General features: G+C 70.8%; 51 protein-coding genes and 5 pseudogenes (1 of these 56 running past the window's edge). 30 read left to right on the forward strand and 26 right to left on the reverse strand.

Going from position 1 to position 55307, the window contains the following annotated elements:
- Positions 1 to 104: 104 nt before the first annotated feature.
- The 3 genes and pseudogenes from ACL06G_RS18395 to ACL06G_RS18405 form a co-directional block, all read right to left on the reverse strand.
- Positions 105 to 677, reverse strand: a complete 573-nt coding sequence (locus ACL06G_RS18395) for a S1 RNA-binding domain-containing protein (protein WP_412836347.1) — start codon at positions 675 to 677, stop codon at positions 105 to 107.
- A 46-nt stretch (positions 678 to 723) separates the two neighbouring features.
- Positions 724 to 1845: an IS630 family transposase gene (locus ACL06G_RS18400; protein ID WP_412836348.1), complete on the reverse strand. Its 1122-nt coding sequence runs from the start codon at positions 1843 to 1845 to the stop codon at positions 724 to 726.
- A 264-nt stretch (positions 1846 to 2109) separates the two neighbouring features.
- Positions 2110 to 2593 (reverse strand): annotated as a pseudogene (locus ACL06G_RS18405) (IS701 family transposase); the annotation flags it as partial.
- 148 nt (positions 2594 to 2741) lie between these two features.
- On the opposite strand from ACL06G_RS18405, the gene ACL06G_RS18410 reads away from it, so the two are divergent.
- The gene (locus tag ACL06G_RS18410; RefSeq protein ID WP_412836349.1) at positions 2742 to 3290 is read left to right on the forward strand and encodes a hypothetical protein; all 549 of its coding nucleotides are present in this window, start codon (positions 2742 to 2744) and stop codon (positions 3288 to 3290) included.
- Between the two features lie 83 nt (positions 3291 to 3373).
- Positions 3374 to 4463, forward strand: a pseudogene (locus tag ACL06G_RS18415) (IS630 family transposase).
- Here the strand turns inward: ACL06G_RS18415 and ACL06G_RS18420 are convergent.
- Positions 4461 to 4631 (reverse strand): annotated as a pseudogene (locus tag ACL06G_RS18420) (RNA polymerase sigma factor); the annotation flags it as partial. The pseudogenes ACL06G_RS18415 and ACL06G_RS18420 overlap by 3 nt on opposite strands.
- Before the next feature lie 92 nt (positions 4632 to 4723).
- Positions 4724 to 5269, reverse strand: coding sequence for a hypothetical protein (locus tag ACL06G_RS18425; protein ID WP_412836350.1), 546 nt, complete (start codon positions 5267 to 5269; stop codon positions 4724 to 4726).
- A 348-nt stretch (positions 5270 to 5617) separates the two neighbouring features.
- Here ACL06G_RS18425 and ACL06G_RS18430 point away from each other — a divergent pair, with 348 nt between their 5' ends.
- From ACL06G_RS18430 to ACL06G_RS18440, 3 genes and pseudogenes are all read left to right on the forward strand, one after another.
- The gene (locus ACL06G_RS18430) at positions 5618 to 6091 is read left to right on the forward strand and encodes a hypothetical protein (RefSeq protein ID WP_412836351.1); all 474 of its coding nucleotides are present in this window, start codon (positions 5618 to 5620) and stop codon (positions 6089 to 6091) included.
- A complete protein-coding gene (locus ACL06G_RS18435) occupies positions 6088 to 7116 on the forward strand; it encodes a hypothetical protein (RefSeq protein WP_412836352.1) in 1029 nt (342 codons plus the stop codon). The genes ACL06G_RS18430 and ACL06G_RS18435 overlap by 4 nt, the downstream gene beginning before the upstream one ends.
- A 134-nt stretch (positions 7117 to 7250) precedes the next feature.
- Positions 7251 to 8437, forward strand: a pseudogene (locus ACL06G_RS18440) (IS3 family transposase).
- A gap of 36 nt (positions 8438 to 8473) precedes the next feature.
- Here the strand turns inward: ACL06G_RS18440 and ACL06G_RS18445 are convergent.
- The 4 genes and pseudogenes from ACL06G_RS18445 to ACL06G_RS18460 all read right to left on the reverse strand — a co-directional run.
- Positions 8474 to 8641: pseudogene (locus ACL06G_RS18445) on the reverse strand (aminoglycoside phosphotransferase); the annotation flags it as partial.
- A gap of 64 nt (positions 8642 to 8705) precedes the next feature.
- On the reverse strand, positions 8706 to 10259 hold the full coding sequence (locus ACL06G_RS18450) for a hypothetical protein (RefSeq protein ID WP_412836353.1): 1554 nt from the start codon (positions 10257 to 10259) through the stop codon (positions 8706 to 8708).
- A 172-nt stretch (positions 10260 to 10431) separates the two neighbouring features.
- Positions 10432 to 11514 (reverse strand): DMT family transporter, encoded by a 1083-nt coding sequence (locus ACL06G_RS18455; protein WP_412836354.1) that lies wholly within the window; start codon positions 11512 to 11514, stop codon positions 10432 to 10434.
- Positions 11511 to 12119: a TetR/AcrR family transcriptional regulator gene (locus ACL06G_RS18460; protein WP_412836355.1), complete on the reverse strand. Its 609-nt coding sequence runs from the start codon at positions 12117 to 12119 to the stop codon at positions 11511 to 11513. The genes ACL06G_RS18455 and ACL06G_RS18460 overlap by 4 nt, the downstream gene beginning before the upstream one ends.
- A 272-nt stretch (positions 12120 to 12391) precedes the next feature.
- Here ACL06G_RS18460 and ACL06G_RS18465 point away from each other — a divergent pair, with 272 nt between their 5' ends.
- The 4 genes from ACL06G_RS18465 to ACL06G_RS18480 all read left to right on the forward strand — a co-directional run bounded on the left by ACL06G_RS18465 (position 12392) and on the right by ACL06G_RS18480 (position 16979).
- The gene (locus ACL06G_RS18465; protein WP_412836356.1) at positions 12392 to 12979 is read left to right on the forward strand and encodes a hypothetical protein; all 588 of its coding nucleotides are present in this window, start codon (positions 12392 to 12394) and stop codon (positions 12977 to 12979) included.
- 145 nt (positions 12980 to 13124) lie between these two features.
- Entirely contained in the window at positions 13125 to 14210 is a 1086-nt protein-coding gene (locus ACL06G_RS18470) for an NAD-dependent epimerase/dehydratase family protein (protein ID WP_412836357.1), read from the forward strand.
- A gap of 5 nt (positions 14211 to 14215) precedes the next feature.
- Positions 14216 to 15199: an AraC family transcriptional regulator gene (locus tag ACL06G_RS18475; RefSeq protein ID WP_412836358.1), complete on the forward strand. Its 984-nt coding sequence runs from the start codon at positions 14216 to 14218 to the stop codon at positions 15197 to 15199.
- Positions 15200 to 15278: 79 nt separating this feature from the next.
- The gene (locus ACL06G_RS18480; RefSeq protein WP_412787514.1) at positions 15279 to 16979 is read left to right on the forward strand and encodes an acetolactate synthase large subunit; all 1701 of its coding nucleotides are present in this window, start codon (positions 15279 to 15281) and stop codon (positions 16977 to 16979) included.
- A gap of 127 nt (positions 16980 to 17106) precedes the next feature.
- Here ACL06G_RS18480 and ACL06G_RS18485 read toward each other — a convergent pair whose 3' ends face one another.
- The 5 genes from ACL06G_RS18485 to ACL06G_RS18505 form a co-directional block, all read right to left on the reverse strand.
- Positions 17107 to 18633, reverse strand: coding sequence for an AbgT family transporter (locus ACL06G_RS18485; protein WP_412787513.1), 1527 nt, complete (start codon positions 18631 to 18633; stop codon positions 17107 to 17109).
- An 84-nt stretch (positions 18634 to 18717) separates the two neighbouring features.
- A complete protein-coding gene (gene ertE / locus ACL06G_RS18490; RefSeq protein WP_412787512.1) occupies positions 18718 to 20013 on the reverse strand; it encodes an N-carbamyl-l-glutamate amidohydrolase ErtE in 1296 nt (431 codons plus the stop codon).
- 59 nt (positions 20014 to 20072) lie between these two features.
- Positions 20073 to 20822 (reverse strand): IclR family transcriptional regulator, encoded by a 750-nt coding sequence (locus tag ACL06G_RS18495; RefSeq protein WP_412787511.1) that lies wholly within the window; start codon positions 20820 to 20822, stop codon positions 20073 to 20075.
- Entirely contained in the window at positions 20822 to 22213 is a 1392-nt protein-coding gene (locus ACL06G_RS18500; RefSeq protein ID WP_412787510.1) for a dihydroorotase, read from the reverse strand. Before ACL06G_RS18500 ends, ACL06G_RS18495 begins: the two co-directional genes overlap by 1 nt.
- Positions 22214 to 22304: 91 nt before the next feature.
- Positions 22305 to 23528, reverse strand: coding sequence for an acyl-CoA dehydrogenase family protein (locus ACL06G_RS18505; protein WP_412787509.1), 1224 nt, complete (start codon positions 23526 to 23528; stop codon positions 22305 to 22307).
- Positions 23529 to 23675: 147 nt separating this feature from the next.
- Between ACL06G_RS18505 and ACL06G_RS18510 the strand changes: the two genes are divergently transcribed.
- The 7 genes from ACL06G_RS18510 to ACL06G_RS18540 all read left to right on the forward strand — a co-directional run bounded on the left by ACL06G_RS18510 (position 23676) and on the right by ACL06G_RS18540 (position 29060).
- Positions 23676 to 24320 (forward strand): TetR/AcrR family transcriptional regulator, encoded by a 645-nt coding sequence (locus tag ACL06G_RS18510; protein WP_412836359.1) that lies wholly within the window; start codon positions 23676 to 23678, stop codon positions 24318 to 24320.
- Between the two features lie 85 nt (positions 24321 to 24405).
- Positions 24406 to 25644, forward strand: coding sequence for a MurT ligase domain-containing protein (locus tag ACL06G_RS18515; protein WP_412787507.1), 1239 nt, complete (start codon positions 24406 to 24408; stop codon positions 25642 to 25644).
- Positions 25645 to 25661: 17 nt separating this feature from the next.
- Positions 25662 to 26390, forward strand: a complete 729-nt coding sequence (locus tag ACL06G_RS18520; protein ID WP_412787506.1) for a type 1 glutamine amidotransferase — start codon at positions 25662 to 25664, stop codon at positions 26388 to 26390.
- Between the two features lie 116 nt (positions 26391 to 26506).
- Entirely contained in the window at positions 26507 to 27457 is a 951-nt protein-coding gene (locus ACL06G_RS18525) for a cytochrome c oxidase assembly protein (RefSeq protein WP_412787505.1), read from the forward strand.
- Between the two features lie 93 nt (positions 27458 to 27550).
- Positions 27551 to 27709, forward strand: coding sequence for a hypothetical protein (locus ACL06G_RS18530; protein WP_412787533.1), 159 nt, complete (start codon positions 27551 to 27553; stop codon positions 27707 to 27709).
- 78 nt (positions 27710 to 27787) lie between these two features.
- Entirely contained in the window at positions 27788 to 28504 is a 717-nt protein-coding gene (locus ACL06G_RS18535) for a lysophospholipid acyltransferase family protein (protein ID WP_412787504.1), read from the forward strand.
- A gap of 49 nt (positions 28505 to 28553) precedes the next feature.
- Positions 28554 to 29060, forward strand: coding sequence for a DUF6328 family protein (locus ACL06G_RS18540; protein WP_412787503.1), 507 nt, complete (start codon positions 28554 to 28556; stop codon positions 29058 to 29060).
- Positions 29061 to 29084: 24 nt separating this feature from the next.
- Here the strand turns inward: ACL06G_RS18540 and ACL06G_RS18545 are convergent, their stop codons facing one another.
- Positions 29085 to 30254 carry an 8-amino-7-oxononanoate synthase gene (locus ACL06G_RS18545; protein WP_412787502.1) on the reverse strand — a complete coding sequence of 390 codons (1170 nt, stop codon included), beginning with the start codon at positions 30252 to 30254 and terminating at the stop codon, positions 29085 to 29087.
- Between the two features lie 171 nt (positions 30255 to 30425).
- Here ACL06G_RS18545 and bioB point away from each other — a divergent pair, with 171 nt between their 5' ends.
- From bioB to bioD, 3 genes are read left to right on the forward strand one after another with little or no spacing between them, the layout of a single operon-like run.
- Complete coding sequence (bioB, locus tag ACL06G_RS18550) at positions 30426 to 31493, forward strand: biotin synthase BioB (protein ID WP_412787501.1); 1068 nt, start codon at positions 30426 to 30428, stop codon at positions 31491 to 31493.
- The gene (locus tag ACL06G_RS18555; RefSeq protein ID WP_412787500.1) at positions 31486 to 32820 is read left to right on the forward strand and encodes an adenosylmethionine--8-amino-7-oxononanoate transaminase; all 1335 of its coding nucleotides are present in this window, start codon (positions 31486 to 31488) and stop codon (positions 32818 to 32820) included. The genes bioB and ACL06G_RS18555 overlap by 8 nt, the downstream gene beginning before the upstream one ends.
- On the forward strand, positions 32817 to 33521 hold the full coding sequence (bioD, locus tag ACL06G_RS18560) for a dethiobiotin synthase (protein WP_412836360.1): 705 nt from the start codon (positions 32817 to 32819) through the stop codon (positions 33519 to 33521). Before ACL06G_RS18555 ends, bioD begins: the two co-directional genes overlap by 4 nt.
- Positions 33522 to 33555: 34 nt before the next feature.
- On the opposite strand, the gene ACL06G_RS18565 is transcribed toward bioD, so the two are convergent.
- Together ACL06G_RS18565 and ACL06G_RS18570 are read right to left on the reverse strand one after the other, a co-directional pair.
- Positions 33556 to 33927 carry a fic family toxin-antitoxin system, toxin component gene (locus ACL06G_RS18565; RefSeq protein ID WP_412787498.1) on the reverse strand — a complete coding sequence of 124 codons (372 nt, stop codon included), beginning with the start codon at positions 33925 to 33927 and terminating at the stop codon, positions 33556 to 33558.
- A complete protein-coding gene (locus tag ACL06G_RS18570; protein WP_412787497.1) occupies positions 33924 to 34160 on the reverse strand; it encodes an antitoxin in 237 nt (78 codons plus the stop codon). The genes ACL06G_RS18565 and ACL06G_RS18570 overlap by 4 nt, the downstream gene beginning before the upstream one ends.
- A gap of 262 nt (positions 34161 to 34422) precedes the next feature.
- Here ACL06G_RS18570 and ACL06G_RS18575 point away from each other — a divergent pair, with 262 nt between their 5' ends.
- The 6 genes from ACL06G_RS18575 to ACL06G_RS18600 all read left to right on the forward strand — a co-directional run bounded on the left by ACL06G_RS18575 (position 34423) and on the right by ACL06G_RS18600 (position 40543).
- Positions 34423 to 35766 (forward strand): hemolysin family protein, encoded by a 1344-nt coding sequence (locus ACL06G_RS18575; protein ID WP_412787532.1) that lies wholly within the window; start codon positions 34423 to 34425, stop codon positions 35764 to 35766.
- Positions 35763 to 36782 (forward strand): hemolysin family protein, encoded by a 1020-nt coding sequence (locus ACL06G_RS18580; RefSeq protein WP_412787531.1) that lies wholly within the window; start codon positions 35763 to 35765, stop codon positions 36780 to 36782. Before ACL06G_RS18575 ends, ACL06G_RS18580 begins: the two co-directional genes overlap by 4 nt.
- 36 nt (positions 36783 to 36818) lie before the next feature.
- Positions 36819 to 37610 (forward strand): SGNH/GDSL hydrolase family protein, encoded by a 792-nt coding sequence (locus tag ACL06G_RS18585; protein ID WP_412787496.1) that lies wholly within the window; start codon positions 36819 to 36821, stop codon positions 37608 to 37610.
- 32 nt (positions 37611 to 37642) lie between these two features.
- Complete coding sequence (gene purB, locus ACL06G_RS18590; RefSeq protein WP_412787495.1) at positions 37643 to 39073, forward strand: adenylosuccinate lyase; 1431 nt, start codon at positions 37643 to 37645, stop codon at positions 39071 to 39073.
- Between the two features lie 62 nt (positions 39074 to 39135).
- Positions 39136 to 39651, forward strand: a complete 516-nt coding sequence (gene mug / locus ACL06G_RS18595; RefSeq protein ID WP_412787494.1) for a G/U mismatch-specific DNA glycosylase — start codon at positions 39136 to 39138, stop codon at positions 39649 to 39651.
- Positions 39652 to 39775: 124 nt separating this feature from the next.
- Entirely contained in the window at positions 39776 to 40543 is a 768-nt protein-coding gene (locus ACL06G_RS18600; RefSeq protein WP_412787493.1) for an SDR family NAD(P)-dependent oxidoreductase, read from the forward strand.
- A 42-nt stretch (positions 40544 to 40585) separates the two neighbouring features.
- Here ACL06G_RS18600 and ACL06G_RS18605 read toward each other — a convergent pair whose 3' ends face one another.
- Together ACL06G_RS18605 and ACL06G_RS18610 are read right to left on the reverse strand one after the other, a co-directional pair.
- Positions 40586 to 41221: a hypothetical protein gene (locus ACL06G_RS18605; RefSeq protein WP_412787492.1), complete on the reverse strand. Its 636-nt coding sequence runs from the start codon at positions 41219 to 41221 to the stop codon at positions 40586 to 40588.
- Positions 41222 to 41429: 208 nt separating this feature from the next.
- The gene (locus ACL06G_RS18610; protein WP_412836361.1) at positions 41430 to 42629 is read right to left on the reverse strand and encodes a trans-sulfuration enzyme family protein; all 1200 of its coding nucleotides are present in this window, start codon (positions 42627 to 42629) and stop codon (positions 41430 to 41432) included.
- A gap of 60 nt (positions 42630 to 42689) precedes the next feature.
- On the opposite strand from ACL06G_RS18610, the gene ACL06G_RS18615 reads away from it, so the two are divergent.
- Positions 42690 to 43163, forward strand: coding sequence for an Lrp/AsnC family transcriptional regulator (locus ACL06G_RS18615; protein WP_412787490.1), 474 nt, complete (start codon positions 42690 to 42692; stop codon positions 43161 to 43163).
- Between the two features lie 25 nt (positions 43164 to 43188).
- Here the strand turns inward: ACL06G_RS18615 and ACL06G_RS18620 are convergent, their stop codons facing one another.
- A complete protein-coding gene (locus tag ACL06G_RS18620; RefSeq protein ID WP_412787489.1) occupies positions 43189 to 43803 on the reverse strand; it encodes a TOPRIM nucleotidyl transferase/hydrolase domain-containing protein in 615 nt (204 codons plus the stop codon).
- 137 nt (positions 43804 to 43940) lie between these two features.
- Between ACL06G_RS18620 and ACL06G_RS18625 the strand changes: the two genes are divergently transcribed.
- Complete coding sequence (locus ACL06G_RS18625) at positions 43941 to 45665, forward strand: DUF885 domain-containing protein (RefSeq protein WP_412787488.1); 1725 nt, start codon at positions 43941 to 43943, stop codon at positions 45663 to 45665.
- Positions 45666 to 45707: 42 nt separating this feature from the next.
- Here ACL06G_RS18625 and ACL06G_RS18630 read toward each other — a convergent pair whose 3' ends face one another.
- The 3 genes from ACL06G_RS18630 to ACL06G_RS18640 are packed head-to-tail and all read right to left on the reverse strand — an operon-like array spanning position 45708 to position 50657.
- Entirely contained in the window at positions 45708 to 48806 is a 3099-nt protein-coding gene (locus ACL06G_RS18630; protein WP_412836362.1) for an AAA family ATPase, read from the reverse strand.
- Positions 48803 to 49969: an exonuclease SbcCD subunit D gene (locus tag ACL06G_RS18635; RefSeq protein WP_412787486.1), complete on the reverse strand. Its 1167-nt coding sequence runs from the start codon at positions 49967 to 49969 to the stop codon at positions 48803 to 48805. The genes ACL06G_RS18630 and ACL06G_RS18635 overlap by 4 nt, the downstream gene beginning before the upstream one ends.
- A 37-nt stretch (positions 49970 to 50006) precedes the next feature.
- Positions 50007 to 50657, reverse strand: a complete 651-nt coding sequence (locus ACL06G_RS18640) for a YigZ family protein (RefSeq protein WP_412787485.1) — start codon at positions 50655 to 50657, stop codon at positions 50007 to 50009.
- A 60-nt stretch (positions 50658 to 50717) separates the two neighbouring features.
- Between ACL06G_RS18640 and ACL06G_RS18645 the strand changes: the two genes are divergently transcribed.
- Positions 50718 to 51161: a CoA-binding protein gene (locus ACL06G_RS18645; protein WP_412836372.1), complete on the forward strand. Its 444-nt coding sequence runs from the start codon at positions 50718 to 50720 to the stop codon at positions 51159 to 51161.
- Between the two features lie 292 nt (positions 51162 to 51453).
- On the opposite strand, the gene ACL06G_RS18650 is transcribed toward ACL06G_RS18645, so the two are convergent.
- The gene (locus tag ACL06G_RS18650) at positions 51454 to 52026 is read right to left on the reverse strand and encodes a helix-turn-helix domain-containing protein (protein ID WP_412787484.1); all 573 of its coding nucleotides are present in this window, start codon (positions 52024 to 52026) and stop codon (positions 51454 to 51456) included.
- 125 nt (positions 52027 to 52151) lie between these two features.
- Here ACL06G_RS18650 and ACL06G_RS18655 point away from each other — a divergent pair, with 125 nt between their 5' ends.
- Positions 52152 to 53015 (forward strand): EamA family transporter, encoded by an 864-nt coding sequence (locus ACL06G_RS18655; protein ID WP_412787483.1) that lies wholly within the window; start codon positions 52152 to 52154, stop codon positions 53013 to 53015.
- A 59-nt stretch (positions 53016 to 53074) separates the two neighbouring features.
- Here the strand turns inward: ACL06G_RS18655 and ACL06G_RS18660 are convergent, their stop codons facing one another.
- Together ACL06G_RS18660 and ACL06G_RS18665 are read right to left on the reverse strand one after the other, a co-directional pair.
- Positions 53075 to 53809, reverse strand: coding sequence for an acyltransferase (locus tag ACL06G_RS18660; protein ID WP_412836363.1), 735 nt, complete (start codon positions 53807 to 53809; stop codon positions 53075 to 53077).
- A gap of 59 nt (positions 53810 to 53868) precedes the next feature.
- Positions 53869 to 54402: a gamma carbonic anhydrase family protein gene (locus tag ACL06G_RS18665; RefSeq protein WP_412836364.1), complete on the reverse strand. Its 534-nt coding sequence runs from the start codon at positions 54400 to 54402 to the stop codon at positions 53869 to 53871.
- A 212-nt stretch (positions 54403 to 54614) separates the two neighbouring features.
- On the opposite strand from ACL06G_RS18665, the gene ACL06G_RS18670 reads away from it, so the two are divergent.
- Positions 54615 to 55307, forward strand: partial view of a spermidine synthase gene (locus ACL06G_RS18670; protein ID WP_412787529.1) — the 5' portion only. It continues 99 nt past the right edge of the window; only the first 693 of its 792 coding nucleotides appear in the window; its start codon is at positions 54615 to 54617; the stop codon falls past the right edge of the window.

Below are 55307 nucleotides of genomic sequence, written 5' to 3' on the forward strand. Positions count from 1 at the left end.
TGCTCTGACCGCAAAGGTTCACCGGCCTGGCGAGGGTGCTTCCTGTGACTGAGCAGACGTTCAGGAACACTCGTGCAAGGGATCTGTCGCAGGAAGGCAGCGCATCACACGCCGGCGGATGAGGCTTGTCGTCGGGAGAGGGCTATCCTGCGTCGCTCTCGGTGGATATCGGTGACGACCACCGTGATCTTGTCGCCTACCTGGACGACATCTGATGGAGTCTCCACCGGTGTCCAGGCGAGCTCTCGCAGGTGCACCAGTCCCTCGATTCCGTCGGCGACCTGGACGAAGACGCCGAACGGGATCAGCTTGGTGACCTGGCCAGGGAGCTTCTGCCCCACCGCGATGGTGTCGGCGAATACCTCAAAGGGGTCCGGCTGTGTGGCTTTCAAGGACAGTCTGGCCTCCAGGTTCCACGTGTCGAACTGGAGGAACTCGCATGAGAGGCGCTGTCCGATCTGCACGACGTCGGAGGCTGCCTCGAAACGCCGCCAGGACAGTTCAGCGAAGGAGATGAATCCGACGCCGGGGAAGACCGGATGGTCGGGACCGTCGTCCAGCGCCACGAACACACCGAACCGTTCGATCGCCGTGACGGTGCCGGAAAGGAGTTCGCCGCGGTGCAGTGATTCCAGGAAGGCCCAGAGTTCTGGGTTCTCAGACGGTCCACCCAACATGCTCCCAGCCTTTCACGAGGAGCCGTGCACTGGGTTGAAAGTGCGCTCACGCTGCGGTCTTGAGGGGACGTCCACCCCAGCGGATGCCTTTCTCGCTGCGGATGCGGGCGCGTTCCTTGCGTTCGGCGGCCAGGACGTCACGGTGGCGGGCGTTGGCGTTGCGCCAGCGCAGGTACGCGTGCAGTGCCCGGGTCTGGACGGTGTGGTTGGGGTGGTGGGAGTTGGCGATGGTGAACTGCCGCAGCGGTCCGAAGTGGGCTTCGATCGGATTCGCCCAGGATGCATAGGTCGGGGTGAAGCACAGCTCGACCTTGTTCTTCCCCGCCCAGCGACGGATGTCGGCGCCTTTGTGGGCGGACAGGTTGTCCAGGATCACGTAGATCGGGGCGCCGTCTGGCCGGGCAGCGCGGATCGACTTCAGCGCGGCCAGCGTGTTGGCGGCACCCTTTCTGTGGCGGTTGACGCCCCACAGGGTGTCGTCGCCGACCGAGTAACAGCCGTGGAAGTACCGCACGCCGTGAGTGCGGTGGTAGGTGGCGGGCAGCCGGTCGGGACGATTCTGCTCGGCCCAGCCAGAGCCCGCGGTGGGACGGATCCCGAGCGGGCCGAACTCGTCGAAGGCGAAGACCCGGTCGGGGAAGCGGTCGAGGACCTCCTCGATCCGGTCCAGCTTCGCCTCGCGGTCGGGGTCCGGGGATTCCTTCCATGTCTTGGTGCGCTGGAAGGTGATGCCGCGGCGGGCGAGCAGGCAGCGTAACGCCTCGCGGCCGATCCGGATCACGCGGCCGTGGACTTTGCGCAGGTAGGCGACGAGCTTGCGCAGGGACCAGCGGGTGAAGGGCTGGCCGAGCTTGGCCGGGCGGGTGATGGCCGTCTGGATGACGAAGTCTTCGTCCTCAGGGCTGAGTTGGCGGGGACGGCCTCCCGCCCACCGAGGGTCCAGGCAGGCCAGGCCGATCTCGTTGAACCGGTGGATCACGTCCCGGACGGTGTCCTCGTCGGCCTGCACCAGCTGGGCGATCACGGGCACCCGGTTCCCGCCGGCCGAGGCCAGCAGCATCATCGCGCGCCGGTAGCGCACCGAGTTGGTGCTGCCCCGGCGCGCGATTTGCTGCAGCTTCTGCCCTTCCTGGTCGGTCAGTCTGCGCACCCGGACAGGCTCGGCCACCGCACCTCCAGCGGTCGGATCGGACGTCACGACCCATCCAACCGCCACGATCACCAAACCGGCCAACCTATGCGGTCAGAGCACTAGCCGCGCTCACCACGGAGGAGGTCCGTGCGGAGGTGGCCGGCGAGGTGCAGCGCTACGCCGCGGAGTTGCTGCAGCGGCGGGCGCGGCTGCGTTCCTACGACCTGGTGGAGTCCCTGGTGCAGGAAGGCCAGCGGGAGTCCACCGTGGTGGTGCTGCAGCGGACACCGGTGGTCGGCCGGGACGGGATCCGGCGGCACATCTGGCGGGGATGCCTGCTGCCCGGCAGCGCTCGGGGTCCTGGGTCCAGGAACGAGGGAGGTAGAGCTCGCGGTCGATCGCGGCGTGCCCTTGCTCGGTGGCGTAGGCGAGGTAGACGGCGACCTGGCTGTTCTCGATGCGTCCGGCGGTGCCGGTGTACTGACGCTGGACACCGACCGTTGCGGTGCCCTTCTTCACGTCGCCGGTCTCGTCGACCACCAGCACCGCATCCTCATCGCGCAGATGTTCCAGTACGTAAGCGCGCACATCGTCGCGCACACCGTCGGCGTCCCATTTGGCTCGCCCCAGCAGGTGCTGCATGCCGTCCGGAGTGGCCTCTCCGACCCACTCGACGATGCTCCAGCAAGTTCTTGCGCGGCAGGTCCGACAGCAGCCCCAGCACCAAGCTCCTCACCCGGCGCCGGGGTTCGACTCGCCCGAACCGGCCAGCTATTCGGCCCATCAGGACCTCGAACGCCTCCTGCCAGCGGGCGGGGTCTACCCTGTGACCCGCGGCCACCGCATGATCTTCTGTCTTCACACACCGATGATCAACGGTGGCCGCGCCCACTGGTACAGCAGAGGAAACGCCTACCGTTGAAGGAGCTGCCGTGCTGGGATTGCTGGGCTTCTACGACGAACTCGACAACCGCCCCGGTCGGCCGAACGGGCCCATCCGCGATGCCGTTCAGCCCGTCGGCGAGCCGGACGAGGCGGACCTGGTGGCCTACCTGGACGCCGGTCACGTCCTCATCGACGTCATGGAAGGGGGCCACGACGTCATCACCGGCAGCGCGCACCGCCACTCCCTGGGCTGCTCATCACTGGTCACCGACGGCGCCTGGCTATGGCGCCAGGACCTCCCGCACTACGTGGAGACGCACCACGTCCTGCTCCCCGAGGCATTCATCGAGCACGTGCGGGGCCTGGACTATCACATGCCGGCCCTCGTCACCGCGCAGTTCGCCCCTCACTACAACGAGACCATGCCCCTCGTCGGCTGGACCTCGACCGTCCCATGGCGATCAACCGTGGCCGTGCTCGAACCCGAGCCGCGAGTAGAGACAAGCAAGGCCGAGTTCGACGCGGCGATGCTGGCCCGAGCACGAAACCGGCCACACGGCAACTGGAGCAAGCCTCGCAAGCCGAGAAGAGCATGAGGCAACACCATCCCAGTCACGATCTACGGCTGGAGTACTAGTGTCTTGAGTCGGTAGTTGGTTGGCGGTTATAGGGTGGGGTGATGCCTGGTCCGAAGCCGTTGTCATTGGAGTTGTCCGAGCGCGAACGCCGCGTCTTGCGAGGCTGGTTGCGCAAGCGGAGCGCGGGGCAGGCCCTGGTGCTGCGCGCGAGGATCGTGCTGGCGTGCGCCGAGGGACGCCCGAACGCGCAGATCGCGCAGGAGCTCGGTATCTCGCGGGAGACGGTGCGCAAGTGGCGGTCCAGGTTCGCTTCCGCCCGTCTTGAGGGGCTGGCCGACGCTCCGCGTTCCGGTGCCCCGCGCAGGATCACGGACGAACAGGTCGAGTCCCTGGTCGCCCGGACCCTCGACCAGGTCCCCCCTTCGGGGGATTCGCACTGGTCGACGCGGTCGATGGCCCAGGCTGCGGGCATGTCGCAGTCGGCCGTCTCCCGGATCTGGCGAGCGTTCGGCCTCAAGCCGCACATCGTGCAGACATGGAAGCTGTCCACCGACCCGCAGTTCGTGACCAAGGTCCGTGACGTGGTGGGCATCTACCTCGCCCCGCCGGAGAACGCCCTGGTCCTGGCGGTGGACGAGAAGTCGCAGATCCAGGCTCTGGACCGCACCCAGCCCGTGCTGCCCATGTCGCCGACGACGCCGGCGCGGATGACGCACGACTACGTCCGCCACGGCACCACCAGCCTGTTCGCCGCCCTGGACATCGCCTCCGGCTCGGTCATGGCCCAGCACTACCGCCGCCACCGCCACCAGGAGTTCCTCCGCTTCCTGAAGACCATCGACGCCGCCGTACCCAAGCACCTGGACCTGCATCTGGTTCTGGACAACTACGCCACCCACAAAACCGAAGCGGTCAAGAAGTGGCTGCTGCGACACCCTCGCTTCCACCCTGCACTTCACCCCCACTTCCGCATCCTGGCTCAACCTCGTCGAGCGCTGGTTCGCCGAGCTGACCTGCCGCAAACTCCGCCGCTCGGCCCACCGCAGCGTCGTCGAGCTCGAACGGGACATCCGCGGCTGGATCAACGAGTGGAACAAGAACCCCAAACCGTTCGTGTGGACCAAGACCGCCGACGAGATCCTCGAAACCCTCGCCGCATACTGCACACGAACTAACGACTCAAGACACTAGGAAGGTCTCTTGAACGATGTCGTCGATCTGCGCAGAGTCCGCGCATCGGTAGCGAAGGCGCGTCGTCAGCCATGGGGCGTACTGGCGATACAGCGCCTCAAAACTCCGCCGGTCCCCCTCAGTCGTCTCGGCCAGGAGTTCCGACGTCGAGGGATCTCTGCCCAGCATCTCCGTCACACCTCTACGTCGTAGCAGACCCTCTCTACGGTTCTGTCCTTCTCCCGGGAACTCGCGGCGGCATGGTGGAGTGAGCTCGCTGCCTATGGATGTCCGCCAGCGTGGCCCAGCCCATGCAGCAGCAGGCGTCGGATCGCCTCCGCCCGGGAGTAGCCCCTGTCTGCCGCCCATTGGTCGACTAGGGGAAGCAGATTCCCCAAGCGCACCTGGACAGGCTGTCCGATCTCCGGGCGGCCAGGCCCGCGCTCGGGCTCTTCAGGGAAAAACCGGGCCACATCAGTCGCTCGCGCATGTGTGGACAGCCAGGCAAGAGCCTCGGCCTCGGTTACGTAGCGGTGCCGGCATGCGCGCGAGCCAAGCCGGGGATCGACGCGCGCAGCGTCCTCCACCCAATTGCCGTCCGGCCCGACGTGCGCACGCACACGATGAACCCAGCGCCCTTCCGGCGTTCGGTAGAGCGTTTCCTTCACCACCCGCCGAGCACGTCCCTTACGGGCTAGTTCGTCGAACCGTTCGGCTGTCATCGGATTCGCCTCCTCGACAACTTCTGCCTGCTCCGGCTCGAACCAGCCTGCTGTCTCGATCGGGTTGTTCTCCTCGTCGTAGCGGTACACCGCCTGTCGTGCCATGAAAACCACCATCCCGAATAAGCGATGTTGTCAATTCTGACAGTAGAACTCCTGCCATCTGAGGGCAAGACCTCCTGGTCGAAGTGGGGTGTCCGACAGCCACGGAGCCGTTACCTCGACGCATGAGGCTGCCGTGTGTGGCGATCGTTTCGGCGACGTTGAGGCGCGGTAAGGCCCGCCGGAGTGGGTGGGACCGGCCGGTTGGCAATGGGACGTGGCCCGGAACAGCTGCAGCAGGCTGTCCCGGCCTTCGTACCTGCGAGGGCCATGGCCCGATCAGCGTGTGCACAGGCACAGCACCAAGCTGAAGGCGGCTTGTCCGGGTTCAGGGCGGCAGGGTGCAATTGGGTGTACGTGACCAGCGGATACGGGGGTGGAGCGTTGTCGGGCAAGGGGTACCGGATCACCACGGCCAGGGACCGCGAGGGGACGACGGTGCGGCCGTACATGATCGATGACCGGCCGCGCCGGTTCGTCGAACCCCTCACCTGTGCTTTCTGCACGCAGCGGGTGCGGCCGGTCAGCTCCTACCCCAAGCACGGCAAGCTGGTCGGGCCGTACTTCCGGCTGTCCGCCGGCAGCGAGCACGATGCGGAGTGCGATCTGTACCCGACGCGGGTGCTGGAAGAGATCGCCCGCGGATCCTACGGGCTGGCGTCCGTGGCCGCCGACGGCACGCTCCGCCTGACCCTCCCCGACGAGGAGGTCCTGGTTCCCGCGCGGCCGGTCGACGATGCGGGCGGGACGGGGAGGCGGGGAAGACGGCGCTGCGGATCTCCACGACCAGGCCGTGGCTTCCCCCGGCGCTGGGCAGCGCGGTGAAGATCGCACGGTTCCTGCGGCAGTGCGACTTCGACCCCGAGGCGGTCCGCCGGTTCAAGGTGCTGCACGGCAGTCGCACCCTCGCCTGGCAAACGTTCTGCTTCGGCCCCGACGACCGCTCCCTGGCCCGCCTGCATCAGCGCGTCGCCGCCACCAAGCCCCACGGCCGCCGCCTGTCGCACCCCGTTGCCGTGCACGGCACCGTTGTCCGACGTGGCGAGTCCGGTACGGGCAAGCCGTTCGTAGTCCTGGCCCACGACATCACCCCCGTGAACGGAGAGTCGGGGCGGAAGGTCGAGGTCATGCTGCGCAGCGACCACCCCACGCTGCTGGAGCCGCTCACGCCCGGCAGGCAAGTGCTGGCGGTAGGCGACCGGTGGAAGATCTTCTCCCGCAAGGCGGCCGAGGAGGTCCAGTTGTGGATCGAAGAGCACTGGAGCGTGGCCTCCTGGACCTGGGATGAAGAGACCGGCATCGCCGGCGATCCCGAATGCCCACCGGCCCTTTCTCCCGACCAACGCCGCGCTGCCGGGCGACGCCCTGCCGGAGCGAAGAAGCGCCCCACAGTGCGGCGCCGCACCCCAGCACCCACCGGCCGGTCCGGGTTCGCCCGACGCCCGGCACGCCGACGCACCGCGGCCGGACAGGGCCCGCGCCCCACGGCAGCGCCGCGGACTCCGATCGGCCCGCAGGAAGACAACCGGCCGCAGCAAGAGCCCATACAGGGCACCCCGGCCTGGCCCAGCGGCCCCACCGCACCACCCGGGCCGCCTCACGACCACCAGCAGGGTGATCGGACTGCCGACGGCTCCCGTACGGCTTCGGCCGCACGAGCAGCGCCCGGAAAAGGCGGCGCTGCTGCGGCACCACCAGCTCCGCCCATGCCTGCGCATCCGCCCCGCCCCACCCACACCCCGGGAAGCCCCCTCCCACCTCCTTCGGTTGAGACGCCGGCCGGGGCACGCGCCGCGAAGAAGACGAGCTTGCGCGGGCTGCTGGACCGCTGGCGCGGCAAGAAGCGGTAAGGCCGCGACCCAAACTCGGGCAGTACAACAGGGACCAGGGCTTCCTTCCGGACCGCTCCTTGAGCTGAACCGGGTTTCGTAGCGGCCCTGAAGCCGGGCATCATCGCCTCGGCAGATGGGAGACACCGCATCCGATGGCTGCACCACGGAAGTACCCCGACGAACTGCGTGAGCGAGCCGTTCGCGAAGTCCAGACCTCAGGCCGCCCGATCGCGCACGTCGCGAAGGACCTGGGCATCCACAAGGAAGCCCTGCGCGGATGGGTCCGTCAGGCCGAAGCCGACCAGGGCACCCGCCCCGACCTGCTGTCCAGCTCCGAACGTGAAGAGCTGACACGACTGCGCAAAGAGACAGCCGAACTGCGGCGGGCGAACGAGATCCTCAAGGCCGCCTCGGTGTTTTTCGCCAAGGAGCTCGACCAGCCCCGCACGAGGCCGACGCGGTGATCAACCACCTCCGCGACGACTTCGGGGTCGAGCCGGTATGCCGGGAACTCAACCTGTCCGTCTCGGCATACAACGCCCGCCGACGCCGGCCGAAGTCCACTCGCTGCCGACGCGACGAACACCTCCTCGACCACATCCAGCGCATCCACGACACCTCCGGTGGCACCTACGGAGCCCGAAGGATCTACCGCCAGCTGCGGCGCGAGGGCATCACCACCGCCCGCTGCACCGTCGAACGGCTGATGCGGCAGGCCGGCCTGACCGGCATCATCCGTGGACACAAGCGTCGCACCACGGTCTCGGAACCCACCGCCGAGCGGCCACCGGACCTGGTCAACCGCACCTTCGAGGCCAGTCGGCCCAACCAGCTGTGGGTGGCGGACCTGACCTACGTGCGGACCTGGTCGGGCTGGGCCTACGTCGCCTTCGTCCTGGACGTCTACTCCAGGATGATCGTCGGCTGGCAGCTGGCCACCCACATGCGCACCGACCTGCCTCTGGACGCGCTGGAGATGGCGTTGTGGCGAAGGGGCATACGGAAAGGGTCCGGGCTGATTCACCACAGCGACCGCGGGTCGCAATACGTCAGCATCCGCTACAGCGAACGGCTCACGGACATCGGTGCGGCCGCCTCGGTCGGCTCCGTCGCCGACAGCTACGACAACGCGATGGCCGAAGCCCTCAACGGCACCTTCAAAGCCGAACTGATCGAGCACCAAGGCCCCTGGCGTGACACGGCGCAGGTCGAACACGCCCTCGTAGAGTGGGTCGGCTGGTGAAACAGCGAACGACTGCACTCCGCCCTCGACTACCTCCCGCCGGAGGAATACGAGGTCCGCCACAACCGAAACCTGACCCCTCAGGCAGCCGCCTGAAACCAGCGAACCCGGCCGCTACGAAACCCAGAACAGCTCAGTCGCCCAGGGCAGCCGGACAGCAAGGTCGTCGCCGAGCCGCCAGAGTTGGTTGTCCCAGCCATGCGCACCGAACGTCACGGGGCGATGGGCCAGGTCGGGATGCTGGTCACGCAGCAGCTCCTGGACGGACTCCGCTGTGATCCCGGTCTCGGTGCGGGACATGCGTGGAACAGTAGCCCAAGCCCCCACGCCTCGAGTGCGGTGCGCGTCTTCTGGAGTGGTGCTCCTACCCGCTCGGGTTCTCCGCGGGCAGGGGCGGGCGATCGTCTGCGGTCCTTTGCTGGGGTGTGTGGGTGTTTCCGGTGCGCTGCGTGCGTGCGGAAGGGGAGACGCGTGCGGTGTAGTCCCGCATGGGCAGCTCGGCGGACTGCCACTGCTGCGTGTACGTCGGCCTCGTCGGGCCGAGTGAAGCGGACGTGGTGTAGGCCACGGGCCTGTGTCGAGCGAGCCGGCGCAGCCCGGCCGGGGTGATGCTGCCGTCGTGTCCGCCGATCTGCCGGGAGGCACATCCCGCGTAGTAGGCGAGGCGAATGGCGTCGACGCCGCTGACGGTGCAGGGCGGGCGCACCCCGAGTCGGTGCAGGCGCTCGGCGGCGGCGGTCAACTGTTCGCCGGATGCTCTTTGGCCGGCGACGGCTCGGTGCAGCACGGAGATCTGGATCGCCTGGTGGCCCAGCAGCGCGGCGAGGGTGGCTGCCACGAGCAGGCGGCGGGTGTTCGCGGCCGGGTGGTGGAAGACGCGGCGCACGCACTCCGCTACGGAGAGAGCGAGCAGGGCGTAGGCGGGCAGGAGGAATCGGGGAGCTGCGTAGTCGATGGTGAACAGGTAGGGCAGTGCCAGGGCGGTGCCGGTGGCTGCGGCGAGCACCACGGGGATGGTTCGGCCGGCACGCACGGCGAGTCGGACGCCGCAGGCGACGAACACGGGCAGGGCCAGCCACCAGAGCCCGGTGACGGGTTGTGTCCACGAAGCGGTGCAGGGTCGGCACAGGAGCCAGCCCTGGAGGCTGACGAGTTGATCGTCGAGGGCGATGTGTCCACCCATGCCGCCCTGGATCTGGCTGGCGCGCTCCAGACGTGCCAGCAGACCGCCGTAGTCGGTCCGGGCTTCCGCGATCCAGGGGGCGAGGCCGACGACCGTCCCGCCGGCGAGTCCCGCCCAAACCCCGGGAAGATGACGCCGGCGCGGCACGGCCACGGCCGCGGTGAACAGCACTGCGGCAAGGACTCCCCCGTCGGCGGGACGCATCATCGCAGCGACGGCCGTAGCAGCTGCCATACCTGCGCAGGGCCGCAGCGGGTTCGTTCGGCCTCCGGTCACGGTGCGGAGGAAGCAGCCGACAGCGGTCAGGCACGCAAGGGCACTCCACAGGTTCGGCATCGCCTCCGGGCCGTAGAAGAGTGTGATCCACAACCCGGTGAAGAGAGCACCCGCCCAGGCCAGGACCGAGCTGGGCAGCAGGCGCCGCCATGCCCACAGGGCCACGAACAGGCCCAGGCCGGACAGCAGCGCGAGGTAGACGCGCAGCACGGTCACCGAGGCCGTGAGAGATGCCGCGGGAGCGACGAGGTAGGAGATGCCGCGTGCACGGGGTGCGCTGAAGAACGCGGCGGGAGCGTTACCCCCGACCTGGCTGATGTAGACCGTCTCGTCCCATCCCAGGTAGGAACCGGGGACCACGAGCGCCAGTTGCGCCACGGTATAGAGCACGGCGACGGCGGCCAGCGGCAGCGCGGCGCCGGGCCGAGAAGCTGTCGGGCTGGGATCGGCGACCGACACCGGACTCGGAGTTTCGGTGCGAACGGGCCACATCAGCGGCAGCCGTCCGCGGGAGGTGGGCAGATCATTCCGCGGCTCTTCCACGGTTGGCCGCTGTCGCAGTCCCGGGCGACGCCCGACCCACTCGACCGGGCCTGCGGACGTTTCGGGCCGCGGGGTGGAGGTGCGGAGGTCAGGTACCTGCTTCGCGTCCACGGCGGGGAAAGCCATCGACCGGGAGGTGATCGGTCTTCGTGTGCCCGAGGTTCGCAGGTTCGCGCGGGGCCTGCGCGGGCGGGGGCAGCCGATCGGGCGTCACGGGATCGGGCACTGCCACGGTGTGGGCATCGGTCGACCGGCGCGGGGGTGCGGTGAAGACGGCGAGCGCGCCCAGGAGCAGGGTGATACCGCCCCACCCCGGAGGAGAGAGACGCTCGCCCACGACCAGGACTGCGAGAACCGCTGCTACGGCGGGCTCGAGGAGGGAGAGCGTGGTCGCCGTGCTCGCCGGCACGTGCGCCAGGCCCCGGCCGAACAGCGTGTAGCCGAGGAACATGGGGACGAGCGCCATGTATGTCCCGACTGCTGCGTTCGGCCACGATTCGACCAGAGGGTCTCCGACGATCACCAACAACGGGAGAAGGAGCACGCCGCCGAGGCCGAAGAGGGCTCCCATGGTGGCCGGCGGAGTGGTGCCGCCCTTGAGCAGACGGCGGGCGGTCCAGGAGTACAGCGCGTAGCTGACTCCGGCCACCAGGGCGAGGGACAGGCCGAGCACGGCATCGCCGGCGGAGCGGCTTCCTTCGCCGGGATGTGTGCGTGCAGCCTGGGCGAGGGTCAGCAGGACGGTCCCGGACACGCCCAGGACGGCACCGGTTGTCCAGCGGCGCGTGAAGCGGCGACCCTCGACGAGGCGTTCGATGACGGCCGAGGCGATCGGGGCAGAACCGATCGAGACCACGCTGCCCGCTGCCACTCCGGCCAGGTGCATGCTGCTGTAGAAGGCCAGGGGGTAGAGGCCCACGGCCAGTGCGCCGAGCAGCACCCTTCCACGCTGCGCGCGCAGGCGATGCGCCTCCCGACGGATTCGGGGTGCGGCCACGAGGCCTTGGAGGAGTCCTCCCACTCCCATGGCTGCGGCTCCGACGGCCAGCGGGCCGACTTGCGGAGCGAACGTGGCAGCGGTGCCTGTGGTGCCCCACAGCACCGATGCGGCGAGGATGCAGAGCGGCCCTGCGCCCACCGGCCCGGAAACCTTCCCGGCCGTGGGGCTCATATGCGCTCCAGCAGGTCCGCCGCCAGTGCCCGCGCGTGCTCCATCCGGGCGGGCGTCCCCTCCAGGCCGGCGCGTGCCATGGCGCCCTCGAGCAGGAACGCCAGGTGTTCCGCCATTGCGCGGGCTTTCCCGGGCTGGTCGGGGAGGAGGTTCTCGAGGTGTCCGAGGAGGAGGGCCTCGACGTCTTCCTTGTGCCGGCGCGTCACGGTGCGGCCTTGGTGTCCTGCCGGAAGCTCAGCGGCCGCGTTCAGCAGACCGCATCCACGGAACGCGTGTGCGTGCGCGGACTCCGCATGGTCGGCGTACGCGTCGAAGACGGCCAGGACGCCGTCGCGGCCGGTCGCTGCTCCCGCCGCTCGACGCCGGTACAGCTCCAGCCATTCCTCGTGTCGGGCGTCGAGGTAGGCCAGTACCAGTTCTTCCTTGGAGGAGAAGTTGTTGTACAGGCTCATCTTCGCGACGCCTGCTTCGGCGGTGAGCGTGTCGATTCCCGTCGCGGCCACGCCGTCCGTGTAGAAGCGGCGCGCTGCGGCGGCGAGCAGCCGTTCGCGTGCCGGCTCGCGCCGCTTCGCGTGGCGGGGTGCAGACGTGTCGTTCTCGGGCATCGCACTTCCCCTTCTCCCGGTAGGTAGGTCAGTCTACATAGGACAGGATGCGATCGGATGCCGTTTCGGCGGGCTCGCTGCACGATGGCGCCGGAGGCCGTCGGCGGCGGAAGGAAGGGCTGCTCCATGAGGAGGGTGTTGCTGATCGCACTCACCGGCGCCGGTTATCGGTCTGGCGGCGTGCACCTCGGGCTCGACGGGCACGGCACCGGAAGACTCCGGATCCCCGTCCCCCAAGGGGGCGACCACTGCTTCCCGGCATTTCAGCGACGGTGGACAATCGCTGGTTCCCGCTGCCGCCCGGGCGCACTCTGGTGTACACCGGGGTGAAGGACGGCGAGAGGACGAAGGAGTACCTCACCGTCTCGGAGCGGACTCGGAACATCGACGGTGTTCGCTGCCGGGTGGTGCTGGACCGCCTGTACGCCCGCGGGAACCTGGTGGGGACCACCCGCGACTACTACGCGCAGGACGGCAGCGGCAACGTCTGGTACTTCGGCGAGGACACCGCCGAGCTCGACCATCGGGGGAACATGGTCTCCACCGACGGCACCTGGCGCGCGGGGCGCGACGGAGCGGGCCCGGGGATCTTCATGACCGCTCACCCCGCGAAGGGTGACGGCGGGCGCCAGGAGAACCTCGAGGGCCGGGCCGAGGATCACTTCGAGGTCATCAACACCCGTGCGGAGGTCGATGTCCCGCACCGCTCGTTCGGTCGTGTCCTGCAGACGAAGGAATGGACACCGCTGGAGCCCGACGTTGTGGACCACAAGTACTTCGCCGAGGGGCTCGGGACGGTGAAGGAAGTCACCGTCGAAGGAGGAAACGAGCGGAACGTGCTCGTCGCTGTCCGCGGCTGATGTCTCCGGGGCTGCGGTCCCCGGTCACCGACCCGCATCCAGCCGATCCCGCGGGGGCCGGTTCCGGAAAAGCAACCCGCCACGCCTTCTCGGGATTGGCGGGATTCGACAAAGTGAGGGTCGTGGGGCGCCGTAGGCTGCCGTCATGCGTGAAGAACCAGATGTGACCGGTGTGAACGTCGACACCACCGCCCCGGTGCTGGTCACCGGCGCGACGGGATACGTCGCGGGATGGCTCGTGAAGGGGCTGCTCGACGCAGGGGTCACGGTGCATGCCGCGGTCCGCGACTCCCGCAACACTGCGAAGATCCAGCATCTCGTCGAGCTGGCCGAGAAGGCACCGGGCGAGATCCGGTTCTTCTCCGCGGACCTGCTGAAGGACGGTTCCTACGCCGAGGCGATGGACGGCTGCCGGATCGTGTTCCACACTGCGTCACCGTTCACGACCCAGGTGGACGATCCACAGCGCGAGCTGGTCGATCCGGCGGTCCAAGGCACCCGCACCGTGCTGGAGAGCGCGAACGCGACACCGTCGGTACAGCGGGTGGTGCTCACCTCCTCCTGCGCCGCGATCTACACGGACGCGGTCGACTGCGCCGACGCACCCGGCGGGCGGCTGACGGAGGACGTCTGGAACAGCACCGCCTCGCTGGAGTACCAGCCGTACAGCTACTCCAAGGTGCTGGCGGAGAAGGCTGCCTGGGACCTCGCGGGGGCGCAGGACCGCTGGCGCCTCGTCGTCGTCAACCCCTCACTGGTCATCGGGCCGTCCGTCAACGCCGAACCGACCTCGGAGAGCTTCTCCATCGTCCGGCAACTCGGCGACGGCACGCTCCGCCTCGGGGCTCCTCGTGCCGGTCTGGGCGTCGTCGACGTGCGGGACGTCGCCCGGGCGCACATCGCCGCCGCCTACTCCCCCGACGCCCGCGGGCGCCACATTCTCTCCGGGCACGACACGGACCTGCTCGCCCTGGGCCGCACCCTGCTGCCCCGGTTCGGGGACCGATTCCCCCTCCCCCGGCGGGCCTTGCCGAAGCCGCTCGTCTGGCTCGCGGCACCGGCCGCCGGCCTCACACGCCGGTTCGTCAGCCGAAATGTCGGCGTGGAGTGGCACGCGGACAACACGAAGAGCCGGAGGGAGCTGGGCATGGTGTACCGGCCGCTGGAAGAGTCGATGGAGGAGATGTTCGAACAACTCGTGGTGAGGGGTGGGCTCTCGGGCCGCGGGTGACCGTCATGTCGACCTACGCCGTCAATCCCGCGTGGCGGGGCACGCTTGCCTCGCTGGGGCTGGACCCTGCGGCGGTGCTGAGGCGCGCAGGGCTACCGGCCGGCCTCCTGCAGCCTCCCGGGGTGCGGATCCGCGCGGAGGACTTCTTCGCGCTCTGGGAGGCTGCCGAGGCGCTGTCCCCGGGGCCGGACTTCGCGATCCGGGCTGCCGAAGCGGTGTCGGCCGACGAACTCGACGTTCCCGTCCGCGCAGGACTGGCGAGTCGTGATGTGGCTCAGGCGGCGGAGCGCATCGCCGCGTACAAGCGGCTGGTGTATCCGGTGGCTCTGGACGTGCGGACGAACAACGGGCTGAGGATCGCGCTGCGCCCCCGGGCTCCGTTCACGCCACCTTCCGTGCTGGAACGGTTCGAGTTGTTGTTCTGGGTGGCGTTCGCCCGACTGGCGACCGGCGTACGGGTACGACCCGCACGCGTCACGATTCCCGTACCTCCCCGCAGGCAGGAAGCGGTCGAGTCGTTCCTCGACGGAGTGGTGTTCACGCCGGGGCACAGGGCGGAGATCGTGTTCTCCCAGGTCGACATGCATCGGCCGTTCGTCTGCGGCCACCACGGCCTGTGGGAGGAGCTGGAGCCACAACTGCGCAGTCGCCTGCACGACCTCGAGCAGTCCGCGGCCTGGTCCGAACGCACCCACGCGGCACTGCTCCGCTGTCTTCCGGCGCGCCGCACACTGGCAGAAACGGCCGCGGAACTCGCGACCAGCCCCCGAACCCTGCAACGCCGCCTCGAAGCCGAGGGGACGTCGTTCCAGGAGGTCCTCGCGCACACGCGGGAACGGCTTGCACGGGCCTATCTGCAGCGATCCACCCTGTCCTATCCCGACATCGCGTTTCTGGTCGGGTACGACGAGTTGACCTCCTTCCACCGCTCCCTGCGGAACTGGACAGGAGAGACGCCGCGCGGTCTGCGCCTGCACGCCTCGCCCTGACCGCCGGACGTGCGAGTGCCTCACCCGGCCGGGCGTCGATGCCTGGTTCGTTTCGACAGCGGTACCTACGTTCACGAACATGGGTACTGATGGCACCTCGGCATCCCGCACTCCCGGAACGCCCGCGCAGCACGGAGATGTCGCGCACCTCCTGGTGCGCTGCCTGGAGGCAGAGGGAGTGACGCACGTCTTCGGAATTCCCGGAGAGGAGAACATCCATCTCGTCGACGCGCTGAACACCTCCGCGATCCGGTACGTCCTGGTGCGCCACGAGCAGGCGGCCTCGTTCATGGCCGAGTTCCACGGGCGACTCACCGGCCGGCCGGGAGTGTGCTCCGCGACACTGGGCCCCGGAGCGATCAACCTGCTCCTGGGAGTGGCGGACGCGACGACGAACAGCGCGCCCGTGGTGGCGCTGGCGGCGCAAGGTGCCCTGAGCCGCATCCACAAGGAGTCGCACCAGGTCATTGACCTGGTGTCGATGTTCGCCCCGGTGACACAGTGGGCGGCACGGGTCCAGAGCCCCGCAGCGGTTCCGGAGATGGTGCGGAAGGCCTTCAAGGTCGCGCGGAGCGAGCGTCCGGGAGCAGTGTTCGTTGCGGTGCCGGAGGACGTGGAGGCCTCGGAAGTCCCGCGCTCGCTCGCTCCCTTGCAGATCGACCGCGTGCATGCGGACAGTCCGTCCGTCGCGCAGATCAGACGTGCCGCCGAGGCGGTCGGAGCGGCCCGCAGACCCGTCGTGCTCGCCGGTCACGGCGCCGCCCGAGCAGGCGCGTCGGAGGCGCTGGTGCGTTTCGCCGAGCATCTCGACGTCCCTGTGGCGACCACCTTTCACGGAAAGGGCGTGTTCCCCGACGATCACCCGAATGCCCTGGGAGCGGTGGGGTTCATGCGTCACGACTACGCGAACTTCGGCTTCGACTCGGCGGACCTGCTCCTCTGCGTGGGCTACGAGCTCCAGGAGTTCGACCCCGTGAAGATCAACCCGGACGGTGACAAGCAGATCGTGCATCTGCACCGCTTCCCCGTCGAGGCGGACGCGCACTACCCCGTCACCGTAGGCGTGGAGGGCGATCTGTCCTCCGGCCTGGACGCGCTTGCCGCCGCGCTGCCGGGAGGGCTCGGGTCCGCGACATCCTCGGAGGGTCGCGTCCGCTCCCTGCTGGCCGAAGAACTGGCCTACGGGCGGAGCAACGACGCCTGCCCGCTGGTGCCGCAGCGCGTGGTGGCCGACGTCCGGGCTGCGCTCGGCCGGGAGGACATCGTCCTCGCCGACACCGGGGCCGGCAAGATGTGGATGGCCCGCCTCTACCCGACTTTCGCCCCGGACACGTGCCTGCTCTCGAACGGCCTGTCGACCATGGGGTTCGCCCTGCCCGGAGCGATCGCAGCGAAACTGGCACGTCCGGAGCGGAAGGTGCTGGCCGTGACCGGTGACGGTGCGTTCCTGATGAACTCCCAGGAGCTGGAGACGGCGGTCCGCGAGGAGGTGTCCGTCGTGGTGCTGGTGCTCGTCGACGAGGAGTACGGGCTGATCACGTGGAAGATGGAACTGGAACTCGGCCGGCACAGCCACACGCGTTTCGGCAACCCCGATTTCGCCGCTCTCGCGGAGAGTTTCGGCGCACACGGCTACCGGGTCGAAGCGGCCCACGAACTGCTGCCGACCTTGCGGCGGGCTCTGGACGACGACGGTGTGTCGGTCATCGCCTGTCCGGTCGACTATCGGGAGAACCTTCGGCTGACCGATCGGCTCGGCGCGCTTGACGGGCCGTTCTGACCGCTCCGCTCCCGTCGGCCGCGACAACGGAGAGGTCCGGACCCGAGGGCTCGTCGCCGACGGCGGCCCCGGGAGTGTGGGCCGTGAGGGCTCGCACATGCTCCCGGGGCCGGGGCCTGGTGTGGGGTCAGGACAGGCTCAGGGTTTCGCCGGGGCCGATGGGGATGCCCAGGAGTACCCAGATGACGAAGAGCAGCATCCAGCCGACGTAGAAGGCCACCGTGTACGGCAGGACGAGGGCGAAGAGCGTTCCCAGGCCTGCTCGTCGTTGGTACTGCTGGATGAAGCCGAGCATGATGGCGACGTAGGGGCTCAGCGGGACGATGCAGTTCGTGGACGAGTCGGCGATGCGGTAGGCGAGCTGGACGTATGCGGGATTGACGTCGTGCAGCATGAACATCGGCACGAAGATGGGTGCTTCGATGGCCCAGAGGCCGGAGCCGCTGGCGATGAGCAGGCTGAGCACCAGGGTGATCACGCTGAAACCGATGAGCCCGCCCATGCCGGAGATGTCGAGGGTCTCCATCAGTTCGGCGCCGTTGACGGCGACCCACAGTCCGAGCCTGCTCCATTCGAAGTAGGCGATGGCCTGTGCCGCTGCGAAGATCAGCACCAGGAAGCCGCCGAGGTTCTTCGCGGCCTCCGCCATGTAGGCAGGCACGTCGCCGCTGCTCTTGAGCGCGTTGACGGTGATGCCGTAGGCCACCGCTGCGATGACGAACAGCAGGAAGATCAGGGGCACGATGCCGTCGAGCAGCGGCGACTCCACGAGGGAGCCGCCTTCGCCACGCAGTGGGGAGCCCGAGGGCAGCACGACGGCGACGACGAGCAGGACGTATGCGGCCGTGGCGATGCAGGCGTTGCGGAGGCCGCGGCGCTGTTCCGGGGTGACCCGGGACTGTTCGAGGGCGTCGGAGTCGTCGTCGCTCTCGTAGGGGCCGAGCCTCGGTTCCACCACCTTCTCGGTGACGAGCACGCCGATGACGGTCAGGGTGATGACCGAGGCGACCATGAAGTACCAGTTGGCCACGGGGGACACTTCGGCGCCCTTCTCCACGATGTGCGCGGCTTCCGTGGAGATGCCGGAGAGGAGGACGTCGGTGCCTGCGACGAAGAAGTTGGCGGAGAATCCGGCGCCTGCTGCGGTGAACCCCGCGGCGAGACCTGCGAGGGGGTGCCTGCCTACGGCGCGGAAGACGAGGGCCGCGAGCGGGGGGATGATGATGAAGGCGGCGTCGGAGGCGAGGTTGCCGCAGATCCCCGTGAGGATGACGGCGGCGGTGACCAGACGCGGCGGGGCGGCCAGGATGACGCGCTTGACGGCGGATTCGATGAGGCCGACCTGCTGGGCGAGTCCGATGCCGAGCATCATGACGACGACGAGGCCCAGGGGCGGGAAGGCGACGAAGTTGTCGAGGGCCGAGGTCAGTATGTAGACGAGGCCGTCGCCGGAGAGGAGGCTGCGGACGGGTTCGGTGTCTCCGGTCTCGGGGTTCGCGACGGTGACGCCGAACAGGCTGGTGAGGCCGGAGGCGGCGATGACCAGGAGGGCGAGGTAGACGAAGAGGATGAACGGGTGGGGAAGCTTGTTGCCTGCGCGTTCGATTCCACCGAGCAGGCTGCTGGAGAGACGGCTGACTCGTGTGCCCGTCATCAGCGGCATTGGGGCACCATCACTTTCGGGTGTGCGGGGGTCGGGGACTCTGCGCTGGGGGACGCGGAGGCGTGGGGACCGGGATCAGTGGGTGGCGGTGTGGACGGTGGGGGGCGTCGTGGTGGGGGTGGTGCGGTCGAGTTCCACGAGTCCCTGGGCGAGAGCCCGGGCTCCGGTGGCGACCTGGTCGAGTTCGGTCCACTCTTCGGGGCAGTGGCTCCGACCTCCGCGGGAGGGGATGAACAGCATTCCCATAGGAGCGAGTTCGGCCATGTGGGCGGCGTCGTGGCCGGCACCGGAGAACATGGCGCGGCGGGGCAGCCCGAGTCGGTCGCCGGCGCTGGTGAGGAGGTCCTGGATGCGGGGGTCGGCACTCACGGGGTCGACCGCCGAGATGTTCTCCATGGTCCATGTCAACCCGCGCTGTTCGGCAGCGGCGCGGATCGCCTTCTCGAGTTCGCGGCGGCAGTTGTCCAGCCACGCCCGTTCGCCGGACCGGAATTCGGTCCAGAGGCGGGCCGTGCCGGGGACGACGTTGGGGGCGCCGGGTTCGATCTCGATCCGTCCGGTGGTGGCGACGCCCCGGCCGTCTCCGGCGAGGTTCTCGGCTGCGAGTACCGCGTCGGCGGCGGCGCACGCGGCGTCGTGGCGGTAGTCCATCGGGGTGGCGCCGGCGTGGTCGGGCCGGCCGGTGAGTTCGATGCGGTAGCGGTCGATGCCGGCGATGGCGGTCACCACCGCCAGGGGCAGGCCCTCGCGTTCGAGGACGGGTCCCTGTTCGATGTGGAGTTCGAGGAAGGCGGCGATCTCGTCGGGTGACCAGCGGGCTTCGGCGAGGCGTTCGGGGGCTCCGCCGACCCGTGTCAGGCCCTCGGCGAGGGTCTCTCCGGCACCGTCGTCGAGGCGGAGGTGCTCCGCACCGACCGCGCCGACGAGGGCCCGGCTTCCGACGCAGCTGAGGCCGTACTGGTTCGGTTCCTCGTTGAAGAAGTCGACGACGCGCAGCTCGTGGGCGAGGTGGATTCCGGCGTCGGTGAGGGTCCGGACCGCTTCGAGTGCGCCGAGTACACCGATGATGCCGTCGAAGCGTCCGCCGCCCTCGACGGTGTCGGTGTGCGAGCCGGTGACGAGGGCCGGGGCGTCGGGGTCGGTGCCGGGGAGGGTACCGATGAGATTGTTCGCGGCGTCGCGGTGGACGGACATGCCGGCGTCGCGCATGCGTCCGGCCATCCAGTCGCGGGAGGCGACGTAGGAGGGGGAGAACGCGCCACGGGTCCAGCCGGGCCGTCCGGGCTCGTGGAACTCGGCCAGCGCGTGGAAGTCCGCGCCGAGGCGTTCCGCCGAGCAGGCGGGTACGACGGGAACCTGTGCGTGGGACATGGGGGTGCCCTTTCCGTGGTGCTGGGGGGTTGTGGTGCGGCCGGGTGCGGTACGCGGGCTCAGACCCGGTCGAGTTGTGCGGCGAGCCCGCGGGCCGCGACGGTGAGTGCGTGGATCTGTGCCGGGATGCTGCGGCCGTCGAGGCGGTGTTCCGGCCCGGCGATGCTCAGGGCGCAGACGAGGCGGCCCTGTCGTACTACGGGGACGCCGACGGCTACGGCGAAGGGGTCGACCTCGCCGCGGCTGACGACGTACCCCTGCTTGCGGATCTGCTCCAGTTGGGTGCGCAGGGCAGCTTTCGTGGGGGTGTCGGGGGTGAACCTTTCCAGTTCCTGGCGGAGAACCTGTTCGGCCACGTCGTGGGAGGCGAAGGCCAGGAGTGCTTTCGCGGAGGCGCCCGCGTAGAGCGGGCGGAGGGTGCCGGGCGCGAAGGAGAGCCGCATGGAGTGCGGAGAGTCGAGGCTCTCCACGACCAGAGCGGACAGGCCGGCGGGGACGGTGAGGAGGGCGGTCTCGGAGGTCTCGGTCACCAGGTCGTGGAGGAACGGGAGGGCGAGTCCGCGGAGGGCGTCGCCCGCGTCCTGGTCCCCGCGCAGTCGGGAGAGCCGGGGGCCGATCCGGTAGATCCCCGCACCGTCGGTCTCGAGGAAGCCGTCGTCGACCAGGGCGCGCACGAAGCGGTAGACGGAGCTGGTGGACAGGTCGGTGCGTCGGGCCAGTTCGTCTGCGCGTTGCGGGCCGCCGTCGACGACTGCCGCGAGGACGTTGAGTCCTCGGGTGAAGGAGGAGGCGGGGCGTTCCTGCGGCATCAGCCGTCGCCCTGCCGGTGTGCGGCGGCCGGTGTGAGGAGGTGTCCCCGGCCGGGGGTGGACAGGACGGAGGCGCCGTCCCAGATGATGTCGCCCCGGGAGACGGTGAGTTGCACCGCGGCTCGGAGTGTTCTGCCGTCGAACGGGCTCCAGCCGGCGCGGGAGTGGAGTGCGGTGCCGTCGACGGTCCAGGCGGTGTCGGGGTCGAGGACCACGAGGTCGGCGTCGAGGCCCGGTCTCAGATCGCCCTTGCGGTGATGGAGCCCGAAGGCCCGGGCGGCGCGGGTGGAGACACTCCGGACCAGAGCCCGGGGGTCCGCGTGGTGGCGGAGGGCAGCGTCGGCCGCGACGGGGAGGAGCGTTTCGACGCCGGGGCCGCCGGAGGCGTTGTCGAAGATGTGGTCGCGCTGCTTCTTCTCGAGCGGCCAAGGGGCGTGGTCGGAGGCGATCATGTCGATCGCTCCGGAGAGCGCCCGCTCCCGCAGGGCTCCGGTGCTGCCGGGGGCGCGCAGCGGCGGGTTGAACTTCAGTTGTGCGCCGCTGCGGGCCATGTCCTGTTCCGTCAGGGCCAGGTAGTGCGGGCACACCTCGGTGGTGACGGAAGTGCCGCGGTCTCTGTGCCATTGGACCAGGTCGACGGCGTGGGGTGTGCTGATGTGGCAGAAGTGGAGGTCGACGCCGGTGGCCCGGGCCATCTCCAGGACGGCTGCGACAGCCGCGGTCTCGGTGACGGGTGGGCGGGAGGCGCCGTGCAGGAGCGGGTCGGAGTCGTCGGTGTTCCGCATCCGGGTGAGGTTGCGCTGCACGATCTCGTCGTTCTCCGCATGGACGCAGACGCGCAGACCGGTTCCTGCGATTGCGTCGAAGGCGTCGAGCAGTTCTCCGTCGGGGGTGCGGGGGAAACGCAGCGGGTCGGTGTGGAAGGTGGAGAGCTTGAAGCAGGCGGCGCCGAGGGCGGCGAGTTCCCCGACGGTGTCGAGGCCGCTGCCGCCGGGTTCGACGGTGGCGTACATGCCGATGTCGACGTGGGTCTCGCGGCGGACGGTGTCGCGTTTGGCGCGGAACGCCTCGGCCGACCAGACGGGGCCGGTCTCGTCGAAGGGCATCTCGAGGAGGGTGGTCACCCCTCCGGCTGCTGCCGACCGGGTCGCCGCTTCGACGCCTTCTCCCGCGTGGCTCAGGCAGTGGACGTGCGGATCGACGACTCCCGGCATCACCCAGGCGTCGCCGGCGTCGATGCGCTCGGCGGCGGGGGCGTCGCTGGGGTTGTCGAGCACGGCGACGATGCGTCCGTCGCGTACTCTCACCTCGCCGCGCGGGATCCTGGCCCGGGACGTCACCACGTGACCGATCACGGCCAGGTCCGCGTCGAGGGCTTCCTGGTCGAACATGCGGCGAGACTGCCGCAGCTGCCGAATGTCGACAACCCGCTTCCCATCCTTTGGGAATCAGCAGGTCATGGGCTTCCCGTTGTCGGCCGGATCAACGAATGGGCACGCCGGAGACGGTGCGGGCGATGACGAGCCGCTGGATCTCGCTGGTGCCTTCGAAGATGGTGTAGATGGCTGCGTCGCGGTGCATGCGCTCCACGGGGTACTCGCGGGTGTAGCCGTTGCCGCCCAGGAGCTGGATGGCCTGTCCGGTGACGGACTTGGCGACCTCGCTGGCGTAGAGCTTGGACATCGACCCTTCGGCGGATTCGAAGGGGCGGCCCGCGGCCGCCATCCAGGAGGCGCGCCACACCATGAGGCGGGCGGCGTCGATGCGGGTGCGCATGTCGGCGAGCTGGAAGGCGACTCCCTGATTGTCGATGATGGGACGTCCGAACTGCTCCCGTGTCGTGGCGTAGTCGAGGGCGACCTCGTAGGCGGCGCGGGCGGTTCCGACGGCCATGGCGCCCACGGCGGGGCGGGAAGCCTCGAAGGTGGCCATGGCGGCGTTCTTGACGCGCTCACCGGTCCGGGCGCGTTCCCGGGCGCGGGCGAGACGCTCGTCGAGCTTCTCCTTGCCGCCGAGCAGGCAGCTGCCGGGGATGCGTACGTCGTCGAGGACGACCTCGGCGGTGTGCGAGGCACGGATGCCGTGCTTGAGGAATTTCTGCCCCTGGGAGAGTCCGGGGGTACCGGGCGGGACGATGAACGACGCGTGCCCCTTGGAGCCGAGCTCGGGGTCGACGACGGCCACGACGACGTGGACGTTCGCGATGCCGCCGTTGGTGGCCCAGGTCTTCGTGCCGTTGAGGACCCATTCGTCCTTCGCCTCGTCGTAGACCGCGCGGGTCCGCATGGAGGCGACGTCGGACCCGGCGTCGGGTTCGGAGGAGCAGAAGGCGGCGACCTTGACGTCGTCGGGGTCTCCGTACATCTGCGGCACCCAGGTGCCGATCTGCTCCTCGGTGCCGTTGGCGAGGACGCCGACCGCAGCGAGGCCGGTACCGACGATCGACAGGGCGATGCCGGCGTCCCCCCAGAAGAGTTCCTCCATCGCCATGGGAATGCCGAGGCCGGTGGGGTCGAAGAACTGCTGGGCGTAGAAGTCGAGGGAGTAGAGGCCGATCTTGGCCGCTTCCTGTATGACGGGCCAGGGAGTCTCCTCGCGCTCGTCCCATTCGGCCGCCGCGGGGCGGATCACCTCGGCCGCGAAGCCGTGGATCCAGTCCCGGACCTCCTTCTGGTCGTCGTTGAGATCGAAGGCGAATTCCGTCATGACAGGTCTCCCGCAGATTGTTACCAGCAGTAACTCGCAGTCTGTTACCAGCCAGTAGCCCCTGTCAACCGGCGTCACCGCGACCGGCCGGGGGCCGACGCCGGGTGCTACGTTGCGCAGAGGGGAACACACGACGGGCGGGAGCGGATGAGCACCACACGGCGCGAGGAACGGCATGACGCCACCGCACGACGCCGCCGGGAGCTGCTGGAAGCCGCCGACCGGGTGGTGCTGCGGGACGGCCCCGGCGCGTCGATGAACGCGATCGCCGCGGAGGCCGGCATCACCAAGCCGATCCTCTACCGGCACTTCGGTGACAAGGGCGGGCTCTATCGCGCACTTGCCACACGCCACACCGACGCCCTGCTGGACGCCCTGCGGGCGGCTCTCGACGCACCCGCGGAGCGGCGCGAGCGGGTGGCAGCGACCCTGGACACCTACCTCGCCGCCATCGAGGCCAGGCCGCAGGTGTACCGCTTCCTCATGCACCCCGCGGAGGGCGGCACCACGGGCGAGCGGTCGTTCGACATCGGCCGCCACTCCGCTCCCCTGCTGAGGCGCCTGGGCGAGGAACTCGCCGAGGTGATCGCCGAGCGCGTCGATCTCGGCCCGGGCGGCGCCGGAACCGCACGGGTCTGGGGCCACGGAATCGTCGGAATGATGCACGCGGCGGGCGACTGGTGGCTGGGAGAGCGGCCCTGCTCGCGACCGGAACTCGTACGGGACCTGACGGACCTTCTCTGGGGGCGACTGGCGACATCGGCCGACGTGAAGGACGGCCCCGGGTTCTGATCCCGCGGTACGCGCCGCGTTTCGGGGCCGGTTGGCCTTCTCGGTAGGCTGTTCCCCGACCGAGGCGCAAGGAGGACCCAGGACGATGGCAGGGAACACGGAGCCGCTGACGCCGAGGGCGAGGCTGGCCGTCACGGCAGGGAGAGCCGCCGCGGCCGTCTCCCGGGCAGCAGGCCGGGGCAGCGGATCGGTGATCGGGGGCAAGGTGGCCCTCAGGCTCGACCCCGACCTGCTGGAGCGGCTGGCCCGGCATCTCGACGTGGTGCTGGTGTCGGCGACGAACGGAAAGACGACCACCACCCGGCTGATCGCCGAGGCTCTCCGGGCCGGCGGCGAGGTCGTCTCCAACGCCCTGGGTGCCAACATGCCCGCGGGCATCACTTCCGCACTCGCCGGCGGCTCCACCGCCCGGTTCGGGGTGATCGAGGTCGACGAGAAGTACCTGGCAACCGTCGCCCGCGACGTCACGCCCAAGGCCATCGCCCTGCTGAACCTCTCCCGCGATCAGCTCGACCGCGCCGGGGAGACCCGGATGCTCGCCGAGCGCTGGCGGGAGGCGCTCCGGAACCAGCGGGCCCTGATCATCGCGAACGCCGACGACCCGCTGGTGGTGTGGGCCGCCTCCGACTCGGCGAACGTCGTGTGGGTGGCCGCGGGCCAGGAGTGGAAGGACGACGCCTGGTCCTGCCCCTCCTGCGGCGGTGTGATGCAGCGCCCGGGCGACGACTGGCACTGCGGCGAGTGCGGCTTCCGGCGTCCCACTCCCACGTGGGCCCTGTCGGGCGATCACGTGCTGGACCCGCACGGCTCCGCCTGGCCGATCAAGCTGCAACTGCCGGGCCGCGCGAACAAGGCGAACGCCACGACCTCCGCGGCCGTGGCAGCCAGCTTCGGCGTGGCGCCGCAGGTGGCGCTCGAGCGCATGCACGCCGTGACCGCGGTCGCGGGCCGGTACGACGTGGTGTCCTACCTCGAGCGCGACATCCGGCTGCTGCTGGCCAAGAACCCGGCCGGCTGGCTCGAGACGTTCTCCCTCATCGACCCACCGCCCTCGCCGGTGATCCTCTCGGTGAACGCGCGCAGCGCCGACGGCACGGACACGTCGTGGCTGTGGGACGTGGACTACTCACGGCTGGCGGGCCACCCGATCTACGTCGTCGGCGACCGCAGGCTCGACCTGGCGGTGCGGCTGGAGGTGGCCGGCGTGGACTTCCAGGTCTGCCAGACCGCCGAGGAGGCGGTCCGCATCTGCCCGCCGGGCCGGATCGAGGCGATCGCCAACTACACGGCCTTCCAGGACCTCCGCCGCATCGTCGGCAACTGACCCACGAGGAGACGAGCATGAGCGACACGAGTCTGCGTCTGGTATGGGTCTACCCGGACCTGCTGAGCACCTACGGCGACCAGGGCAACGCCCTGGTGGTCGAGCGGCGTGCGCAGCAGCGGGGCCTGGAGGTGCAGCGCCAGGACGTCCGCTCCGACCAGCCGGTGCCCACCTCGGGGGACATCTACCTCATCGGCGGCGGCGAGGACCGGCCGCAGCGGCTGGCAGCGGAGCGGCTGCGCCGCGACGGCGGGCTGAACCGTGCCGTGGACAACGGGGCGATCGTCTTCTCGGTCTGCGCGGGCTATCAGATCATCGGCCACGAGTTCATCAACGACCTCGGGGCGCGGGAGCCCGGCCTGGGACTGCTGGACGTCACCTCCGGGCGCGGCGAGGCGGACCGCTGCGTGGGAGACGTCCTGGGGGACATCGACGAGCAGCTCGGGCTGCCGGAGCTGACCGGTTTCGAGAACCACCAGGGCGTCACGCACGTCGGTCCGGGAGCCCGTCCCTTCGCGCGGGTGCGTCTGGGCCAGGGCAACGGCACGGGCGACGGCACCGAGGGGGCCTGGCACGACACCGTCTTCGGCACGTACATGCACGGCCCGGTGCTGGCGAGGAACCCGCAGATCGCTGATCTGCTGATCAAGCTGGCGCTCGACGTGAACGCGCTGCCCCCGGTCGACGACCGGTGGTACGAGGCACTGCGCGGAGAGCGGATCGCCGCGGCGACCCAGCCCGTATGAGGCGTGCGAACCGGCGGTGGCGCCGGGCGGGCCTCCCCCGTGACCCCACCGCCGGGCCGTTGTCGGGACGGTCCTAGTCTGGTGCGGGCAGACCGGATGGAAACGGGAGCGTGAGGATGGATCACGGCGGACACGGCATGATGACGGAGCTGCCGCCGTTCACGCTGGGGCGTGCGTTGGAGTTCTCCTCCGATCCCTTCTTCCTCGTCTCCTGTGTGCTGGCCCTGCTGCTCTACGGCTGGGGGGTGCTGCGGCTGCGTCGCCGCGGCGACGCCTGGCCCGCCGGGCGGTCCGTCGGGTTCGTGCTGGGACTGTTCACGGTGCTGCTGGTGATGTGCACCGGACTGAACGACTACGGCATGGTGCTGTTCTCCGCCCACATGGTGCAGCACATGATCATCAGCATGCTCTCGCCGATTCTGCTGCTGCTGGGAGCGCCGGTGACGCTGGCGCTGCGGGCACTTCCGGCGGCAGGGCGCGGGCACCGCGGGCCGCGGGAGCTGCTGGTGGCGCTGCTGCACAGCCGGTACGTGCGGGTGGTCTCACATCCGGCGTTCACGATTCCGCTGTTCATCGCCAGTCTGTACGGTCTCTACTTCACTCCGCTGTTCGACGTGCTGATGTCGTCCCGGACGGGCCACGTGGCGATGATGGTGCACTTCCTCGCGGTGGGTCTGGTGTTCTTCTGGCCGATCATGGGAGTGGATCCGGGCCCGCACCGCCCCGGTTACGTGATGCGGATGCTGGAGTTGTTCGCGGGTATGCCGTTCCACGCGTTCTTCGGCATCGCCCTGATGATGGGCACCGCACCGATGGTCGCCACGTACGCCGACCCGCCGGACTCGCTGGGGGTGACGGCGCTCGCCGACCAGACGGCGGCGGGGGGCATCGCGTGGGCGTTCAGCGAGATCCCGTCGGTCCTTGTGCTCATCGCACTGGTGTTCCAGTGGTACTTCTCCGACCAGCGGCAGGCACGTGCGGGAGACCGCGCGGCCGACCGCAACGGCGAGCGGGAGCTCGCCGCGTACAACGCCTACCTGGCGTCGCTGCAGGCGCGCGGGCAGTAGCGCCGAGCGGCGAATCCGGTGACCATGGAGTCGTGAGCGCGGCCGCGTTTCCCCGGTGTCCGTCCGGGTGCGGGCCGCCGGAGGAGGTGCCGGGTGTCCAGTCCTGTGAAGACGATGTCGGTGGCCACCGTGGTGGCACTGGTCGTGGTCACCGCCTACACGGTGGCCCTGGGAAGCAGCGCCTGGCTGTGGTTCGCCTGGGTGGTCCTGGGGTTGGCCACCGTCGGAGTGATCTCGACGCGGAAGGGTTGAGCGGACCCCACCGCTGCCCTTGCCGGGCAGCAGCGGTTAGGGTGCTGCGGCACCTTGATCGACGGGGGAGGCCCGCGCGTGTTCTATCAGTTCTGCAAGTACGTGCTTCTGGGACCGTTGCTTCGGCTGCTGTTCCGGCCGCGCATCGAGGGACTCGAGCACGTTCCGGACGAGGGCCCCGCGATCGTCGCGGGGAACCACCTCTCCTTCTCCGACCACTTCGTGATGCCGACGATCCTGCGGCGGCGCATCACCTTCCTCGCGAAGGCGGAGTACTTCACGGGCCCCGGCCTGAAGGGCCGGCTCACGGCGGGCTTCTTCCGGAGCGTGGGCCAGATACCCGTGGACCGCTCCGGGCGCGGCGCGGGACAGGCGGCGGTGGAGGAGGGTGTCGGGGTGCTGCGGAAGGGGCAGCTCCTCGGCATCTACCCCGAGGGCACGCGCTCGCACGACGGCCGCCTCTACAAGGGCCGGGTCGGTGTGGCCTCGATGGCGCTGCGCGCGGGCGTGCCGGTGGTCCCGTGCGCGATGCTGGGGACGTTCGAGCTGCAGCCGCCGGGGCGCCGCCTGCCACGACTGGGGCGGGTGACGATCAGGTTCGGGGAGCCACTGGACTTCTCACGCTTCGCCGGCATGGAGGAGGAACGAGCGGTGCTGCGGGCCGTCACCGACGAAATCATGCACGCTGTACTGCAGCTCTCCGGTCAGGAGTACGTCGACATGTACGCGCCTGAGGCCAAGGCAGCGGCGCAGGCGGCGAAGAAGCGGAGCGGGGAGGCCGAAGCAGGCCGCTGACGGGCGGCGGGCGGGAGTGAAGTGGCGCGTGACGGGCACTCCGCGTGACATGGACACCCGCAACGAGACGGCTGTGGAGCGGGCCGACCGGAACTTCCTGGAGCTCCTCCAGGAGCTGCGTGTGATCCAGACCGGGGTGCAGATCCTGTTCGCCTTTCTGCTCACCCTCGCGTTCACGGCACGCTTCCCGGAGCTGGACGCCTTCCAACGGGCCACGTACATTGCGACACTCCTGCTGTCGGCGCTGGCGGCGGTGCTGTTCACCGCTCCGGCGGCGCTGCACCGCACCCTGTTCCGGCGGGGCGCGAAACGGCTGATCGTCGATGTGTCGTCGCGGTTCGCCGCCCTGGGCCTCGCAGTTCTCGCGCTCGCGCTGGCAGGTGCACTGCTGCTGGTGGTCGACGTGGTCCTGGGACGGGCGTTCGGGTTGGGTGTGGCGGGGGCGGCGCTCGGGGTGTGTCTGCTGGCCTGGGCCGTGCTGCCGTTGTCGCTGCGTCGTGCCAGGACGCCGGGGCGTCCCGGCGAGGCGGACGGACGGCGCGAGCAGGGACGCTGACGACGGGGCGGGGGCCGGGAGTCCTCACGCCTCCCGGGGCAGTACTCCCGCGGGGGCGCTGTCCACGAGTGTGGAGACGACCCGGTCGAGGTCCTGCGCGGTGAGGTCGGCGCGGGCCGTCAGGCGGAGCCGGGAGACTCCGTCGGGAACGGACGGCGGACGGAAGCATCCGACCGCGACACCGGCTGCGGCGCATTGGGCACGCCACGCGACCGCTGCTTCGGGACGGGGAGCGCGCACGGACACCACAGCCGCGTCGGGCCGGACGGAATCGAGTCCTGCCGCGGCCAGCCGCTGGTGGAGGCCGGACGCCGCCGCGCGGACGCGGGCGGCCCGGGACGGCTCCCGGCGCAACAGGCGCAGCGCTGCGAGTGCCCCGGCGGTGGCGGCGGGCGCGAGGCCCGTGTCGAAGATGAAGGTGCGGGCGGTGTTGAGCAGGTGGTCGATGACGCGTGCCGGCCCGAGGACGGCGCCGCCCTGGCCGGCGAGGGACTTGGACAGGGTGACGGTGGTGACGGTGTCGGGTGCTCCGGCGAGTCCGGCGGCGTGCGGGGCGCCGCGTCCGCCGTCGCCGAGTACGCCCAGACCGTGGGCGTCGTCGGTGAGGAGTGCGGCGCCGTGGGTGCGGCATGCGGCAGCGAGTGCGGGCAGCGGTGCGGCATCGCCATCCACGGAGAACACCGTGTCGGTGAGCACGACGGCGGGGCCGTCGTGTCCGGCGAGAGCCGTTCCCACGGCGTCGGGGGCCGCGTGGGGGACGACGCGGGTGGTGGCACGGGAAAGGCGGCAGCCGTCGATGAGGGAGGCGTGGTTGTAGGCGTCGGAGACCAGGAGGGTGTCGCTGTCGGTGAGGGCGGTGACGGCGGCCAGGTTGGCGGCGTAGCCGGAGGCGAAGACCAGCGCGGCTTCGTAGCCGCAGAAGTCGGCGAGTTCGGCTTCGAGTTCGCCGTGGAGGGTGGTGGATCCGGTGACCAGGCGGGAGCCGGTGGCGCCCGCGCCCCAGGTCCGGGCGGCGTCGGCGGCCGCGGCGGTGACATCGTCGTGGCGGGCGAGCCCCAGGTAGTCGTTGCCTGCCATGTCGAGCTGGGAGGATCGGGCCGGTCGCGGGGTGAGAGTGCGGGTCAGTCCGGAGCGTTCCCGTCGGCGGTGCGCGGTGTCGAGGCGACCGAAGGGATCCTGGGGCTGGCCGGGCATGGCGATGTCCTCGTCTTCGGGTGGCCGCCGCGGCGGCGCCGGGGTCGGCGGTCCGTCCACGCTAGTGCGCCGTGCCGCTGCACGGAGTGTGGCAATACCCACACCGTATTCAACCGATCTTGTGGGCTGTCTCCTTGGCCCGGACACCGGGTGTGGGCGAGTATCAGCGCCATGGACCTGCTGAACTCACTGGTGGACAAGGGCCTGCGTCGCGAGCTGCCGACGCGGGAAGAGGCGCTCGCCGTACTGGCGACGACGGACGAGCAGCTGCTCGACGTGGTGGCCGCCGCGGGCAAGGTGCGCCGACAGTGGTTCGGCCGCCGGGTGAAGCTCAACTATCTGGTGAACCTGAAGTCGGGGCTGTGTCCGGAGGACTGCTCGTACTGTTCGCAGCGGCTGGGTTCGAAGGCCGAGATCCTCAAGTACACGTGGCTGAAGCCGGACCAGGCCGCCGAAGCGGCGCGCGCCGGGGTCTCCGGGGGCGCCAAGCGGGTGTGCCTGGTGGCCAGCGGCCGGGGACCGACCGACAAGGACGTGGACCGGGTCTCCGAGACCATCTCCGCGATCAAGGAGCAGCACGGGGAGGTGGAGATCTGCGCCTGTCTGGGGTTGCTGTCCGAGGGGCAGGCCGACAGGCTGCAGGCCGCGGGGGCGGACGCGTACAACCACAACCTGAACACTTCCGAGGCGACGTACGGCGACATCTGCACGACGCACGACTACGCGGATCGTGTGGAGACCGTGCGGCAGGCGCAGCAGTCGGGCCTGTCCGCCTGCTCGGGGCTGATCGCGGGCATGGGCGAACGCGACGAGGACCTGGTGGACGTGGTGTTCGGGCTGCGGGAGCTCGACCCGGACTCGGTGCCGGTGAACTTCCTGATTCCGTTCGAGGGCACTCCGCTGGCGGCGGAGTGGAACCTGACGCCGCAGCGCTGCCTGCGGATCCTGGCGATGGTGCGGTTCGTGTGCCCGGACGTGGAGGTGCGCCTGGCGGGCGGCCGGGAGGTGCAGTTGCGGTCGATGCAACCGCTCGCGCTGCACCTTGCCAACTCCATCTTCCTCGGCGACTACCTGACAAGTGAGGGACAGGCGGGAACGGCGGACCTGGAGATGATCGCCGATGCGGGTTTCGAGGTCGAGGGTGCCGACACCACGACGCTGCCTGAGCACCGTTCCACCGAGGAGCTGGTGGCGGTGAGGCGCCGCGGTGCGGGTACGGAGCTGCCGCCCAATGCCTGAGCGGGACACGGCGTCGCTGCTCGCGCTGGACCGGCGGCACGTGTGGCATCCGTACGGGCCGATGCCGGGGCGGGAGGAGCCGCTGCTGGTGGAGTCGGCTTCGGGGGTGCGGCTGCGGCTGGCGGAGCCGGTCGAGGGCCGGCGGGAGCTGGTCGACGGCATGTCGTCGTGGTGGTCGGCGATCCACGGCTACAACCATCCGGTGCTGAATGCTGCCGCGACGGACCAGTTGGGGCGGATGAGCCATGTGATGTTCGGTGGGCTCACCCATGAGCCGGCGGTGCGGCTGAGCAAACGGTTGGCCGAGATCACTCCGGCGGGTTTGGAGCACGTGTTCCTCGCGGACTCCGGTTCGGTGTCGGTGGAGGTCGCGGTGAAGATGTGCCTGCAGTACCAGCGGTCGCGGGGGCGGCCGGAGAAGCAGCGCCTGCTGACCTGGCGAGGCGGTTACCACGGCGACACGTGGAATCCGATGTCCGTGTGCGATCCGGACGGGGGCATGCATCACCTGTGGTCGGGGGTGTTGCCCCGTCAGGTCTTCGCGGACGCGCCGCCGGCCGGGTTCGATGCCGAGCCGGATGCCGCGTACGTGCAGCAACTGCGCGATCTGGTCGCGGAGCACGCGCACGAGCTGGCGGCCGTGATCGTGGAGCCGGTGGTGCAGGGTGCGGGTGGGATGCGGTTCCACTCCCCCGCGTATCTGCGGGTGCTGCGGGAGGCGTGCGACGAGCACGACGTGCTGCTGGTGCTGGACGAGATCGCGACGGGCTTCGGCCGCACGGGCGCGCTGTTCGCCTCCGAGCACGCGGGCATCGGCCCGGACGTGCTGTGCGTGGGCAAGGCGCTGACGGGCGGTTACCTGACGATGGCGGCGACGCTGTGCACCGGGCGTGTCGCGGACGGGATCTCGAGGGGTGAGGTCCCGGTGCTGGCACACGGTCCGACGTTCATGGGCAACCCGCTGGCGGCCGCGGTCGCGGACGCGTCCGTGGGGCTTCTGCTGGAGCGGGACTGGGCTGCCGATGTCGGCCGGATCGAGGCGGGACTGCGCAGCGGCCTGTCGGCGGCGCGGCCCGTTCCGGGCGTCCGGGACGTGCGGGTGCTGGGTGCCGTCGGGGTGATCCAGTTGGACCGGCCGGTGGACACGGCTGCGGCCGGGCGCGCCGCGGTGCGGGAGGGGGTGTGGCTGCGCCCGTTCCGCGACACGGTGTACACGATGCCGCCCTACGTGACGGACGAGGAGGACGTGGCACGGATCTGCGCCGCGGCGTGCGCCGCTGCCGCGGCGTCGGCGGAGGCCTCCGGGGCGCGGGAGGCCGCGGAATGACGGTTCTGGTGGTCTCGGGCACGGGCACGGACGTGGGCAAGACCGTGACGACGGCGGCGGTGGCCGCGGTGGCGCTGGGGGCGGGCCGCTCGGTGGCGGTCGTGAAGCCGGCGCAGACCGGTGTCGCGGAGGGCGAGCCCGGTGACGTCGCGGAGGTGGTGCGGCTGGCGGGGGACTCCGTGCGGGTGGTGGAGTGCGCGCGCTATCCGGAGCCGTTGGCGCCGGCGACGGCTGCGCGGCGGGCCGGTATGCCGTGCGTGTCGCCTGCGGACGTCGCCGCAACGGTGGACGACCTGCACGGACAGCACGACCTGGTGCTGGTCGAGGGGGCCGGGGGGCTTCTGGTGCGGTTCGACGAGGAGGGGGCGACGCTGGCCGACGTGGCACGGCTGCTGGCGGCTCCGGTCCTGGTCGTCGCGGAGGCGGGTCTGGGAACGCTGAACGCGACGCAGCTGACGGCGGAGGCACTGCGGGTGCGGGATCTGGCGTGTACGGGCGTGGTGGTCGGTGCGTGGCCGCGCAATCCGGGACTGGACTGCCTGTGCAACCTGGAGGACCTGCCGGTGGTCGCGGACGCGCCGCTGGTGGGGGTGGTGCCGCAGGGTGCGGCCGCCGCGGAGCCGGGGGTGTTCCGTGCGGCGGCCGCCGCGTGGCTGGGTCCGGGGCTGGGTGGCGTGTGGGACGGAACACGACCGGGCTGAGGCGCTTCGGGCGGGGGTGGACGTGCCCCGGATGTCAGGGGCTCCAGGTCCGCAGTTCGTCGGCGATGGCTGTCACGTCGGTGTCGCCGTTCTTGACGAGGCGGGCCAGGTCCCTGATGCGTTCGGGGGACGTGGTCACGGACAGGCCGCTGGCGATCAGGTAGCCGTAGGCGACGGCGGATGCGAACAGTGCGTTGGTGCGTTCCAGTGCGGGAACGTGGAGCAGCAGTTGGAGCAGCGCGGCGGCCCTGTCGTGCGGCTCGGGGTAGACGGGGCGGTCGAATATGGTGGCCTCGTGGCGGCTGACTGCGGCGACGAGTGCGCCGTAGTCGGTGACACGGGGGTCTCCCGGCGCCTTCTCCTCCGCGATCATGAGGAGCCAGGCGAGGTCGATGCGTACGCTCACCTGCTGCCGGTGCCCTCGCTCTCGCTGGGACCGAACTCCTCGGCGAAGACTGCTTCGTAGCTCTTCATGAAGTCTGCGGCCGCGTCGACGAAGGTGTGCCCCACCTCGCCGGCGTCGCGCTGGACGAGTTCCTCGATGTAGCGGTTCATGCTCATGCCCCTCTGGAGCGCGCGTTCACGTGCTGTCTCCGCTGTCTCCTCGTCCACCCGGACGTTCAGCTGGGTTTTCGCCACATCATCACGCTAGCACTATGACGCTAGCGCGGCAAGGGCGGTCCGACCCGGCCGCTCCGCCCCGCACTCGGGGCCGGGGGGACGCGTATTTTGCGCACCCTTTACGATGGGTGGTCCACCGGACGCCCGTCCCGTGTCCCCTTCCCAGCGAAAGGTGTGAGCGTCCGCCCATGGACGAGCCTCCCAGTTGCCGTGACCGCCACGGCCACCGCGCGGACCGCGCGGCCATGGCCGATCATGGGGCGGAGGTGACGTCCGCATGGTGATCGAAGTGCTCCTGCTGCTGGTGGCGCTTCTGCTGGCACTGGCATGCGGCGCCTTCGTCGCCGCCGAGTTCTCGCTGACGACGGTGGAACGCAGCGAGCTGGAGAAGTCGGTGGAACGCGGGGACCGCGGTGCGCGGAGCGCGCTGCGTGCCGTCACGTCCCTCACCTTCCAGCTGTCCGGCGCGCAGCTCGGCATCACGGTGACGAATCTGGTGGTCGGCATGCTCGCCGAGCCGTCGATCGGTGCGCTGCTCGTGGGCCCCCTGGGGACAATCGGCGTGCCCGAGTCGGCCTCGTGGTCGGTGGCCCTGATCGTCGGGACGGCCCTGTCGACGCTGCTCATGATGGTGATCGGCGAGCTGGTCCCCAAGAACTGGGCGATCTCCCGGCCGCTGCCCGTGGCGCGGACCGTGGCGACACCGCAGCGCGTCTTCTCGGCAGCCTTCCGTCCCCTGATCCGGCATCTCAACAACACGGCGAACCGGACCCTGGTCCGGATGGGCCTGGAGCCGACGGAGGAACTGGCGACGGCCCGGTCGCCGGAGGAGCTGATGGCCCTCGCCCGGCACTCCGCCAAGGAGGGCGCGCTCGAGGCGGACACCGCCGACCTGTTCGTACGCACCCTGCACCTGGCCGAGCTGACCGCGGAGAATGTGATGACACCCCGGGTCCAGGTGACCGCGTTGGAGGTGCAGACCACCGCCGAGGACGTCGCCAACGCCACGCGCGCCACGGGCCTGTCACGGTTCCCGGTGTACCGGGGGACGCTGGACACCGTGGTCGGCATCGTGCGCATCAAGGACGTGCTGGCCGTTCCCGCGGCGGAGCGCCCACGCCTGCCGGTGACCGAGTTGCTCAGGGAACCGTTGCTGGTGCCCGAGTCGCTCACGGTGGACCGCTTGCTGGACCGCATGCCCGGCGGTGACCGGAGCATCGCGGTGGTCATCGACGAGTACGGCGGCACCGCCGGAGTCGTGACCCTGGAGGACATCGTCGAGGAGGTGGTGGGCGAGGTCCGCGACGAGCACGACCCGCACGAGACACCCGACCTGGTGCCGACCGGGGAGGACGCGGACGGGCGACGCCTGTTCGATGCGGACGGCGCGACGCGCACCGACCAGCTCGAACAGATCGGCCTGCGGGCTCCCGAAGGGCCGTACGAGACACTCGCGGGCCTGGTCGCCACCGAACTGGGACGCATCCCCTCCGAGGGCGACGTCGTGGAGGTCGCGGGATGGCGCCTGGAGGTGCGCGACGCGTCCGGCCGCCGGGCGGCGGGTGTGCGCCTCGCCGGGCCCCCGCCGCAGCAGGGGCCGGACGACGAGGAGGCATGGCAGTGATCGCGGTACAGCTGTTCATCGGATTCCTGACGCTGGTGGCCAACGCCTTCTTCGTCGGCGGCGAGTTCGCCATGATCTCGGTGCGGCGCAGCCAGATGGAACCGCGCGCCGAGGCCGGCGACCGCCGGGCGCGGCGGGTGATGTGGGGCCTGGAACACGTGTCGCAACTGCTGGCAGCCGCGCAGCTCGGCATCACGCTGTGCACCCTGGTGCTGGGCGTGGTGGCGGAGCCGGCGATCGCACACCTCCTGGAGCCGGTGTTCCACGCGGTCTCCGTGCCCGACGGCCTGATCCACCCGATCGCGTTCGCCATCGCGCTCGGTGCAGCCACGTACCTGCACATGCTGTTCGGCGAGATGGTGCCGAAGAACATGGCGCTCGCCGCCCCCGAGCGTGCGGCCCTCGCACTCGGACCTCCGCTGGTCGCACTGTCACGGGCGCTGCGCCCCGTCGTCTTCACCGTCAACGCCTTCGCCAACACCCTGCTGCGCCTGCTGCGCGTGGAGCCGAAGGACGAGGTGGAGTCGACGTTCTCCGACGACGAACTGGCACGGATGGTCGCGGACTCCAGCGAGGCCGGGCTGCTGGACGACCGCTCGACCGAGCGCCTCAGGGATGCTCTGGAGCTGGGAAGCCGGCCGGTCTCCCAGGTGGCCAGGCCGCTGGAGCGATTGGTGTCCGCCCCGCTGGGAGTGACGCCGGAGGAGTTGGAGCAGCTCTCCGCCACCTCGGGCTTCTCCCGGTTCCCCGTGGTCGACTCCGGCGGGAGGGCGACGGGCTACCTGCACGTGAAGGACGCGCTGGACGCGATGCCTCGCGACGAGGCGTTCCCCCGCAGCGCCTTGCGGCCCATCGCGCGTGTGCGGGGTTCCGTCCCCCTGGACGACGTCCTCGCGGCGATGCGCAGCAGCCGCACCCACCTGGCGGCGGTGATCGGCCCGGACGGCCGCGCGGCGGGTCTGGTCACCATGGAGGACGTCCTGCGGGAACTGGTGGGCAAACTCCCGGGCGGCTGAGGTGATTGACCGGGGCAACAGTATCCTGGGGCGACTATGGACGACACCGCCGCCGAGCCCCGGATCACCAGCTTCGTAGCCCTGGGCGACTCCTTCACCGAAGGCATGTCCGACGCCCTCCCGGACGGGAGTTTCCGCGGCTGGGCCGATCTGCTGGCCAACCGTCTCGCGGCACGCACGGACGGTTTCCGTTACGCGAACCTCGCCGTACGGGGCAAGCTGATCCAGCAGATCGCCGACGACCAGGTCGATGCCGCGGCCGCGCTGCGGCCCGACCTGGTCACCCTGGTCGGCGGACTCAACGACGTGCTGCGCCCCCGCTGCGACGTCGACCGGGTGTGCGCCGTGCTGAGCGACAGCGTGGAGCGCCTCGCGCCGCACTGCGGACGGCTGGTGCTGATGCGCAGCCCCGGCCGCCGCGGTCCCGGCCTGGAGCGGTGCAGACCCCGCATGGAACACCTCTTCTCCGTAATCGACGACCTCGCGGAACGGCACGGCGCCACGGTCGTCGACCTGTACGGGGCCCCGTCGCTGACGGACCCGCGGTTGTGGGCGGACGACCGGCTGCACCTGACCGACGCGGGCCACGCGCGGGTCGCCGAGGCAGTGTGGCAGCGGCTGGGTCTGCCGGCCGAGTCGGACTGGAAAGCACCCCTCCCCGACGAGGAACCCGCCGGCTGGCTGCCGCGGCGCCGCGCCGACCTGCGGTTCACCCGGGACCATCTGCTCCCCTGGATCGGACGTCGACTGACCGGCCGGTCCTCGGGCGACGGCCGCACGCCGAAGCGGCCCGACCTGGCCCCGCTGGCCTGCGAGGACACTCCGTAGAGGCCGCGGAGCCACCCCGTAGAATCCGCGGTGTGACAGACAAGCCCCGCATCCCGAACGTGCTGGCCGGCCGCTACGCCTCGACGGAGCTGGCCGTCCTGTGGTCCCCCGAGAACAAGATCACTCTGGAGCGGCAGCTGTGGCTGGCCGTCCTGCGCGCCCAGCAGGAACTGGGGGTGGAGGTGCCGGCCGGGGCCGTGGACGACTACGAGCGCGTCCTGGAGGACGTGGATCTGGAGTCCATCGCCGCACGGGAACGCGTCACCCGGCACGACGTCAAGGCACGCATCGAGGAGTTCAACGCGCTCGCGGGGCACGAGCAGGTGCACAAGGGCATGACGTCCCGCGACCTCACCGAGAACGTCGAGCAGCTCCAGGTACGACGGTCGCTCGAGGTCGTCCGCGACCGCACGGTGGCGCTGCTGGCACGGCTGGGGAGACTGGCGGCCGAGTACGCCGGGACGGTGATGGCGGGTCGCTCCCACAACGTCGCGGCGCAGGCCACCACGCTGGGGAAGCGTTTCGCGACAGCTGCCGACGAACTGCTCTCGGCATACGGGCGCCTCGAGGACCTGCTGGACCGCTACCCGCTTCGCGGCATCAAGGGCCCCGTGGGGACCGCTCAGGACATGCTCGACCTGCTGGGCGGCGACACGAAGAAGCTGGCCGAGCTGGAGACCCGGGTGGCAGGGCACCTGGGCTTCGCCCGTTCGCTCACCTCCGTGGGGCAGGTCTACCCCCGGTCGCTGGACCACGACGTGGTGTCGGCTCTGGTGCAGCTCGCCGCCGCGCCGTCGTCGCTGGCGAGGACGATTCGACTGATGGCCGGTCAGGAGCTGGTGACCGAGGGCTTCAAGGAGGGCCAGGTCGGTTCGTCCGCCATGCCGCACAAGATGAACACCCGCTCCTGCGAGCGCGTCAACGGACTCGCGGTGGTGCTCCGCGGCTACGCCTCCATGGCGAGCGAACTCGCCGGCGACCAGTGGAACGAGGGCGACGTCTCCTGCTCCGTGGTGCGGCGTGTGGCGCTGCCGGACGCGTTCTTCGCGTTCGACGGCCTGCTCGAGACGTTCCTGACGGTACTGGACGAATTCGGTGTCTTCCCCGCGGTCGTGGACCGCGAGCTGGACCGGTACCTGCCGTTCCTGGCGACCACGAAGGTCCTCATGGCGGCGGTGCGCGCGGGGGTCGGGCGGGAGACCGCCCACGAGGTGATCAAGGAGCACGCGGTCGGCTCCGCGCTGGCGATGCGTCAGGGTGCCGAGCGCAACGAGCTGCTGGAGCGGTTGGCCGCGGACGACCGCATCCCGCTGGACCGTTCCGCGCTGGAGGCGCTGATGGCCGACCGGCTGTCCTTCACCGGTGCGGCCGGGGAGCAGGTCGCCGAGGTGGTGGCACGCGTCCAGGACGTCACCGCACGGCATCCCGGGGCCGCGGCATACGCACCGGGGTCGATCCTCTGACGGCCGCCGAACCGCCCTTCCGCCCCTCTCCCGCTGATCTGGAGGCGGCGCGGGACCGGCAGGTGCCGGACATCCTCGCGAACGGCCTGCGGGTGCTGTTCTGCGGGATCAACCCCGGTCTGTGGTCGGCGGCGACCGGTCACCACTTCGCCCGGCCGGGGAACCGGTTCTGGCCGGTGCTGCACCGTTCCGGTTTCACCCCGCGGCAGCTGGCGCCGCACGAGGAGCGGGAACTCCTGGAGTACGGGCTGGGCATCACCAATCTGGTGGCCCGGGCGAGTGCACGCGCCGACGAGCTCACGCGGGCGGAGTACGTGGACGGCGGCCGGGTGCTGGAGCGCAAGGTCGCCAGGCACCGTCCGCGGTGGCTCGCCGTGGTGGGCGTGACGGCGTACCGGACCGCGTTCGGCGACCGTCGGGCCGCCGTCGGTCCGCAGGAGAGGACGATGGGAGACACGGGCGTCTGGGTGCTGCCCAATCCGAGCGGCCTCAACGCCCAGTGGCAGCCAGCGGCCATGGCGGAGGAGTTCGGGCGGCTGCGGCAGGCCGCCGAGGGCGGCGGAGCCCCGGGCGGCTGACCGAACGCCGGTCGCTCCGGGCCGGTGCAGGGGCCGACGGCCGTCCGACGCGGTGAGTGGGGCGGCCCGGCGGGCAGACTGGCGACGGACGTGCGCACGCCCGTCCCGGGTGGAGAGGAGCGGCATGGTGGACAGCACGGAACCGGTCGTACCCGTGACGGTGGTGACGGGAGGAAGCCGCGGCATCGGGGCCGCGATCGCCGGCCGCCTGGCAGGCGACGGGCACGCGCTGGCCCTCGGCTACGAGCGTGACGAGGCAGCCGCGGAGGAGACGGCCTCGTCGCTGCGGGCCGCCGGGGCCGAGGTGGTGACGATCCGTCTCGACGTCACCGACGAGGATCAGGTCGACTCCCTGTTCTGTGAGGCCGAGACGCGGCTCGGCCCCGTGACCGGAGCGGTCTGCAACGCCGGGATCACGGGTCCGCTGGGTCGCTTCACCGAGACTCCCGCCGAGGTCATGCGACGGGTGACCGACGTGAACGTGCTGGGCACTCTGTTGTGCGCGAAGCGCGCACTGCGCAGCATGGCGACCGGCCACGGAGGGGCGGGCGGCGCCATCGTGCTGATCTCCTCCTGTGCAGCGACGCTGGGCAGCCCCGGAGAGTACGTGCACTACGCGGCCGGCAAGGCAGCGGTCGACGCCATGGCCATGGGGCTGGCGAAGGAATACGGCCCGGAAGGCGTCCGGGTGAACGCGGTGCAGCCCGGCTCGGTGCTCACGGACATGCATGCCGCGATGGGCGACGCCGACCGGCCGTGGCGGAAGGCGGAGATCACGCCCCTGCGCCGCCCGGGGGAACCGCGGGAGATCGCCGACGCGGTGGGGTGGTTGATCTCGCCGGAGGCATCGTTCACGACGGGCGCCGTGCTGCGGGTGTCCGGAGGGCTGTGACACTCCGATCCCAAGGCTGCGCGGGAGTGCCCACGCCCGCCACTACAGGCCGCGCAGCGCCGCGCTCGGCTCCTCGCCTTCCTGAACCGACCGGGTGCGGTCGACGAACGTGGACACGAGCTTTCGGATCGTCCGCTCGTCGAGTGGGTTCTCGGAGCCCCGGCTGCGGAAGAGGCCGACCAGGGTCGAGGCACCCACTCGAATATGAGCCACCGCCATCACTTCCCCCGTGAGGTCGACGGCATCGACGAAAAGCGCATCCCTCGCCTCTCCCAAGTCACCGAGGGACATCTCGCGAGCGGAATCGCCCAGAGCGCTCTCCTCCCGCTTCCAGAGCGGAGCGTACCCTTCCTCGGCCGAGGCCTCGTTCTTGTAGGCCAGCACGTGGAAATGTGCGAAGTGCTGCTTGTCGCCGTGAATGTACCGGGAGAATCCGTAGTAGCGGACGCCGTCACAGGCCCTGGCGGCCTCGTCGCTGCACAGCGCGGATCTGTACGCCTTCTTGTCAGAGGTTGCCGACGGCTCGAGCGACTGGTCCCAGCCCCGCATCGCTGCGGCGTCCGGAAGCGCGACCTCCACATCGGCGCGGGACAGTGGGGCGCTCTCTCCGCATCCGGCCAGGAGCACGCACGTCGCACCCAAGGCCGCCGACATCCGCACGAACCTCGTCCAGGACATACGCTCCCCCTCACCCCGTTCTCCGGAGCGACTGTCCCCTACGCCCCGAGCGCCGAGCCTACGAGGTGAGTGCTCGGTCGGACACAGCGGGGAGTCCCGCCTCGGCCGGGACGGGAGTCCCCACGCTCGACACTCGGAGGGCCATCGGCTGAACGACCCTTGCAGGGCGTCTCGACACCGGCCTGGCGCCGGTGGGGGGGGACGTCGTTCACGTCAGGGACGGCTCCGGCACCCCGGCAGCCGCGTCGCGGTCGGCCGTGTCGGCTGCTCGCTCTCCCGCCAGAGCAGCGTCCAGGTCCGCCCACAGGTCCTCGACGTCCTCGAGCCCGACCGACATGCGCAGCAGCCTGTCGTCGATACCTCCGCTGCGGCGGTCTCCCTCGGGCACGATCCGGTGGCTGATGGACCCCGGGTGCTGGATGAGGCTGTCGACGCTGCCGAGACTGACGGCCGGGGTGATCAGCCGCACGCCGGAGATCACCGCGTGCGGGTCCCCGGCGACCTCGAACGCGACCATGGCGCCGCCGATACGGGGGTAGTGGACGCGGGTGACGCGCGGATCGGCGTCGAGGCGGCGTGCCAGCTCGGCCGCGGTGGCGGACTGGGCGCGGACCCGGACGGGCAGCGTGGACAGGCCGCGCAGGAGCATGTAGCCGGCGAGCGGATGCAGCACTCCCCCGGTGGCGAACCGGATCTGCCGCAGCTGCCGGGCGAACTCCTCGTCGCAGGCCACGACGCCGCCCAGGACGTCGCCGTGCCCGCCGAGGTACTTGGTGGCGCTGTGCAGCACCAGCGACGCACCGCTCTCGCGGGGGCGCTGCAGGACGGGCGTGGCGAAGGTGTTGTCCACGAGGAGGGGGACGGAGCCGCAGGCCTCCGCCACCGCGGCCAGGTCCTGCTCGGCCAGCGTCGGGTTGGCGGGGCTCTCGACCACGACCAGTCCGGTGTCGGGTCGGACGGCCTCGGAGATTCCGCCGGGGTCCACCCAGGTGACCTCGGTGCCCAGGAGGCCGCTGCTCAGCAGGTGGTCGCTGCACCCGTACAGAGGACGAACGGCGACGACGTGCCGGAGTCCCGCGGAGGCGCGGACCAGGAGGGTGGCGGTGAGGGCTGCCATGCCGCTGGCGAAGGCGACAGCAGTCTCGGTGCCCTCGAGGCGGGCGAGCGCGTCCTCGAACCGTGCGACGGTCGGGTTGTCCAGGCGGGAGTAGACCGGTGGCCCCTCGGGACGTGCGCCGGTGGCCGCGAACTCGTCGATCCTGGCTGCCTCGGCTCGGCTGTCGTGCGACGGGTACGTGGTGGAAAGGTCCAGCGGGGCGGCGTGGAGGCCGAGGGCGGCGAGGTCGTCGCGCCCGGCGTGGACTGCTTCGGTGGCCAGCGAACGAGAGGTCGCGGTGTTCGTCTCCATGAGCACGATACTGAAGACTTCACGGGTTTCTGGGGCATGTCTCCGTGCTACGTTCGCCCAATGACCGAATCTGTCGCTCTGGATCCGGTTGATCTGCAGATTCTGCGGGTTCTGCAGAACGACGCCCGGATGACCAACCGCGAGCTGGCGGCATCCGTCGGTCTCGCCGCGTCGACGTGTCTGGACAGAGTGGCGCGGCTGCGCCGCGGCGGGGTGATCCTGGGGCACGAACTGCGCCTGGACCCGGGCCGTCTGGGACGCTCGCTGGAGGCGTTGCTGCTGGTGCAGGTGAGGCCGCACCGGCGTGAGCTGATCGGACCGTTCGTGGAACGTATCCGGGGGCTTCCCGAGTCGCGTGCGCTGTTCCATCTGACCGGCCCGGACGACTACCTGGTGCACGTGGCGGTCACCGGGACGGCGGACCTGCAGCGTCTGGTGCTGGACGAATTCACCTCGCGCAGGGAGGTGGCACGGGTCGAGACCCGGCTCATCTTCCAGCAGTGGTCGTGCGGGCCCCTGCTGCCACCGGAGTGAGGCGGGCCCGGAGGCAGCCGTCCCGTCAGAGGACGGTGAGCAGTCCGTCGAGCGGAGCGGGGGTCCGGTCGGGGTCCAGAGCCCCGGCCAGCACACGACCGTAGTGGATCTTGCGGCCCTTCTTCGTGCCGAGAAAGCGCCTCAGCTGCTGATCCGCCGGGCGGTCGCGCTGGGCGGGCTGGCGGAGGAAGGCCCGCAGCGCCCGCAGTTCGCCCTCCGCCCGGACGAGTTCCTCCACCCGCCCCACTCCCAGCGCACGGATGAGTTCGTCCTCCAGGTCCGCCCGGCAGACGAAGAATTCGCTGCCCGCGCCGGCCCGGTCCAGGCCGCGGGCGTAGAAGGAACGTTCTGCCTCGTCGCACAGTCCCGTGAGGCGGAGGCCGAGGCCCGGCGGTCCGAGGAGGCGGGCGTAGCGGCCGACGCTCATCGCACCCCCCATCGGCAGGACGCAGATCCCCTCGGCATCCAGGTGCCGGCCGTGCCGCGCCGCCAGTGCGGCGACGGCCGCGGCATCGCTCGGGCCCTCGAGCAGGACGACTGCTGCGACCCGGAGTCGAACAGCCAGGTCCCGCGCCAGGTCGCCCGGGCCTCCTGCCGCCCATGCGGTGACCGCTTCCCGGAACGTCTTCATGTCGGACATGGCACGAGTCTGCGTCTCCTGCCGCCGTTACGGCAGGGAATTCCCCCGCCGCGCGTCCGGCACGGCGCGGCGGGCTCCACGCCGCCGGTACGGCGATATTCGTGACGCGAGGGTCGTTCGCGTACGAGGATGGCTGCATGTCCGATGCACTCAATGCCGCGCAGACCACCGCGACCGCCGAGGGACCCCTGCCCCGGCAGGTCGCCGACGCGTACGTCGACGCACTGGTCGAACTCGACCCGATCACCGGAACGTACCTGGGCGTGGCCGAGAGCCATGGCAGGCTGCCCGACTTCTCGCCCGAGGGCCAGGAGGCCCTGGCCGGTCTGGGCCGTCGGACGCTGACGGAGCTGGCGGAAGCGGAACGGCGGCCAGGAGCCGGCTCCGATACTGAGCGCAGATGCGCCCGCCTGCTCCGGGAGCGGCTGACCGCGGCGCTGGCGGTGCATGACAGCGGCGAGGACCTCCGCGCCGTCAGCAACCTGCACTCGCCGGTGCATGCGGTGCGCGGGGTGCTCACGGTGATGCCCACGGAGACGGAGGAGGACTGGAAGGCGGTCGGCGCCAGGCTGCGTGCGACGCCCCGGGCGTTGGAGGGTTACCGGGCCTCGCTGAAGGCGGGGCTCGAGCAGAAGCTTCCGGCGGGCCCCCGTCAGGTGAGCACCGTCATCGGGCAGTTGGCCGCGTGGACGGGGGACGCGTCGGACGAGGCGGAGAGCTGGTTCGTCACGTTCGTGCAACAGGGGCCTGCGAGCATGCGGGAGGAACTGGTCGAGGCTGCCGGTGAGGCCACCTCGGCCGTGCGTGCGCTGCGGGAGTGGCTCGAGTCCGTGTACCGGCCCGCGGTGGAGGGTGCGCCGGAGACGGTCGGGCGCGAACGGTACGCACGGTGGGCGCGCTACTGGAACGGTACGGACCTCGATCTGGACGAGGCGTACCGGTACGGCTGGACGGAGTTCCACCGCCTGCTCGCCGAGATGCGCACCGAGGCGGAGAAGGTGCTTCCGGGGGCGGCGACGCCCTGGGAGGCCATGCGGCACCTGGACACCGCGGGTGAGGCCGTCGAGGGCGTCGAGGAGGTGCGGGAGTGGCTGCAGGGCCTGATGGACGAGGCGATCGGAGCCTTGGACGGAACGCACTTCGAGCTGGCGGAGCGGGTGAAGCGGGTGGAGTCGCGGATCGCCCCTCCGGGGAGCGCGGCTGCCCCCTACTACACCCAGCCCTCTCTCGACTTCTCACGCCCCGGACGGACGTGGCTGCCGACACAGGGCGAGACCCGGTTTCCGGTCTACGACCTGGTCAGCACCTGGTACCACGAGGGTGTGCCGGGCCACCACCTGCAGTTGGCGCAGTGGACGCATGTCGCGGGAGAGCTGTCCCGGTATCAGACGACGGTGGGGATGGTCAGCGCGAACGCCGAGGGTTGGGCGCTGTACGCGGAGCGGCTGATGGACGAGCTGGGGTTCCTGACGAACCCGGAGCGGCGTCTCGGCTACCTCGACGCGCAGATGATGCGAGCGCTCCGGGTGATCGTGGACATCGGCATGCACCTCGAGCTCGAGATCCCGGCCGACGCGCCGTTCCACCCGGGTGAGCGCTGGACACCGGAGCTGGCTCAGGAGTTCTACGGCATGCACAGCGGCAGACCGGCGGACTTCGTCGAGTCCGAGCTGACCCGCTACCTGGGGATGCCCGGGCAGGCCATCGGCTACAAGCTGGGCGAGCGGGCCTGGCTGCGGGGCCGCGAGGCGGCTCGCGCAGCGCACGGCGAGGACTTCGATGCGAAGAGGTGGCACATGGCCGCCCTGTCCCAGGGGTCGCTGGGACTCGACGATCTGGAGGCGGAACTCTCGGCGCTTTGACGAGCGGTGGCCCGAGGGCGCCCTCGCCGCAGTCGGCCGGGGTCATCCCTCGACCGGGGCGGCCCGGTGCCGCAATGAGGAGCCGCGGCGGCTCTTGAGCACCTCGAGCTGCACCGGAATCCGGGTCCGCAGATCGGGAACGTGGCTCACGATGCCGACGCAGCGGTCGCGCTCGCGCAGGGAATCGAGCACGTCGAGCACCTCGTCGAGTGTCTGCTCGTCCAGGCTGCCGAAGCCCTCGTCGATGAAGAGGGTGTCGAGTCGGGTGCCGCCTGCCTCTTCGGTGACGACGTCGGCGAGGCCCAGGGCCAAGGACAGCGAGGCGAAGAAGGTCTCGCCTCCGGACAGGGTGGCGGTGTCCCGCTGAACGCCGGTCCAGCTGTCGACGACGCGGAGCCCGAGGCCGGACCGGGCGCCGCCCGAGGACCGCTCGTCGGTGTGGACGAGTGTGTAGCGGCCGCCCGACATGTGCGCGAGGCGGCTGCTGGCCGCCGCCGCGACCTGTTCCAGGCGGGCCGCCAGCACGTAGGTCTCCAGACGCATACGCCGCAGGTTCTCCGAGGACGTTCCGGCGGCGAGCGCGGACAGGGCGGCGATGCGTTCGTGCGCCTGCCGCAATGGGGCCGTACGGCGCACTTCGTGGGCAGCTCGGGCGCCGAGCGTGTCGAGGTCGTCGCAGCGGGCACGGGCCGCGTCCGCGACGGTGGTGGCCTCGCGCAGGGCGCGGACGGCGGCGCGGACGTTCTCCTCTGCCGCCTCGGGGTCGGAGTGCGGTCGCGCGGCGGCCTCGAGGATCTCGGGGTCGGCGAGCGTTGCGGCAACGATCCGCTCCTCCGCCTGCCAGGTGTCGAGGGCCTCCTGGAGGTGCCGGCGGGTTGCGGCATCGAGGAGCGCTCTCCGGGCCGACGCGGCGTCGGGGAATCCGGCGGCGTCCAGGGCTTCGCCGAGGCGCTGCTCGGCGTCGGCCAGGTGGCCCGCCGCTTCGGCCGCGGTCCGGGCAGCATCCGTGGCGGCGGCGAGACAGGCGGCCCGTGCGGCGAGTTTTTCGGCACGGCTGCCGATGCGGGCGGGCTCTTCTCCGCCGTCGCGGAATCTCCGGAGTTCGTCGGCGAGCGCGGCATCCTCGCGTTGCAGAGCCTCGCGGCGCGAGGTGCGGGCGGCGCTGCGGCGTTCCGCCTCCTGCAGGGCCGACAGCCGCAGGGCGTGCTCCCGTGCGGCGCGGTCGAGGGCCTCCCGGGCCGCGTGGGCGTCCCCGGCCGCGGCGCGGGATGCCTCGAGCGCGTCCTCGAGTGCGCGGACGGCTTCGCCGAGATGCGCGGTGGTGTCGTCGGCGGTCTCCGCGCGCACCGTGGCGAGCTGGTCGCGGACGGCGTGCAGGTTGTGGGACGCGGCCTCGCGGTCGGCCTCGGCGCGCTGGTGCTCCGCAAGTGCGGCGTCCTCCGTCGCCTGGTCGACGTGTTCCGCGTCCGGGTTCCTCGGATCGGGGTGCTCGGTGGCACCGCAGACGTCGCACGGCACACCCTCCCGAAGCCGGGCCGCGAGGTCTGCGGCGTAGGCGTCCAGCCTGCGGTTCCTGAGGTCGAGCCAGCGCTCCTTCGCGGCTGTCGCAGTCTCGCGGGAGCGGAGCAGCCGCTCCTCCGCCTGCTCCGCCGTCCGGACGAGCCGGTCGCGCTCGTGCCCGGCTGCCAGGCGGCGCCGGGCCGGCTCGAGGCGACCGGCCAGGTGTTCGGCCCGGGTGGCGGCCTCGTGGGCGTCGTCGAGGCGCCGTTGGAGCGCTGCGTGCGTGTCGTCCCAGCCGGCCAGCCAGTCGGCCGCCTCGCGCAGTTCCTCCTCGTCGGTTTTGGCCTGCCGGTCGAGGTCGGCGATCTCGGCCCGTACGTCGTCCTGCCGGCGTTCGGTGCGGCGTGCGGACTCCAGCGCGCCGAGCTCGCTGCGGGTCTCGCGCTCGAGAGCAGCGATGCGATCCGGGGTGGCCCGGTCGAGGCCGGGGGGCAGTGCGCTGCGGGCGTGCTGCTCGGCGGAATCCGCACGCTCGTGGGCGTCGCTCGCGCGGTCACGGAGGTCCAGGAGAGGCGCGACGGTGTCCGCGGCGCGGGCCGCGCTCAGCCGATCGGTGGAGGTGCGGCGTTCCTCGGCCGCAGCTTCCAGGGCTTCGCTGCGGCGCACGGCATCGGCGTGCTGACGGCGGAGGCGAGCCGTCTCGCGGGCGGCTTCGGCGGCGCGCAGCGCCCGCTGGTGCCGCTCCTCGGCGGCGCGGGCCGCGAGGACGGCGGTCTCGTGCCGTTCCCGGGCGCTGCAGCGCGCCATGGCGGCCCATGCGAGGAGGGCGTCGGCGGTTGCGGGCGGTTCCTCTCCGGTCCCTGCCCGGGGGGAGCGCTGGTCGGGCACCTGCTTCCTGCGGCCGTGGGGCCGGGGTGGGGTGTCGACCGTGTCGGTGGCGGCGGCCAGTTCTGCGGCGATCGCGGGGCCGACTGCCTGGCGCAGCCGGTGGGCGTAGCCGGCGAGGGTGTCGTCCCCCTCTCCCACGTGGTCCTGGGCCTCCTTGCGCATGCGGGCGAGTTGCTCCTCGGCCGCCGCGAAGCGGCCGGTGTCGAAGAGGCGACCGAGGAGTTTCGCGCGCTCCTGCGCGGACGCACGCAGGAAGCGCGCGAAGTCGCCCTGCGGCAGGAGCACCACCTGGCAGAACTGTTCCCGGCTCATGCCCAGAAGCTGTCCGATCTCCTCGCCGATCTCCTGGTGGGAGAGGCTGAGCGCCTTCCAGGCGCCCGCCTCGGCGTCGTACGCGCGCAGGGCGGAGCGTGCCCTCTCGCGGGTGTATCCGCTGCCCGTCTTCTTCGGCCGCTGCTGTTCGGGGGCGCGGGTGATCTCCAGGCGGCGGTCACCGATGGTGAGGTCGAGGACGACCTTGGTGGTGGTGTGCGCTTCCGCGTGGTGGCTGCGCAGGGGCGAGCCGGGTTGCTGGCGGCTTCCGGGTACGGCGCCGTACAGGGCGAAGCAGACGGCGTCGAGGAGAGAGGTCTTGCCGGCGCCGGTGGCGCCGTGGAGGAGGAACAGTCCTCCGGTGGCGAGGTCGTCGAAGTCGACGTGCTGGGTGTCGGCGAAGGGCCCGAACGCGGTGAGGGTGAGCGTGTGGAGTCTCATCGCAGCGCCTCGCTGCGGTCGGCCTCGGTGCGGGCGGCTTCGAGCGCTTCGCCGAGCAGGCGGCGCTCGTGCGGATCGGCGGCGCGGCCGCCGCGCACGTGCCCGACGAAGTCCTCGGCGATCTGCTGCTCGGTGCGGCCGCGGAGACGTGCCGCGTAGCTGCGGTGGTGGTCCTCGGGAGCGTCGTCGGGGTCGAACACGAGACTGAGCAGGTGGGGGAAACGGGCGGAGAGGCGTGCCAGGGGCTCGGCAGGGCGTACCGGGTCGGTGAGTGCGGCCTCGACCCAGGAGTGCTCGTGCGGGGCGTGCTCGGGTGCCCGGAGCAGTTCCTCGAGACTGCCGCGCAGCCGGGCGAGCGGACGGGGGACCGGGCAGTCGATCCGCTCGCCGTGCACGACGCCGTCGGCCTCGAGGTCGATCAGCCACATCGTCTTGCGGTGGGTGCTCTCGGAGAAGGAGTAGGCGAGCGGGGACCCGGAGTAGCGGACCCGCGGGGTGAGGGTCTGGCAGCCGTGGAGGTGGCCGAGGGCGGCGTAGTCGACGCCGTCGAACACGGAGGCGGGCACGGAGGCGACTCCGCCGACGGTGATGTCGCGTTCGCTGTCGGAGGGTTCGCCGCCCGTGACGAAGGCGTGGGCGAGGACGACCGAGCGTGTACCGGACGGCCGTCGGGCCAGGTCGGCGCGTACGCGCTCCATGGCGGCACCGAGCACGGAGGCGTGGCTGCGGTGGGGGGCTTGCAGGGCGTCCTGCACGAGTGAGGGTTCGAGGTAGGGCAGGCCGTAGAGGGCGACGTCGCCGTGGGCGTCCGTGAGGACGGCGGGGGTGTCGCAGGTGTCCGGGGCGGTGCGCAGGTGGACCCCGGCCTCGCGGATGAGCCCGGAGGCCACTCCGAGGCGGCGGGCGGAGTCGTGGTTGCCGGAGATCATCACCGTGGGTACGCCGAGGGCGGCGAGCCGGTGCAGGACGTCGTCGAAAAGCTCGACGGCGGCGAGCGACGGGACTGCCCGGTCGTAGATGTCGCCGGCAACGAGGACCGCATCGACCTGCTGCTCCTGCACCGTGGTCACCAGGTGGTCGAGAAAGGTGCGTTGTGCGTCGAGGAGCCCGACGCGGTGGAAGGATCGCCCGAGGTGCCAGTCGGAGGTGTGCAGCAGACGCATGGTCACCGACCCTAGGCCCGGCCACTGACAGCGGCGGTCAGGGGGCGTCGCTGCCGGCCGTGCCGTAGGTCTCGCCGAGGAGTTCGAGGTGTGCGGAGCCGCTGGTGGTGTCGTCGAGCCAGGCGCGGAAGGAGGCGACCTCTGCTGCGGGCAGGGCGAGTTCGATGGTCGCTTCGGCCCCGTAACGCACGTCGTGCACCTCGTGTCCTGCTGCGCGGAGGGCGTTCTCCAGGCGTCCGGCGCGTTCGTGACCGACGGTGACGGCGGCCAGGCGCCTGCGGCGACGTGTCACGGTTCCGAGGGAGTCCAAGGCGGCACCCACGGCGCCACCGTAGGCGCGGATCAGGCCGCCGGCGCCGAGTTTCGTGCCTCCGAACCAGCGGCTGACCACGGCGACGACATTCCTGGTGTCACGACGGAGCAGCATCCGGAGCATGGGGACTCCGGCGGTGCCCGAGGGTTCGCCGTCGTCGCTCGCCCGCTGCAGTTCGGCGTCGGCGCCGAGCACGTAGGCCCAGCAGTGGTGTCCGGCGGTGGGGTGTTCGGCCCGGATCCTGCCGACGAGCCGCCGTGCCTCCTCCTCGGTGGCGACGGGTGCCAGCACGCACCGGAAGCGTGAACGGTTCACCTCGGTCTCGTGGACGCCTTCGCCGGAGACGGTGACGTAGCCGTCGGACTGGTCGTGCATGACAGAAGCCTATGCACGATCCCGGGAATGTCTGCGCCGGGTGTACCGGTTGTGGGGGCCATGGACTCCTTGGACCGGGCAACGGGACGGACGGACGGGCCGGACGCGGTGGTGCGGAGAATCCTCACCTCCGCCGGCGACACCTGGGCCGTCGTGGGGCTGTCGCGGAACACCTCCCGCGCGGCCTTCGGCGTGGCCCGGGTGCTGCAGCGCTTCGGGAAGCGGATCGTGCCGGTGCATCCGAAGGCGGAGACGGTGCACGGCGAGCCGGGCTACCCGACGCTCTCGGACGTGCCGTTCCCCGTGGACGTGGTGGATGTCTTCGTCCGCTCCGAGTGGGCGGGGGCGGTGGCCGACGAGGCCGTGGCGATCGGGGCGAGGGCGGTCTGGTTCCAGCTGGGCGTGGTCGACGAGGAGGCCCGGGCCCGCGTCCGTGCGGCCGGTGCGGACATGGTGATGGACCGCTGCCCGGCCATCGACATTCCGCGGCTGGGCCTGGGGTAGGCGGGGCCCGTTTCCGGGATTCTGCCCGGACCAGGGGATCCCGGGAACGCGGCGCCCCCGGCATCAGCGTCCGCGGAGGTCCGGGGCCGTAAGACCGGCCCCGGCCGGCCTCTCGGGGCCGGCGGGACCTCGCCCGTCGGACAGCCGGACGGCGTCGGAGGCTCGACCAGGAACGGCATCAGCGCCATCGTGCCGACGGACTGCCTCTCCGCCGGACACGCGCGGGCGGGGGCATGGCCGGGACCTCTCAGAGTGGCCTGCGCCTGCCTCCTGGCGGCGGATCGCGGTCGCCTCAGTGGGGGGGCGGTACGGCGATGGCCATGGTCATCTCCACCGGATCGCTGCCGTCGTTCCGGTAGGCGTGCGGGACGTGCGACTCGAAGGACGCCGAGGTGCCGGCGGGCAGCAGGTGGTCCTCGCCGTCGGCGGTCAAGATGAGTTCACCGGTGGTGACGTGGACGAGTTCGGTGGTGCCCTGAGGATGCGGATCGGAGGCACTGCCCTCACCCGGCATCAGGCGCCACCGCCAGAGCTCCAGCGGGCCCGGCGCCTCCGTGCCGGCGAGGAGGGTGCTGTGACTTCCCGCTTCGGTCGCCCACAGCCGCACCGCCTGGTCGGGAGGGACGATGCGGACCTGGGGTTCGCGGTCGAAGTCGAGCAGCGTGGTGATGCTCACACCGAGTGCGTCACCGATCTTGACGACGGTGCCGACGCTGGGATTGGTGCGGGCCTGCTCGATCTGGATGAGCATGCCGCGACTCACTCCGGCCCGTGCGGCCAGGGCCTCCAGGGTGTAGCCACGCTCGGTCCGCCAGCGTTTCAGGTTCCGGGCGAGGGACTGCGTCAGGTGGTCGAGGTCCGTCACGTGCTTCCGCACCATTCAGCCGAGGAATCAGTTCAGTTAACTATTGTATATGACAAGGTCCATTGCGGTGTACTACTGTGGAGTGGACCCCATCGTTCATCCCACTGTACTGCGAGGTGCCCTTCATGACCGCTGCCCTGGCCCTGGTGACCAGCCTGATGTGGGGGCTGGCCGACTTCGGCGGAGGGTTGATCACCCGGCGGATGTCGGCGCTGACCGTCGTCGTCGTGTCCCAGACCCTCACCGCCGGCGTTCTCGGAGTGATCGTGGTGGCCACGGAGGCGTGGAGCGCCTGGGGTCCGCAGCTGTGGTTCGCCGCCGCGGCCGGTGTGGTCGGTCCGGTTGCCATGCTGACCTTCTACAAAGCGCTGGCGCAGGGGCCGATGGGCGTGGTGTCGCCGCTCGCCTCGCTGGCGGTCGTGGTGCCGGTGGGCACGGGATTGGTGCTCGGGGAACGCCCGGGGTGGCAGCAGGCCCTCGGCATCCTCGTCGCGGTCACCGGTGTGGTGCTCGCCGGCGGACCCGAACTGCGCGGTGCCCCCGTACAGCGCCGGACGCTGCTCCTCACGCTCGTCTCGGCGTTCGGGTTCGGCACCGTGATGGCGCTCATCGAGCACGCCGCAGTCACCCTGACCGGCCTGTTCCTCGCGCTGTTCGTGCAGCGCGTCTGCAACGTGGCGGTGGGCGGCGCCGCGATGTGGGTCCAGATCCGCCGCAGCTCGCACGCGCCGCTGCGGGAGTGCCTGCCTCCCGCGAGGAAGGCACTCCCCTGGCTGTCCTTCGTGGGACTGGCCGACGTGGCCGCCAACGGCACGTACGTACTGGCCGCACAGCACGGTCCCGTCACGGTCGCCGCCGTGCTGGCCTCCCTCTACCCCGTGGTCACGGCACTCGCCGCGCGAGGCGTCCTGCAGGAGCGGCTCCGGGCCGTGCAGACCGCCGGAGCCGGCCTGGCACTGGCGGGCACGGTGCTGCTGGCCGCCGCCTGAGGGGCCGCGAACCCCGGGATGCGCACGGTCCCGCGCGGAGAAGACGGGGCGCTCCTCGGTCAGTCGGGCGTACCCGCGATCCCTCCGTCGGACCCCGCGAGGGCACGCAGCTCCTCGGGGGTGATCCCCTCGGGGAGGGGACTCGGAGCCGGAGTGCGCAGCGGCGGCTGCCACCCTTCGTCCGGATGCCACCGCCGCACGACACGGGCCGGCGCTCCGGCGACGACTGCGTGGTCGGGGACCTCGCCGCGCACCACCGACCCCGCCGCCACCACCACGTTGCGGCCGAGTCGCGCGCCGGGCAGCACGACGGCACCCGCCCCCAGCCAGCTGCCGGGACCGATGCGGACCGGTGCCGTACGGGGCCACTGCTTGCCGACGGGCACGCGGGGGTCGTCGTAGGAGTGGTTCGTCGAGGTGATGTAGACGTACGGACCGCAGAAGACGTTGTCCCCCAGCGTCACAGGGGTGTCGGCGACGACATGGCTGCCCCGGCCGAGGACGACGCCGTCCCCGAGCGTGAGGACCGTGTCGTCCCCCAGGTCCAACCCCGGCATCATCCCGGCTGTCAGCGTCACCTCCTGGCCGACGACGCAATGGGCGCCGACCTCGATCCACGGTGCCCCGAACACGGTGCCCTGGGGAAAGGCGAGACGGCTGCCGGCACCGAAGGAGCGGAAGGCGTACGGCCCGGGGCGCTCCGCCGTGACGGCACCGTAGCGCTGCGCCCCGCGCCAGAGCAGGTGCACGGTGCGGGAGGCAAGCGAGGAGAGCAGGTTACCGATCGGTTGCACCCGCTCACGGTAGCTCCCGTACTCCTTCGCGGGGGCAGCGCGGGGCGTTCCGGGCCCCCTCACCCCACAGTGCGTGCCTGCCGGTGCTCGTCGGCGAGTGCGAGGTACATGTCGGCGTTGGCGCGGATGCCCTCGCGTTCCTCCGGTGTCAGTTCCCGCTTGACGCGAGCCGGGACACCGGCGACCAGCGAGCCCGGCGGGATCTGCAGCCCCTGAGGAACGAGCGCCTGAGCGGCCACCAGGGAGCCTGCGCCGATGCGTGCGCCGTTGAGGACGGTGGCGCCCATGCCCACGAGCACGTCGTCCTCCACCGTGCACCCGTGCAGGACGGCGTTGTGCCCGACGGAGACCCGGTCCCCCACCGTCACGGCGAATCCCGGGTCGACGTGCACGCTGCAGTTGTCCTGGATGTTGCTGTCGGCCCCGATGACGATGGGGCCGCAGTCGCCGCGGAGGACGCTGTGGTACCAGAGGCTCGCGCCCGCGCCCAGAGTGACCTCTCCCGCCACGACCGAGGTCGGAGCGGCGAACGCCTCCGGGTGGATCTGCGGCTCGTGGCCGCCCACGGCCACGAGGAGCGCGTTCTCGGTCATCGAAGTCTCCTGTCCGGTGTCTTCCGCGGTGGGCGGACCCCGGGCAGCCTACTGGAACGGACTGCTGCGCAGGTTCCCGTCGCGGTGCCCGACCGTGACCGGTCGTCAGGACGCACGGAGGGCGCCAGGACCACCGGACCGCGCACAATGAAGGGGTGGAGCAGGAATCCGTACCGTTGCACCGCCGCGTGGACGGCGGACTCGCGAAGCTGATGCCCGACACACGCCGGCCCCGGGCGTGGCTGCTGGCCGTCGACGGCGCGGCGCAGTCGTACGTCGACCTCGACGACCCGCTCCGCCTGGAGTTCGAGTACATCCGGCGGCTCGGTCACGTGCTCGACCTCGCCGGACCGTCTGGCGCACCGTTGGACCTGCTGCATCTTGGCGGCGGCGGTATGACGCTCCCCCGTTACGTGCACGCGACCCGGTCCGGATCCCGGCAGCGCGTGGTCGAGCGGGACGCGGCTCTGACGCGTCTGGTGCAGGACCACCTGCCGTTGCCCGCAGGAGCGGACATCGCGGTGGAGGCGGGGGATGCGCGAGAAGCGCTGGACGCGTCGCCGCGCTCCTCGGTGGACGTCGTCCTGGCGGACGTGTTCGTCGGTGACCGGGTGCCCGCGCGGATGACGACGGCGAGGTGCGCCGAGGCGGCGGACCGGGTATTGCGTGCGAGCGGTCTCTACGCCGCCAATCTCGCCGACGCCGAGCCGTTCGACTTCCTGGCACGTCAGATCGCGACCTTCCAGACACGGTTCGCCCATGTGTGTGTCGTCGCCGAACCTGCCGTGCTGCGTGGTCGCAGGTTCGGCAACATGCTGCTGCTCGCCTCGCGGGAACCGCTTCCCGCGACCGCCCTGGCGGGACGGACGGCCGCGGACCCGTTCCCGGCCCGGGTCGTCGCCGGA

The sequence above is a fragment of the Streptomyces callyspongiae genome (genome assembly GCF_047200695.1).
Classification (GTDB): domain Bacteria; phylum Actinomycetota; class Actinomycetes; order Streptomycetales; family Streptomycetaceae; genus Streptomyces.

Excerpts from the sequence above, each read along its gene's own strand:
- ACL06G_RS18395 (WP_412836347.1), bottom strand. The coding sequence starts at position 677 with ATGTTGGGTGGACCGTCTGAGAACCCAGAACTCTGGGCCTTCCTGGAA.
- ACL06G_RS18425 (WP_412836350.1), bottom strand. The coding sequence starts at position 5,269 with ATGGCACGACAGGCGGTGTACCGCTACGACGAGGAGAACAACCCGATC.
- ACL06G_RS18455 (WP_412836354.1), bottom strand. The coding sequence starts at position 11,514 with ATGAGCCCCACGGCCGGGAAGGTTTCCGGGCCGGTGGGCGCAGGGCCG.
- ACL06G_RS18460 (WP_412836355.1), bottom strand. The coding sequence starts at position 12,119 with ATGCCCGAGAACGACACGTCTGCACCCCGCCACGCGAAGCGGCGCGAG.
- ACL06G_RS18470 (WP_412836357.1), top strand. The coding sequence starts at position 13,125 with ATGCGTGAAGAACCAGATGTGACCGGTGTGAACGTCGACACCACCGCC.
- ACL06G_RS18475 (WP_412836358.1), top strand. The coding sequence starts at position 14,216 with ATGTCGACCTACGCCGTCAATCCCGCGTGGCGGGGCACGCTTGCCTCG.
- ACL06G_RS18480 (WP_412787514.1), top strand. The coding sequence starts at position 15,279 with ATGGGTACTGATGGCACCTCGGCATCCCGCACTCCCGGAACGCCCGCG.
- ACL06G_RS18485 (WP_412787513.1), bottom strand. The coding sequence starts at position 18,633 with ATGACGGGCACACGAGTCAGCCGTCTCTCCAGCAGCCTGCTCGGTGGA.
- ertE (WP_412787512.1), bottom strand. The coding sequence starts at position 20,013 with ATGTCCCACGCACAGGTTCCCGTCGTACCCGCCTGCTCGGCGGAACGC.
- ACL06G_RS18495 (WP_412787511.1), bottom strand. The coding sequence starts at position 20,822 with ATGCCGCAGGAACGCCCCGCCTCCTCCTTCACCCGAGGACTCAACGTC.
- ACL06G_RS18500 (WP_412787510.1), bottom strand. The coding sequence starts at position 22,213 with ATGTTCGACCAGGAAGCCCTCGACGCGGACCTGGCCGTGATCGGTCAC.
- ACL06G_RS18505 (WP_412787509.1), bottom strand. The coding sequence starts at position 23,528 with ATGACGGAATTCGCCTTCGATCTCAACGACGACCAGAAGGAGGTCCGG.
- ACL06G_RS18510 (WP_412836359.1), top strand. The coding sequence starts at position 23,676 with ATGAGCACCACACGGCGCGAGGAACGGCATGACGCCACCGCACGACGC.
- ACL06G_RS18515 (WP_412787507.1), top strand. The coding sequence starts at position 24,406 with ATGGCAGGGAACACGGAGCCGCTGACGCCGAGGGCGAGGCTGGCCGTC.
- ACL06G_RS18520 (WP_412787506.1), top strand. The coding sequence starts at position 25,662 with ATGAGCGACACGAGTCTGCGTCTGGTATGGGTCTACCCGGACCTGCTG.
- ACL06G_RS18525 (WP_412787505.1), top strand. The coding sequence starts at position 26,507 with ATGGATCACGGCGGACACGGCATGATGACGGAGCTGCCGCCGTTCACG.
- ACL06G_RS18540 (WP_412787503.1), top strand. The coding sequence starts at position 28,554 with ATGGACACCCGCAACGAGACGGCTGTGGAGCGGGCCGACCGGAACTTC.
- ACL06G_RS18545 (WP_412787502.1), bottom strand. The coding sequence starts at position 30,254 with ATGCCCGGCCAGCCCCAGGATCCCTTCGGTCGCCTCGACACCGCGCAC.
- bioB (WP_412787501.1), top strand. The coding sequence starts at position 30,426 with ATGGACCTGCTGAACTCACTGGTGGACAAGGGCCTGCGTCGCGAGCTG.
- ACL06G_RS18555 (WP_412787500.1), top strand. The coding sequence starts at position 31,486 with ATGCCTGAGCGGGACACGGCGTCGCTGCTCGCGCTGGACCGGCGGCAC.
- bioD (WP_412836360.1), top strand. The coding sequence starts at position 32,817 with ATGACGGTTCTGGTGGTCTCGGGCACGGGCACGGACGTGGGCAAGACC.
- ACL06G_RS18585 (WP_412787496.1), top strand. The coding sequence starts at position 36,819 with ATGGACGACACCGCCGCCGAGCCCCGGATCACCAGCTTCGTAGCCCTG.
- ACL06G_RS18600 (WP_412787493.1), top strand. The coding sequence starts at position 39,776 with ATGGTGGACAGCACGGAACCGGTCGTACCCGTGACGGTGGTGACGGGA.
- ACL06G_RS18605 (WP_412787492.1), bottom strand. The coding sequence starts at position 41,221 with ATGTCCTGGACGAGGTTCGTGCGGATGTCGGCGGCCTTGGGTGCGACG.
- ACL06G_RS18610 (WP_412836361.1), bottom strand. The coding sequence starts at position 42,629 with ATGGAGACGAACACCGCGACCTCTCGTTCGCTGGCCACCGAAGCAGTC.
- ACL06G_RS18615 (WP_412787490.1), top strand. The coding sequence starts at position 42,690 with ATGACCGAATCTGTCGCTCTGGATCCGGTTGATCTGCAGATTCTGCGG.
- ACL06G_RS18620 (WP_412787489.1), bottom strand. The coding sequence starts at position 43,803 with ATGTCCGACATGAAGACGTTCCGGGAAGCGGTCACCGCATGGGCGGCA.
- ACL06G_RS18625 (WP_412787488.1), top strand. The coding sequence starts at position 43,941 with ATGTCCGATGCACTCAATGCCGCGCAGACCACCGCGACCGCCGAGGGA.
- ACL06G_RS18630 (WP_412836362.1), bottom strand. The coding sequence starts at position 48,806 with ATGAGACTCCACACGCTCACCCTCACCGCGTTCGGGCCCTTCGCCGAC.
- ACL06G_RS18635 (WP_412787486.1), bottom strand. The coding sequence starts at position 49,969 with ATGCGTCTGCTGCACACCTCCGACTGGCACCTCGGGCGATCCTTCCAC.
- ACL06G_RS18640 (WP_412787485.1), bottom strand. The coding sequence starts at position 50,657 with ATGCACGACCAGTCCGACGGCTACGTCACCGTCTCCGGCGAAGGCGTC.
- ACL06G_RS18645 (WP_412836372.1), top strand. The coding sequence starts at position 50,718 with ATGGACTCCTTGGACCGGGCAACGGGACGGACGGACGGGCCGGACGCG.
- ACL06G_RS18655 (WP_412787483.1), top strand. The coding sequence starts at position 52,152 with ATGACCGCTGCCCTGGCCCTGGTGACCAGCCTGATGTGGGGGCTGGCC.
- ACL06G_RS18665 (WP_412836364.1), bottom strand. The coding sequence starts at position 54,402 with ATGACCGAGAACGCGCTCCTCGTGGCCGTGGGCGGCCACGAGCCGCAG.